At 62.0% G+C, this 57,003-nt stretch carries 51 protein-coding genes and 1 tRNA gene (1 of these 52 only partly in view); 26 read left to right on the forward strand and 26 right to left on the reverse strand.

From position 1 onward, the window contains the following. Positions 1-1,323, reverse strand: partial view of a peptide MFS transporter gene (locus ACX2DJ_RS03110; RefSeq protein ID WP_462572533.1) — the 5' portion only. Its footprint begins 267 nt before the window's first position; only the first 1,323 of its 1,590 coding nucleotides appear in the window; its start codon is at positions 1,321-1,323; the stop codon falls past the left edge of the window. A gap of 230 nt (positions 1,324-1,553) precedes the next feature. Here ACX2DJ_RS03110 and ACX2DJ_RS03115 point away from each other — a divergent pair, with 230 nt between their 5' ends. The 8 genes from ACX2DJ_RS03115 to ACX2DJ_RS03150 all read left to right on the forward strand — a co-directional run bounded on the left by ACX2DJ_RS03115 (position 1,554) and on the right by ACX2DJ_RS03150 (position 7,880). Continuing rightward, positions 1,554-1,892 carry a GntR family transcriptional regulator gene (locus ACX2DJ_RS03115; protein WP_462570944.1) on the forward strand — a complete coding sequence of 113 codons (339 nt, stop codon included), beginning with the start codon at positions 1,554-1,556 and terminating at the stop codon, positions 1,890-1,892. A 189-nt stretch (positions 1,893-2,081) separates the two neighbouring features. Continuing rightward, the gene (locus ACX2DJ_RS03120; protein WP_462570945.1) at positions 2,082-2,357 is read left to right on the forward strand and encodes an integration host factor subunit beta; all 276 of its coding nucleotides are present in this window, start codon (positions 2,082-2,084) and stop codon (positions 2,355-2,357) included. Positions 2,358-2,503: 146 nt separating this feature from the next. Then, positions 2,504-2,588, forward strand: a tRNA-Leu gene (locus tag ACX2DJ_RS03125). Between the two features lie 175 nt (positions 2,589-2,763). Continuing rightward, positions 2,764-3,393: a PilZ domain-containing protein gene (locus tag ACX2DJ_RS03130; protein ID WP_462570946.1), complete on the forward strand. Its 630-nt coding sequence runs from the start codon at positions 2,764-2,766 to the stop codon at positions 3,391-3,393. A 98-nt stretch (positions 3,394-3,491) separates the two neighbouring features. Beyond that, positions 3,492-5,075 (forward strand): NAD(P)/FAD-dependent oxidoreductase, encoded by a 1,584-nt coding sequence (locus ACX2DJ_RS03135; RefSeq protein WP_462570948.1) that lies wholly within the window; start codon positions 3,492-3,494, stop codon positions 5,073-5,075. A gap of 63 nt (positions 5,076-5,138) precedes the next feature. Then, positions 5,139-5,501 carry a GtrA family protein gene (locus ACX2DJ_RS03140; protein ID WP_462572534.1) on the forward strand — a complete coding sequence of 121 codons (363 nt, stop codon included), beginning with the start codon at positions 5,139-5,141 and terminating at the stop codon, positions 5,499-5,501. A gap of 112 nt (positions 5,502-5,613) precedes the next feature. Further along, on the forward strand, positions 5,614-6,027 hold the full coding sequence (locus ACX2DJ_RS03145; RefSeq protein WP_462570949.1) for a GtrA family protein: 414 nt from the start codon (positions 5,614-5,616) through the stop codon (positions 6,025-6,027). Between the two features lie 5 nt (positions 6,028-6,032). Next, positions 6,033-7,880, forward strand: a complete 1,848-nt coding sequence (locus tag ACX2DJ_RS03150) for a hypothetical protein (RefSeq protein ID WP_462570950.1) — start codon at positions 6,033-6,035, stop codon at positions 7,878-7,880. A gap of 28 nt (positions 7,881-7,908) precedes the next feature. Here the strand turns inward: ACX2DJ_RS03150 and ACX2DJ_RS03155 are convergent, their stop codons facing one another. From ACX2DJ_RS03155 to ACX2DJ_RS03165, 3 genes are all read right to left on the reverse strand, one after another. Continuing rightward, positions 7,909-9,249 carry a cytochrome P450 gene (locus ACX2DJ_RS03155; protein ID WP_462570951.1) on the reverse strand — a complete coding sequence of 447 codons (1,341 nt, stop codon included), beginning with the start codon at positions 9,247-9,249 and terminating at the stop codon, positions 7,909-7,911. 114 nt (positions 9,250-9,363) lie between these two features. Further along, entirely contained in the window at positions 9,364-10,629 is a 1,266-nt protein-coding gene (locus ACX2DJ_RS03160) for an ABC transporter permease (protein WP_462570952.1), read from the reverse strand. Beyond that, entirely contained in the window at positions 10,626-11,621 is a 996-nt protein-coding gene (locus ACX2DJ_RS03165) for an ABC transporter ATP-binding protein (RefSeq protein ID WP_462572535.1), read from the reverse strand. The genes ACX2DJ_RS03160 and ACX2DJ_RS03165 overlap by 4 nt, the downstream gene beginning before the upstream one ends. Before the next feature lie 65 nt (positions 11,622-11,686). Between ACX2DJ_RS03165 and queG the strand changes: the two genes are divergently transcribed. Next, positions 11,687-12,748 carry a tRNA epoxyqueuosine(34) reductase QueG gene (queG, locus tag ACX2DJ_RS03170; RefSeq protein ID WP_462570954.1) on the forward strand — a complete coding sequence of 354 codons (1,062 nt, stop codon included), beginning with the start codon at positions 11,687-11,689 and terminating at the stop codon, positions 12,746-12,748. Here the strand turns inward: queG and ACX2DJ_RS03175 are convergent. The 5 genes from ACX2DJ_RS03175 to ACX2DJ_RS03195 form a co-directional block, all read right to left on the reverse strand. Continuing rightward, entirely contained in the window at positions 12,732-13,964 is a 1,233-nt protein-coding gene (locus tag ACX2DJ_RS03175) for an NAD(P)/FAD-dependent oxidoreductase (protein ID WP_462570955.1), read from the reverse strand. The genes queG and ACX2DJ_RS03175 overlap by 17 nt on opposite strands. Positions 13,965-14,023: 59 nt before the next feature. Continuing rightward, a complete protein-coding gene (locus tag ACX2DJ_RS03180; protein WP_462570956.1) occupies positions 14,024-18,730 on the reverse strand; it encodes an NAD-glutamate dehydrogenase in 4,707 nt (1,568 codons plus the stop codon). 206 nt (positions 18,731-18,936) lie between these two features. Next, complete coding sequence (locus ACX2DJ_RS03185) at positions 18,937-19,920, reverse strand: LLM class flavin-dependent oxidoreductase (protein ID WP_462570958.1); 984 nt, start codon at positions 19,918-19,920, stop codon at positions 18,937-18,939. Next, positions 19,917-20,792 (reverse strand): tetratricopeptide repeat protein, encoded by an 876-nt coding sequence (locus ACX2DJ_RS03190; protein WP_462570959.1) that lies wholly within the window; start codon positions 20,790-20,792, stop codon positions 19,917-19,919. The genes ACX2DJ_RS03185 and ACX2DJ_RS03190 overlap by 4 nt, the downstream gene beginning before the upstream one ends. Positions 20,793-20,804: 12 nt before the next feature. Further along, a complete protein-coding gene (locus ACX2DJ_RS03195) occupies positions 20,805-21,539 on the reverse strand; it encodes an alpha/beta fold hydrolase (RefSeq protein ID WP_462570960.1) in 735 nt (244 codons plus the stop codon). Between the two features lie 141 nt (positions 21,540-21,680). On the opposite strand from ACX2DJ_RS03195, the gene ACX2DJ_RS03200 reads away from it, so the two are divergent. Beyond that, entirely contained in the window at positions 21,681-23,345 is a 1,665-nt protein-coding gene (locus tag ACX2DJ_RS03200) for an alkaline phosphatase D family protein (RefSeq protein ID WP_462570961.1), read from the forward strand. Between the two features lie 3 nt (positions 23,346-23,348). Here the strand turns inward: ACX2DJ_RS03200 and ACX2DJ_RS03205 are convergent, their stop codons facing one another. The 4 genes from ACX2DJ_RS03205 to ACX2DJ_RS03220 are packed head-to-tail and all read right to left on the reverse strand — an operon-like array spanning position 23,349 to position 25,087. Continuing rightward, positions 23,349-24,278, reverse strand: a complete 930-nt coding sequence (locus tag ACX2DJ_RS03205) for an alpha/beta fold hydrolase (protein WP_462570962.1) — start codon at positions 24,276-24,278, stop codon at positions 23,349-23,351. A 46-nt stretch (positions 24,279-24,324) separates the two neighbouring features. Continuing rightward, positions 24,325-24,516 (reverse strand): helix-turn-helix transcriptional regulator, encoded by a 192-nt coding sequence (locus ACX2DJ_RS03210; RefSeq protein WP_462570963.1) that lies wholly within the window; start codon positions 24,514-24,516, stop codon positions 24,325-24,327. After that, positions 24,513-24,911 carry a hypothetical protein gene (locus tag ACX2DJ_RS03215; RefSeq protein WP_462570964.1) on the reverse strand — a complete coding sequence of 133 codons (399 nt, stop codon included), beginning with the start codon at positions 24,909-24,911 and terminating at the stop codon, positions 24,513-24,515. The genes ACX2DJ_RS03210 and ACX2DJ_RS03215 overlap by 4 nt, the downstream gene beginning before the upstream one ends. Then, positions 24,908-25,087, reverse strand: coding sequence for a hypothetical protein (locus tag ACX2DJ_RS03220; RefSeq protein ID WP_462570965.1), 180 nt, complete (start codon positions 25,085-25,087; stop codon positions 24,908-24,910). Before ACX2DJ_RS03220 ends, ACX2DJ_RS03215 begins: the two co-directional genes overlap by 4 nt. A gap of 345 nt (positions 25,088-25,432) precedes the next feature. Between ACX2DJ_RS03220 and thrS the strand changes: the two genes are divergently transcribed. Further along, positions 25,433-27,451, forward strand: a complete 2,019-nt coding sequence (thrS, locus tag ACX2DJ_RS03225; RefSeq protein ID WP_462570966.1) for a threonine--tRNA ligase — start codon at positions 25,433-25,435, stop codon at positions 27,449-27,451. Positions 27,452-27,459: 8 nt separating this feature from the next. Here thrS and ACX2DJ_RS03230 read toward each other — a convergent pair whose 3' ends face one another. From ACX2DJ_RS03230 to ACX2DJ_RS03240, 3 genes are read right to left on the reverse strand one after another with little or no spacing between them, the layout of a single operon-like run. After that, the gene (locus tag ACX2DJ_RS03230; protein ID WP_462570967.1) at positions 27,460-27,600 is read right to left on the reverse strand and encodes a hypothetical protein; all 141 of its coding nucleotides are present in this window, start codon (positions 27,598-27,600) and stop codon (positions 27,460-27,462) included. Positions 27,601-27,635: 35 nt separating this feature from the next. Beyond that, complete coding sequence (locus tag ACX2DJ_RS03235) at positions 27,636-28,607, reverse strand: agmatine deiminase family protein (RefSeq protein ID WP_462570969.1); 972 nt, start codon at positions 28,605-28,607, stop codon at positions 27,636-27,638. A 35-nt stretch (positions 28,608-28,642) separates the two neighbouring features. Continuing rightward, positions 28,643-30,301, reverse strand: a complete 1,659-nt coding sequence (locus ACX2DJ_RS03240) for a M28 family metallopeptidase (RefSeq protein WP_462570971.1) — start codon at positions 30,299-30,301, stop codon at positions 28,643-28,645. A gap of 130 nt (positions 30,302-30,431) precedes the next feature. Here ACX2DJ_RS03240 and glnE point away from each other — a divergent pair, with 130 nt between their 5' ends. The 6 genes from glnE to ACX2DJ_RS03270 all read left to right on the forward strand — a co-directional run bounded on the left by glnE (position 30,432) and on the right by ACX2DJ_RS03270 (position 38,273). Further along, positions 30,432-33,128: a bifunctional [glutamate--ammonia ligase]-adenylyl-L-tyrosine phosphorylase/[glutamate--ammonia-ligase] adenylyltransferase gene (glnE, locus tag ACX2DJ_RS03245; RefSeq protein ID WP_462570972.1), complete on the forward strand. Its 2,697-nt coding sequence runs from the start codon at positions 30,432-30,434 to the stop codon at positions 33,126-33,128. After that, positions 33,125-33,598, forward strand: a complete 474-nt coding sequence (locus ACX2DJ_RS03250; RefSeq protein ID WP_462570973.1) for a peroxiredoxin — start codon at positions 33,125-33,127, stop codon at positions 33,596-33,598. Before glnE ends, ACX2DJ_RS03250 begins: the two co-directional genes overlap by 4 nt. 10 nt (positions 33,599-33,608) lie before the next feature. After that, positions 33,609-34,400 (forward strand): ferritin-like domain-containing protein, encoded by a 792-nt coding sequence (locus ACX2DJ_RS03255; protein ID WP_462570974.1) that lies wholly within the window; start codon positions 33,609-33,611, stop codon positions 34,398-34,400. A 141-nt stretch (positions 34,401-34,541) separates the two neighbouring features. Next, positions 34,542-35,249: a M23 family metallopeptidase gene (locus ACX2DJ_RS03260; RefSeq protein WP_462570975.1), complete on the forward strand. Its 708-nt coding sequence runs from the start codon at positions 34,542-34,544 to the stop codon at positions 35,247-35,249. 166 nt (positions 35,250-35,415) lie between these two features. Then, positions 35,416-36,954: an acyl-CoA synthetase gene (locus ACX2DJ_RS03265; RefSeq protein WP_462570976.1), complete on the forward strand. Its 1,539-nt coding sequence runs from the start codon at positions 35,416-35,418 to the stop codon at positions 36,952-36,954. Between the two features lie 2 nt (positions 36,955-36,956). Further along, positions 36,957-38,273, forward strand: coding sequence for a cytochrome P450 (locus tag ACX2DJ_RS03270; RefSeq protein WP_462570978.1), 1,317 nt, complete (start codon positions 36,957-36,959; stop codon positions 38,271-38,273). Here ACX2DJ_RS03270 and galU read toward each other — a convergent pair. Continuing rightward, complete coding sequence (galU, locus tag ACX2DJ_RS03275; protein ID WP_462570979.1) at positions 38,270-39,154, reverse strand: UTP--glucose-1-phosphate uridylyltransferase GalU; 885 nt, start codon at positions 39,152-39,154, stop codon at positions 38,270-38,272. The genes ACX2DJ_RS03270 and galU overlap by 4 nt on opposite strands. A 105-nt stretch (positions 39,155-39,259) precedes the next feature. Between galU and murA the strand changes: the two genes are divergently transcribed. From murA to ACX2DJ_RS03290, 3 genes are all read left to right on the forward strand, one after another. Beyond that, on the forward strand, positions 39,260-40,543 hold the full coding sequence (gene murA / locus ACX2DJ_RS03280) for a UDP-N-acetylglucosamine 1-carboxyvinyltransferase (protein WP_462570980.1): 1,284 nt from the start codon (positions 39,260-39,262) through the stop codon (positions 40,541-40,543). Positions 40,544-40,609: 66 nt separating this feature from the next. After that, on the forward strand, positions 40,610-40,837 hold the full coding sequence (locus ACX2DJ_RS03285) for a hypothetical protein (protein ID WP_462570982.1): 228 nt from the start codon (positions 40,610-40,612) through the stop codon (positions 40,835-40,837). Between the two features lie 71 nt (positions 40,838-40,908). Beyond that, positions 40,909-41,421, forward strand: a complete 513-nt coding sequence (locus ACX2DJ_RS03290) for a DUF305 domain-containing protein (RefSeq protein ID WP_462570983.1) — start codon at positions 40,909-40,911, stop codon at positions 41,419-41,421. Here the strand turns inward: ACX2DJ_RS03290 and ACX2DJ_RS03295 are convergent. The 4 genes from ACX2DJ_RS03295 to ACX2DJ_RS03310 form a co-directional block, all read right to left on the reverse strand. Continuing rightward, complete coding sequence (locus tag ACX2DJ_RS03295) at positions 41,418-41,651, reverse strand: ribbon-helix-helix domain-containing protein (protein ID WP_462570984.1); 234 nt, start codon at positions 41,649-41,651, stop codon at positions 41,418-41,420. The two genes, ACX2DJ_RS03290 and ACX2DJ_RS03295, sit on opposite strands and share 4 nt — an antisense overlap. Before the next feature lie 37 nt (positions 41,652-41,688). Then, entirely contained in the window at positions 41,689-43,971 is a 2,283-nt protein-coding gene (locus ACX2DJ_RS03300) for a copper-transporting P-type ATPase (protein WP_462570985.1), read from the reverse strand. A 61-nt stretch (positions 43,972-44,032) separates the two neighbouring features. Then, positions 44,033-44,755 carry an acetoacetyl-CoA reductase gene (gene phbB, locus ACX2DJ_RS03305; protein WP_462570986.1) on the reverse strand — a complete coding sequence of 241 codons (723 nt, stop codon included), beginning with the start codon at positions 44,753-44,755 and terminating at the stop codon, positions 44,033-44,035. A 125-nt stretch (positions 44,756-44,880) separates the two neighbouring features. Next, on the reverse strand, positions 44,881-45,633 hold the full coding sequence (locus ACX2DJ_RS03310) for a hypothetical protein (RefSeq protein ID WP_462570987.1): 753 nt from the start codon (positions 45,631-45,633) through the stop codon (positions 44,881-44,883). A gap of 443 nt (positions 45,634-46,076) precedes the next feature. Here ACX2DJ_RS03310 and ACX2DJ_RS03315 point away from each other — a divergent pair, with 443 nt between their 5' ends. From ACX2DJ_RS03315 to holA, 4 genes are all read left to right on the forward strand, one after another. Beyond that, entirely contained in the window at positions 46,077-46,529 is a 453-nt protein-coding gene (locus tag ACX2DJ_RS03315; RefSeq protein WP_462570988.1) for a DUF3576 domain-containing protein, read from the forward strand. Positions 46,530-46,651: 122 nt separating this feature from the next. Next, positions 46,652-49,192, forward strand: coding sequence for a leucine--tRNA ligase (gene leuS, locus ACX2DJ_RS03320; RefSeq protein ID WP_462570989.1), 2,541 nt, complete (start codon positions 46,652-46,654; stop codon positions 49,190-49,192). Further along, the gene (gene lptE, locus ACX2DJ_RS03325) at positions 49,192-49,692 is read left to right on the forward strand and encodes an LPS assembly lipoprotein LptE (protein WP_462570991.1); all 501 of its coding nucleotides are present in this window, start codon (positions 49,192-49,194) and stop codon (positions 49,690-49,692) included. Before leuS ends, lptE begins: the two co-directional genes overlap by 1 nt. Continuing rightward, positions 49,689-50,729 (forward strand): DNA polymerase III subunit delta, encoded by a 1,041-nt coding sequence (gene holA, locus ACX2DJ_RS03330; RefSeq protein WP_462570992.1) that lies wholly within the window; start codon positions 49,689-49,691, stop codon positions 50,727-50,729. The genes lptE and holA overlap by 4 nt, the downstream gene beginning before the upstream one ends. Positions 50,730-50,735: 6 nt before the next feature. Here the strand turns inward: holA and ACX2DJ_RS03335 are convergent, their stop codons facing one another. Genes ACX2DJ_RS03335 through ACX2DJ_RS03345 form a run of 3 tightly spaced genes read right to left on the reverse strand, consistent with a single transcriptional unit; the run spans position 50,736 to position 52,616 of the window. Next, positions 50,736-51,308, reverse strand: coding sequence for an LptA/OstA family protein (locus tag ACX2DJ_RS03335; protein ID WP_462570993.1), 573 nt, complete (start codon positions 51,306-51,308; stop codon positions 50,736-50,738). Then, a complete protein-coding gene (gene lptC / locus ACX2DJ_RS03340) occupies positions 51,308-51,973 on the reverse strand; it encodes an LPS export ABC transporter periplasmic protein LptC (RefSeq protein ID WP_462570994.1) in 666 nt (221 codons plus the stop codon). The genes ACX2DJ_RS03335 and lptC overlap by 1 nt, the downstream gene beginning before the upstream one ends. Before the next feature lie 25 nt (positions 51,974-51,998). After that, on the reverse strand, positions 51,999-52,616 hold the full coding sequence (locus tag ACX2DJ_RS03345; protein ID WP_462570995.1) for a ribonuclease D: 618 nt from the start codon (positions 52,614-52,616) through the stop codon (positions 51,999-52,001). Positions 52,617-52,695: 79 nt separating this feature from the next. Here ACX2DJ_RS03345 and ung point away from each other — a divergent pair, with 79 nt between their 5' ends. Both ung and ACX2DJ_RS03355 read left to right on the forward strand, forming a co-directional pair. Further along, positions 52,696-53,373, forward strand: a complete 678-nt coding sequence (gene ung / locus ACX2DJ_RS03350; protein ID WP_462572536.1) for a uracil-DNA glycosylase — start codon at positions 52,696-52,698, stop codon at positions 53,371-53,373. Positions 53,374-53,464: 91 nt separating this feature from the next. Further along, positions 53,465-54,973 carry a serine hydrolase domain-containing protein gene (locus ACX2DJ_RS03355; RefSeq protein WP_462570996.1) on the forward strand — a complete coding sequence of 503 codons (1,509 nt, stop codon included), beginning with the start codon at positions 53,465-53,467 and terminating at the stop codon, positions 54,971-54,973. A 64-nt stretch (positions 54,974-55,037) separates the two neighbouring features. Here the strand turns inward: ACX2DJ_RS03355 and ACX2DJ_RS03360 are convergent, their stop codons facing one another. Next, a complete protein-coding gene (locus tag ACX2DJ_RS03360; protein ID WP_462570997.1) occupies positions 55,038-55,559 on the reverse strand; it encodes an AAA family ATPase in 522 nt (173 codons plus the stop codon). Between the two features lie 6 nt (positions 55,560-55,565). Next, positions 55,566-56,822, reverse strand: a complete 1,257-nt coding sequence (locus ACX2DJ_RS03365; RefSeq protein WP_462570998.1) for a carbohydrate porin — start codon at positions 56,820-56,822, stop codon at positions 55,566-55,568. Between the last annotated feature and the right edge of the window lie 181 nt (positions 56,823-57,003).

Below are 57,003 nucleotides of genomic sequence, written 5' to 3' on the forward strand. Positions count from 1 at the left end.
GCCGGTGGCCGACGCGAAGAACCACGTGCCCATGATCAGCGAAGCCATATGCGCGGGCGCCAGACGGTTCATCGCCGAAAGGCCCACGGGGGAAAGGCACAGCTCGCCGGTGGTGTGCAGCAGGTAGATCAGGAACACGAAGATCACCGGCGTCATGTTTTCCATGCCGACGGCCTGCGCACCGAATACCAACACCAGAAAGCCTGCCCCCAGCTGGATCAGCGCCAGGCCGAACTTGGCCGGGGTGGAAGGCTCCAGCCCCTTCCTGCCGAGCCACGTCCACAGCCCCGCGAACAGCGGTGCCAGCATGATGATGTAGATCGGGTTGATCGACTGGAAGATCGAGGCCGAAACGCCCTGCCGGTCGACATAGCGATCGGTGAACAGGTTGAGCGACGAGCCGGCCTGTTCGAACAGCGCCCAGAACAGGATTGAGCCGATGATCAGGAACATGGCGGCAAAGATCCGGTCACGGTCATGCCCGCCAATCTTGATCGCCTGCCAGATGACAAAGGCTACCAGCAAGCCACCGAAAACACCAAGAATGCTGCCCACTACCGCCTGGTTCTGCACCAGCCACCACGTCACGGCGACCGCTGCGAAACCGATGATGTAGAGCAGCCATTCGAACTTCATGCCCCACTTCAGCGAAGCGAGCTTTTCAGGCACACTGCTTTCGCCTTTGCCCAGCAGCAGCGGCTTGAAGATGATGAACACCACCAGCCCCAGCAGCATCCCGAAGCCCGCCGCGCCGAAGCCATAGGCCCAGCCATAGTTCTGGCCAAGATAGCCGGCGATGATCGTGCCCACTGCGGCGCCTACGTTAATGCCCATGTAGAAGATGGTATAGGCTCCGTCGCGGCGAATATCCGTGCGCGGATAAAGCTGCCCCACGATGACCGAGATATTCGCCTTGAGGAAGCCCGAGCCAACAATGATGAAGGCCAGCGCCGCCCAGAACACGTCGATCATGGGGTTGTTCTGGCCAAGCGTACCTTCGCCTTCGAAGGCCATCAGGAAGTGGCCAATGGTCAGCAGGACCGCGCCGAACAGCACCGCCTTGCGCTGGCCCAGATATTTGTCGGCGAGGTAGCCGCCCAGCACCGGCGCAATGTACACCAGCGCCGTATAGGCACCGTAGATGACAGAGGCCTTTTCGTCATTGAAGAGCCAGTGCTGCGTCAGGTAGAAGATCAGCAGCGCGCGCATGCCGTAATAGGAGAAACGTTCCCACATCTCGGCAAAGAACAGCACAAACAAACCCTTGGGGTGTCCGGCGAATTCGGCTTTCGACGAAGTCACGATCGTCGCGCCACCAATCAGCAGCAGCACCAGGAATGACGCCGCGACGGCGACGATAATTTCTTCAAGCGACACGAAGGTCCTCCCCAAATTCCTATGGCAGCGCGGCGCTGACGCACACCGCTCTGACGCGGCACACTAACGCCTGAAATTCCCATGTGAAGCTTTAGTTTCAGCCGCAACCGGAATCCGGCAGAGCCTTGACGCGCATGGCTGTATTATGGCACTGATGCACCAATCGCGAGGAAATCATGAGCCAGAACCGCCCCGTATACCTCAAGCTGCGCGACCAGATCGCCGCAGCGATCATCGAAGGCCGCTACGCCGAAGGGGAAATGTTGCCTTCGGTTCGGGCGCTTGCCGCAGAGGAAGGTGCCAATCCGCTCACTGTCGCCAAGGCATATCAGCAGTTCCAGAACGATGGCCTGGTCGAGGTTCAGCGCGGGGTCGGCATGTATGTCGTCGAAGGCGCGGCAGAGCGCTTGCGCAGCCGCGAGCGCGAGCAGTTCCTGGCGCGCGAATGGCCAGAGATCCGCGCACGCATCGACCGGCTGGGAATCGATCTGGCCGGATTGGTTGAACGGGCCTGATCCTGTGCGCGGCTGTGCCAAGCCGCGACACTTGCTTGAAAAATTACGCCACACGCTTGCGGACAATCCACGACTCTGGCACGATGCCTCCAGATTTGGCCGTCTTTCGGGTCGCAGCTAAGGTCAGGTCTTTTTCGGGCGTGCTCTTCCTGTGCTGGGAAGCCTGGGCACGTTTGCTGGGAGGCGCAAATGATAAGATCCGAATTGCTCCAGGCGCTCCATCGGGACAATCCCGAACTGCGGGCAGAAGAAGTCGAACAGGTGGTCGACATTTTCTTTGACGAAATTGCCGAACGGCTGGCCGAAGGGGGCCGGGTGGAGCTGCGCGGCTTTGGTGCCTTTTCCACGCGTGAGCGCGAAGCACGGCAGGGCCGCAACCCGCGGACGGGCGAAACGGTGGATGTGCCGGCAAAGAGCGTGCCCTATTTCAAGCCCGGCAAGGACATGCGCAAGCGCATCAACTAAGGCTCAGCACGCTTTCGCCGGCCCATTGTGCTGCCTATTGTGCTGCATGAAGGGTTTCGCACCCGCGTTGCCGTTTCTCGGTGTGCATTCCTGCGTTGCCGCCTTGTCAAGCGCCCGCTAACAGGCCGCGCTGGCATGCAAACCGTGCGGGTGTGGCGGAATGGTAGACGCCGGGGACTTAAAATCCCCTGACCTTTGGTCGTCCGGGTTCGAGTCCCGGCACCCGCACCAGCTTCCATTGGCGATCTGTCCGTAGACTGGATCGGCGGCCAGGCCCTGTTGCAGGGGGCAGGCATTGTTATCTCAGTATTAACTCCTAATGGGGCAAAGTTCTTTCTTAAAGCACTGCTGCCATAGCAAGCTTTGGTGGCCAATAAAGGTCGGCATAAACGGGGAATTCGGAACAATGGACCATGTGGCGTTCGGGCCAATTCCGCAGATGGATCCGGAAGAGCAGCATGAGCAGCGCCGCGCGCGCCGCTATTCGCTGCTGATCCGTCCAGCCAAGCTTCTGTGTTCGCAAGGCGAGTTCGTGTGCGTGCTACGCGACGTGTCATCGGCTGGCGCCAGCGCCAAGCTGTTTCACCGCCTGCCCGCTGGCGATTGCTTCACGCTCGAACTGCAAAGCGGGCAAAGCTATGAAATAAAGCGTGTGTGGGAGCGCGATCTTGAGGCCGGGTTCGTTTTCGGCACCAATGTCGATGTCAACCAGGTGGTCAGTGAAATCGGGGCATTCCGCAAGCGCGGTTTGCGCCTTGCGCTCAATTTTCCTGTAACGCTGATGGCCGGGCCAGTGCGCAAACTGGCATTGGTCGAAAATATATCACAGCAAGGTGCACGCCTGGAATGCAGTGAATTGCTGGCGCTTGACCAGAGCCTGCGGCTTGAGGGGCCGGGCTTGCGCGAAACCCGCGCCAAGGTGCGCTGGCGGAGCGATGAGAATTATGGCCTGGTGTTCGACGACACTTTCTCGCTGCGCGACTTCGCGCTCCTCGCGGCGCGGCTTCAGGCTCCCGGGCTGCTTGTTGGCGCCTAGCTTGCTTCGCCTGGCGGCCCGGTGATTCTTGACCATCTTAACGCGCTGATAACCAATTTCCTTCACTCCCAAGGCTGCAATTGTTAACGGGGTAATTGATGGAACAGCGTGCGGCCCGCAGCCATGGCGCAATCGATGTTGACGTGGCGATCATAGGTGCAGGCCCGGCCGGGCTTACCGCCGGCTATCTGCTGACCAAGCAGGGCAAAACGGTCGCTATCATCGAAAAAGACGCCACCTATGTCGGCGGGATCAGCCGCACGGTCGAGCATGAAGGCTATCGCTTCGACATCGGCGGGCACCGGTTCTTTTCCAAGAGCCAGCAGGTGGTCGATCTGTGGAACGAGATACTCCCTGACGATTTTATCCAGCGGCCGCGGATGAGCCGCATCTATTACGAAGGCAAGTTCTACAGCTATCCGCTGCGCGCATTCGAAGCGCTGTGGAACCTCGGCATATGGCGCAGCACGCTGTGTATGCTCAGCTACCTGCGCTACAAGCTGTTCCCGATCGCACAGGTGAAAAGCTTCGAGGACTGGACCACCAACCAGTTCGGCCACAAGCTCTATTCGATCTTTTTCAAGACCTATACCGAGAAGGTGTGGGGCATGCCTTGCGACGAGATGAGCGCCGATTGGGCGGCGCAGCGTATCAAGGGGCTTTCGCTGTGGAATGCGGTGGTTGACGGGCTCAAGCGCTCGCTCGGCCTCAACAAGCGGCCCAATGACGGGCAAGCGGTCAAGACGCTGCTCGAAACCTTCCGTTATCCCCGGCTTGGGCCAGGCATGATGTGGGAGGCCGCGCGCGACAAGATCACGGCCACCGGCAAGGGCCAGCTGTTGATGGGGCACAGTCTCAAGCAACTGGCAAGCGACGGACAAGGTGGCTGGTCGATGACGGCAGACGGCCCCGAAGGGGACGTGCAGGTGCGCGCGAAACATGCGATCAGCTCGGCACCGATGCGCGAGCTTGCGGCGCGGCTCCATCCGCTGCCCGAAAGCACGCTGCAGGCGAAACAGCTTAAATATCGCGACTTCCTCACCGTGGCGCTGATGATCCGCAGCGAAGACCTGTTCCCGGACAACTGGATCTATATCCATGACAGCAAGGTGAAGGTCGGCCGCGTGCAGAACTTCCGCAGCTGGTCGCCGGAAATGGTGCCCGATGCCGATGTCGCCTGCGTTGGCCTCGAATATTTCTGTTTCGAAGGCGATGGGCTCTGGTCGAGCGCGGACGCCGACCTGATCGAACTCGCGAAGCGCGAAATGCAGATCCTCGGCCTTGTCGATCCGGACAAGGTGATCGGCGGGGCGGTGGTGCGCCAGGAAAAGGCCTATCCCGTCTATGACGGCGATTATGCCGCAAATGTCGATGCCATGCGGGTGGAGCTGGAAGCAAAGCATCCCACGCTGCACCTGGTTGGGCGCAACGGCATGCACCGCTATAATAATCAGGATCACGCGATGATGACCGCGATGCTGACGGTCGAAAACATCCTCGCGGGCGAACGCCTTTATGATACCTGGTGCGTCAACGAAGACGCCGAATATCATGAAGCGGGCGATGAAGGCGCGGAGAAAGCGATCCCCGCGCGCGAGATCGGCACGGGTTTGAGCGAAGACCAGGCGGCTGCGCTCGCATCGGTGCGCAGCGTTCCCGCGCGTATCAAGAAGTCGGCCTGACGGGAGGCGGCGCTGAAACATTACGTTGCTCGCCTCTTTTCCTGGCGCTTCACGCGCTACGCACTGGCCAGCACCACCGGTGCACTAGCCGACCTTGCCAGCTTCCTCGCGCTTTATGCGGCGGGAATGCTGGCGGCCGTGGCCGCAGTGATCGGCTATGCGGTTGGCACGCTGGTCCACTGGCTGATTTCGAGCCGGGTGGTGTTTCCCGACAGGCTGGCCGAAGCGGGCCTCAAGCGCGGGGGGCAGCAGGTCCTGTTCGTCGGTTCCGCGTTACTGGGAATGGGCCTCACCGCCCTGGTGGTGGGGTGGGGAGATGCTGCGGGCTTCGATCCCAGGCTGGCCAAGCTGGCGGCGATGGGGCTGAGCTTTCTGACTGTATGGCTGGTGCGGCTTACCGTGGTGTTTCGCGCCAACCCCGAATAGCCCCGGGATTAGCCGGATTTTCGCCGCCACGGCATTTACCCTAGCGTTTTCTTAACCTTGTTTTGCGACATGGTCATGCGGGCCTGAAAGGCCTGACAACCGGGGGGCATGCGTGTTTTCAATCCTTGCCAGGCTGCGCGATATTCGCCTGCTCCGCTACGGGCTGGCCAGTGTCGGTGCGCTGGCGGTTGATGTCGGGGTGTTTCTCGCCCTGCTCTCGGCGGGTGTGGCCGCAGCGCCAGCCTCGGCCTTTGGCTATACTGTCGGGATTGCTGCGCATTGGCTGCTTTCCAGCCGCAAGGTGTTCCATGATGGCCTTGCCGCTCGCGGGCGCGAGCGCATGAAACAGAAGGCATTATTCGTGATATCGGCGCTGATCGGCCTGGCGCTTACCACTGCGATTGTCGGTCTTGGCGATCAAGCCGGAGCAGACCCGCGGTTAGCCAAGCTGGCCGCCATTGTGGCCAGTTTCATTCTGACCTATCTGATCCGTAGCAGGGTGGTATTTCAGCGCGGGCTGGACTGATGCATATGGATGACCGGCGTATGCGCCTGGGCGAGAGCCCGAATCGCGCCATATTTTTGGCGTGGCTGGGCCTATGCGCGGTGCTGCTGCTGGTTGCCGGCCAAAACATCCTTGCGGTTCGCTTTCCCGGTCCGGACGATTCGCTCCGCCTGGCACAGGTGAGGGACCTTCTTGCAGGGCAGGGTTGGTACGATTTGCACCAATACCGGATGACCCCGCCCGAAGGCACGCTGATGCATTGGTCGCGGCTGGTCGATGTGCCGATTGCGGCGCTGATCCTGCTATTCTCGCAATTCATGGAGATGCCGCAGGCCGAACGGGCGACGATGATCGTGTTGCCGTTGCTGATCCTGCTCCCGACTACATTCGCAGTGGGGCGGCTCACCTGGCGGCTGTTCGACCGGCAAACGGCGATCTACGCCTGCCTTGCGTTGCTGCTGCTGCCGCTGGTGCCGATGCAGTTCCAGCCGCTCAGGATCGATCACCATGGCTGGCAGATCTTCACGGTAGCCTTCGGAGCTTGGGCAATGTCGTGGCGCAGCGCACCGCGCGGCGGGGCGGCAGCGGGCCTGGCGATGGCATTCGGGTTGATGATTTCGCTCGAAGTGATCTTCCTGGCCGCCGCATTCGGCCTGATCTTCGCCCTGCGCTGGATGCGCGATCATCGTGCCCGCTGGTGGCTGGTTGCTTACCTGCAAACGCTGGCGTTGGGCCTTGCCGTCGCCTTTGCCTTGACCCGCGGTTTGCCTGACCTTGCCGCGCATTGCGATGTGATTTCCCCGCCGCATCTGGGTTTTTTTCTGATCGTGGCGCTCGGTTCCGGGATGCTTGCGGTGGCGCCGCGCATGCCGCGCCTGCCGCTGGTGCTGGCACTGGGCAGCTTTGCGCTGCTGGGGCTGGGCTTTCTTGGCTGGTCCGCCCCGCAATGCCTGGCCCCGCCCTTTGCCGGGCTCGATCCACTGGTGCGCGATTACTGGTATCTCAACGTGAGTGAGGGAAGGCCGCTGTGGAACAGAAGCGTCAGCGACATCATTCCGGCGTTGGTCCAGCCGCTGTTCGCATTGGGCGTGACGCTGTACCTGGCGGGGCGGAGCCATGACTGGCTGCGAGGCTGGCTGTTCGAATATGCGTTGCTGCTCGCAATCGCGTTTTGCGGCGGTGTGATGACCTATCGCTCGATGGCATTTGCGGGCGTGCTGGCGGCATTGCCGATGGGTTGGTTCATCGGGCAGATGTTCAAGCGCTGGCGTGCTTATCCCAGCCTGCTGCCCAAGCTGGGCCTGGCGCTGCTTCTGTTCGCGGTATTTCTCCCCGGCGGCTTGGTGACGATGGCAATGAAACTTGCACCTGACAGACCAAGCCAGGGTGCAGTGCGGCTTGGGGATTCGCGCTGCGAGCTACATAGCCAGGCGCAACTGCTCAAAAAGCTTCCGCCTGCGATCCTGTTCACGCCGCTTGATATTGGCCCCGCGGTATTGGCTCAAACACGTCACAGCGTGGTCGCATCGGCCCACCATCGCGCAGAGCAGGCGATGCATGATGTGATCTTCAGTTTCACCAGCCCGCCTGCTCTCGCACGCCAATATGTCGATGCCTATAAGGCCGACTATGTAGTGCTCTGCGCCGATGTGGTAGAGACGCGCAACTTCAGCATAGGCGGCGGCGAAGGCGCCTTGATGAGCCGCCTGTTGGCAGATGACCCGCCCGATTGGCTTGCGCCGGTCGACATCGGCGGACCGGATGAACTCAAGGTATGGCGGGTGATCCGCAGCCAAGGCCCTGGCCCTGGGGCGCTTTCCACCCATGCCGGATCACCATGCCTGGGCACACAGGCCCACTGCACCAAGGGATAGCGCACCGCAGGGCAAGGCCATCAGAGCATCAGAATTCGGTGATCTCGACCTCTAGCTTGCGGAAGCCGTGCACGAAATTGGCCCGCACCCGCTCGACATTGCCTGCCACATGCACCCGCATGCGCCGTTTGTGCATTTCCTCGAGCAGGACCTTGAGCTGGAGCTCTGCCAGGCGCGCGCCGACGCAGCGGTGAATACCATAGCCGAAGCTGAGGTGGCGCCGCGCGTTCTCTCGGGTGATGTCGAGCTTGTCGGGATTCTCGAACACTTCCTCGTCGCGATTGGCCGAAAGATACCACAGCACCAGCTTGTCGCCCTTTTTCACCTGCTGTCCAAACACCTCGGTATCTTCGGTGCAGGTGCGGCGCATATGCGCCAGCGGGGTCTGGTAGCGGATGCATTCCTGCACTGCGTTGGGGATGAGGCCTGGGTTCTCCTCGAACAGCTTGCGCTGGTCGGGGAACTTGTCAAAGGCATGGATGATCCCGCTCATGGTGTTGCGGGTGGTATCGTTCCCGCCCACAATCAGCAGCACCAGATTGCCCATGAATTCCTGCGGGCTCATCTGGTTCATCGCGTCCGAATGGATCATCATCGAGATGAGATCGTCACCCGGCTCCTTGTCATGCGTCCGCTCGATCCAGAGCGACTGGAAATAGGCGCCCATCTCTTGCAGGATGCCCCAGCGCAGCTCGTCAAGCTCGCGCACAGTGGCAAGCTCCGTATCGCCCGACCAGTCTGACCAGTAGGTCAGCAAGCGGCGATCTTCCCACGGGAAACCGAACAGGATCGCCAGCATTCCGGTGGTCAGCTCGATCGAGACTGTGTCGACCCAGTCGAACACTTCCCCACGTGGCAGCGAGTCAAGCAATTCGCCGGTGCGCTGGCGGATTTCGCCTTCCATTTCGGCCATTCCGCTGGGGGTGAACTTGGGCGCAACGGTGCGGCGCTGGCCGGTGTGCTGCGGCCGGTCCATGGCGATGAACATCGGCAGCTCGCGCCGCTCTTCCAATCCGCGCTCCGCCATCTCTTCGTCGCTGAGGCGTTCAAGGATGGTAATCCCGCCATATTCCCAGCTCGACGAGAACAATTCCGGCAACGCTTCGATATGCTGGATCGCCTTGTGTTGCACCACCGCCCAATAGGGGCCGAACGGGCTTTCGGGAATGTAGTGCAGCGGCCCGGCCTCGCGCATCTCCTTGAAGATCGGCTGCCAGGTATCGTTGTAATAGATGTCGGAACGGCTCACGTCCCATTTGTGCGGATGCTGCAACCTTTCGTCAGGGTGCGTCTTCAGATGTTCGCGCAGCGCCTCATAGGCAGTAGGGGACCGGCGGACTTCGGGGCGCTGGGGAGCAATCGTGGCCATTTCTCTCTCCGTTTCGGACGACTCTTTCAATCGCCCACTCTCTCGCCGCTATCCTGCGGCTATTTACAGCCATGTCAATAGTCAGTTTCGATCAGGGACTTATTCTGCGTCGATTCATGCCCTTGCCGCGCCGAACAGGCGCCGCCTGGGCTTGTCGCGCCCGGCGCCGCCTGATTTCATCACCCGCTTGCGGAACAAAGTCGAGCCGCCCTTGACGATCAGCAGCACCATCAGCGCCTGCCAGGCGAGCGCGGCCGCATGGACCCACAGCGTTTCCTGCATGGCCGCGCGCGCCAGCATGGCGAAGGGCGAGCTCAAGGGGAAAACGATCGCAACCATTTCCAGTGTCGAACCCGGCTGGGTGATCACATATGCGGCCAGGAAGAATACCATCAGCTGCATCATGGTGACCGGCATCGACAATGTCTGCACTTCGCGCACTGTCGCCGCCATTGCGCCGATGGTGAGGAACAGCGCACCGAGCAGGAGATAGGCCATGGCAAAATAGAGCACACTGAGCAGCGCGAATATCGGCCAGCCTACGGCCGGCGCGGGCAAGTTGGACGGGTTGAAACCGGTGGCATCGGCGATCGCTCCCCCGCTCAGGCTCCACAGGCCGTATCCGGCCAGGCCCCATACTGCGATTCCCACGATCGAGACCGCCAGCATGGCAAACAGCTTGCCCAGGAACACGGCATCCATCGGGATCGCGGCGGCGAGGATTTCGATGATCTTGTTGGCCTTTTCCTCGACCAGGTTGGAAAGCACCATACCCGCCAGCAGCATGGTGAGCAGGAACAGCATCATCTGGGCCGCTTGCGCCGTGCGGATACGGTCGGTGCGCACGGTGGCGGCGCTGGTGCTGACCAACTGCGCCCGGATCTGCGGCAGTGCTTCCGGCTGCGCATCGGCGGCATTGCCAACCAGCAGCGCCACGGGGCCCTGCCAACGCACCACCTGGCCGCGCGTGCCGACCAGCTCTGGCGCATCGAGCGTGCCACCCAGGATTGCGGCATAATTGCCGCGTTTCTGTTCAAGGAATGTGCGCGAATCGAAATCGGGTTCGCTCTGCGCGGCTTCGACCGGCACCAGTATAGGCAAATTGCGGCCCAGCTGCGGTCGCAAGCGGTCCTGAGCGGCGAGCAAGGCCTGATTGTCCGCGCCGCTCATCGCCAGGCCAATTTCGTGGCTTACGGATTCGCGTTGCACCTGCCCGCCGATACCGCCTGCCAGTCCGCCCACGATGACAGGGAACAGCGGCCCCAGCAGGAAGAAGAAGAATGCCCGACTGAACAGGACTGCGACAAAATCGCGCCGCGCCACCACCCAGGCCGCCTGCAGGCGCGACAGCCGCGATCTGGCATGCGTCTGTTGGATCATCGGCGTTCTCCCGCCAGATCGGCCGCTGAATCCTCGGCCAGCGCGCGTGCTGCGGCTTCACCGGCTATATGAACAAACGCATCGTGCAGGCCTGCGCGCTCGATCGAGAGTGACAGAATTCCGGCATTTCCTTCGATCAGTTGGCGCAGCAGCGGTTCGATTCCGCTTTCAGGCAGCGGAAAGTGGAAGAAATCGCCTTCACGGCGAGCTTGCGAAGGCAGCGCGTCCAGCCATGCGCCCTCGCGTGCACGCGTCTCCAGCCGCACTTGCGCCGGGATGCGGTCGCGCGCTGTTTCCACCGATCCTGCATAGGGCACCTTGCCGCCGGCGATGATAGCCACGCCTTCGCATAAACGTTCGGCATGGTGAATCACATGGGTTGAAAAGATCACCGTAACCCCGTCATCGGCGAGCTCACGGATCATCCGTTCCAGTTTGCCCTGGTTGATCGCGTCAAGCCCGCTGAAGGGCTCGTCAAGCACCACCAGTCGCGGTTGGTGAACCAATGTGCCGAGCAATTGCACGGTCTGCGCCATCCCCTTGGAAAGCTGCCGGATCTGGCGTTCGGCAGCGTGGCCAAGATCGTGCCGTTCCAGCAATTCGCGGCCGCGTCGGCGCCCTTCGGGCAATGGCAACCCGCGCAGTGCGCCCATGAAAGCAATCGCTTCGATTGCCTTCATGGCAGGATAAAGCCCTCGTTCTTCAGGTAGATAGCCGATTATCCTGGCAATTTCCTGGGGCCGGTCATGCCCGAACACACGGCGCACCCCTTCGTCAGGGTCAATGATCCCCAGCAACATGCGCAAGGTGGTGGTCTTGCCCGCGCCATTGGGCCCGAGAATACCGTAGATCGCACCTTCGGGCACAGAAATGTCGATCCCGTCGACCGCCAGCGTTCCGTCAAAGCGTTTGACCAGCCCGCGCGCCTCGATCGCAAGCGGGCGCGCCGCATGCTCATGATTGCCGGGCAGGATTGGATCGCCTACCGCCATATGCCCAGTCACTGTATCCATCATGCCCAGTTAACGCTTAGGGCTAAACGGGAGCAACCCCAAGCTTGGTTAATGCCGCAACAATTGGCGAATTGACCGCCCGCCTCAAGGCAGAGGCTGCACAGCACGGCTTTGTCGCTTGCGGGGTAGCTGCGGCGCGCGATGATCCGCTGGTCGGGCGGCGGCTTGACGAATGGCTGGGCGACGGGTGCCACGGCACGATGGAATGGATGGAGGCGCGCTCCGATGTGCGGCGCGGCCCCAACGCCATGTGGCCGGCAGCGAAAAGCGTGATCGCGCTGGGAATGAGCTACGCGCCAACACATGATCCGCTGGCGCTTGAAGCGCACCCCGACAAAGCGCGCATCTCGGTTTACGCGCAGGGGCGCGATTATCACGACACGCTCAAGAAGCGCCTGAAGGCGCTGGCGCGGTGGCTGGTGGCTGAAAGGCCGGAGGCAGAGTTGAAGGTGTTCGTCGATACCGCGCCGGTTATGGAAAAGCCGCTGGGGCAGGCGGCCGGGATCGGGTGGCAGGGCAAGCACACCAACCTGGTCAGCCGCGATCATGGCAGTTGGCTGTTTCTGGGCGCGATCTACACCACTTTGGAGCTGGCGCCCGACGCGCCGCATGATGACCGCTGCGGTTCATGCAATGCCTGTCAGGCGGCCTGCCCCACCGATGCCTTTCCCGCTCCCTACCGGCTCGATGCGCGGCGCTGCATTTCCTATCTAACGATCGAGCACAAGGGCCCGATAGCGGAGGAATTCCGCAAGGCGCTGGGCAACCGGATCTATGGCTGTGATGATTGCCTGGCGGTTTGCCCGTGGAACAAGTTTGCCCAAACTGCGCAGGCGCACCGTGATTTCCTGCCGCGCGAGGAACTGCTCGCCCCGTCCCTTGCCCGGTTGCTGGTGCTTGATGACGCTGGCTTCCGCGCACTTTTCTCCGGTTCGCCGATAAAGCGGATCGGGCGTGACCGGTTTGTGAGGAACTGCCTTTATGCCGCGGGCAATAGCGGCGATGCATCGCTGCTGGCGCAAGTCGAGCTGCTGCTGGGAGATCCCGATCCGGTGGTGGCAGAGGCCGCCGATTGGGCAGCCGATAGGCTCAAAGCAAATCCTTGAGTGGCACCTCTGGATCAGCCAGCAAGTCCAGGTCTACTTCGCCCACTTCATTCTCCAGCAGCTTGCGCCCCTGGACATAGTCCCTGGTATTGCTGACGCAGTCGAAGGCGATCGGGCGCCGCTCCTTGAGATAGACAATGCTGAACTTGCGCGTGGCCGGATCGCCGCGCACCACCGCCTGGTCGTAGCCAAGCGACAGCCCGGCAGTCTGTAGTTTGAGATCATACTGGTTCGACCAGAACCATGGCAGCGCGTGATAGGGCTGCTTGTCGCCCATGATCGCGCGCGCGGCAGTATTCGCCATATCATTCGCGTTCTGCACCGATTCGAGCCGGATCACCGCCTGGTCGGCAAAGGGATTGGCATGCGCGGCGCAATCGCCGATGGCATAGATATCGTCGAGCGTGGTGCGGCAATAGACATCCACATCGACGCCGTTCGATCCGGCCGCTCCGGCTGCAATCAGCGGGGCGACTGTCGGCACGATGCCGATCCCCACGATCACGGCATCACAAGCGATCACCTCGCCTTCTGCCAGCCGCACGCCCGTGACCTTGCCATCGTCGTCACCCTCGATCGCGTCGACTGCGGTTTCGAGGCGCAGGTCGACGCCATGCTCGCGGTGTTCCTGCTCGATAAAGCGCGAGAGTTCCTCGCCCGCAACCCGCGCCAGCACGCGCGGCAATGCTTCCAGCAAGGTCACTTCGCAACCGAGCTTGCGCAGCACCGCGGCTGCCTCCAGCCCGATATATCCGCCGCCGATGACAACGAAGCGCTTCGCGCCTTGTTCGAGCTGGGCCATGATTGCATCGACGTCGCGCTTGTCGCGCACCGCGTGCACGCCCTTGAGATTGGCGCCCGGGCACGAAAGGCGGCGGGGATCGCCGCCGCCAGCCCAGATCAGCTTGCGATAGCCAATGCGCGCGCCATCGCCCAGCACCACCTCATGCGCCGCCGGGTCAACATCGCGCACCATCGCGCCGAGCCGCAGTTCAATCTTCCTGTCAGCCCAGAACTGCACCGGTCGGATCATGATCCGTTCGAACGGCTTGTCACCGGCCAGATACTCCTTGGACAAGGGAGGGCGCTCATAGGGAGGCTCGCTGTCGCGCCCCAGCATCAGGATCGAACCCTCGTGGCCCTGCTGGCGTAAGGCGATTGCCGCCTGCGCGCCGCCGTGGCCCGTGCCCACGATCACTACGTCTGCATTGTCCATGGACGCAGTCGCTCGCCGCAAATATGCGCGCCGTCAAGCCCCGCGTTAGCCAGGCCCGCTTACCTCTCGAGCAAATTCCGCGCCTGGATCGCGACCTGTGCCAGCACTGCCGGGCCGACCGGCGATTGCAGTTGCGCGCGTTCGACCATGCTCCGGAACTGTGTCACGGCTGCCTTGTGCCGCTCTAGCCATTGTTCGACCTCGGCCTGCACCCTGCCCCTGTCCTGGCAAGTGCGCCGCAGGAAATCGAGCCGCATGTGCTGGAAGTCGCGCGCCAGCCCGTTGACCAGCAATCGTTCCCACGGGTCGGATGGGATCATGTCCTCGGCACTCTGCTGGGCCCAGTCGAGCCCCAGTTTCGAGCCTAGCCAGATAAATGCCTTGGCGAGTACTTCGGGCTCGATACCGCTGTCGCGCGCGAGCCCGGCCAGCCCGATCGACCCGTCCATATCGAATAGGTGCACAACCTTGGCGGCCAATGCCCGCGGCGTGCCCTGGTCGACGAAATATTCGCTTTGTTTCCGCGAACGCTGGCGCACGGCATCCGAGAGCAACCGCTCGGCAGCTTGCTCGAGCAGACCAATTCCCTTGCTCAGCTTATCGATCGCCGTGCTTGGTGCAATGCTGGCACCGCTGTGGCGTATGAGATCGGCCATATGCGAACTCATTGCAGCCGCCGCCCGCTCCAGCAGGGCCAGTCGCGCCGTCTCGGGCATGTCGCCATTCTCGATCGCTTGCCAGATCTCGCGCATGCCGAGAAGTTCCTCGACTGCGATGAAAGCAGAGGCGACCTGCGCCAGACCGACACCTTCTTCCTCGGCCAGTTCGAACGGATGGATCAGGCCCAGCCGGTTGATCATGCGGTTGGCAAGCTTGGTCGCAATCAGTTCGTCGCGCAGCCGGTGTTCGAAAATCTGCTTGCGATAGTTCTGCCGCAGCTCTTGCGGGAACGCCCCGATCAGCAGCGGCTCAAGCGCGCTGTCCCGCACCAGTTCACTGCCTTCAATGGCATCCTGCAGCACCAGCTTGGCCGATGACAGCAACACCGCCAGCTCGGGCCGGGTCAATCCCTTGCCCTCTGTGGCGCGGCGCAAATAGGCTTCCTGATCTGCCAGCCCTTCGGTCTTGCGGTCGAGCGCGCCCATCTCTTCGAGCTTTTCGATCAGGCGCACGTGCGAAGCGGTCGCCTTTGCCCCGCCCATTTGCGCGATCGACAGCGCCAGAGCCTGGAGCCGGTTGTCTTCGAGCACTATCTCGGCGACTTCGTCGGTCATACTCTCGAGCAGCGCATTGCGCTTTTTCCCGGCGAGCTTGCCCGACTGCTGTGCGGCGGCCAGCGCAATCTTGATATTGACCTCGTTGTCCGAACAATCGACGCCCGCCGAATTGTCGATGAAATCGGTATTGATGCGCCCGCCGCCAAGCGCAAAGCCGATGCGCCCGGCTTGAGTCACGCCCAGATTGGCGCCTTCGCCGATTACCTTGGCGCGCACGTCGGCGGCATTGATCCGCAGCGCATCATTGGCGGGATCGCCCACCTGGATGTTATTCTCGCTCTCAGCCTTGATATAGGTGCCGATGCCCCCGAACCAGATCAGGTCGACCGGGCTCTGGAGGATTGCAGCGATCAGCGAATCAGGGTCGATCTCGCTGGCAACGATGCCCAATGCATCGCGCGCCTGTTTGGACAGCTTGATGCTTTTGGCGCTGCGCGGGAACACGCCGCCGCCCTTCGAGATGAGTGCCTTGTCATAATCGTCCCAGCTCGATTGCGGCAGGTCGTAAAGCCGTTTGCGCTCTTTCCAGCTTTTTGCCGGATCTGGCTCTGGATCGATAAAGATGTGGCGGTGATCGAACGCCGCGATCAGCTTGATCGCCTTGGACAGCAGCATGCCATTGCCGAACACGTCGCCTGACATGTCGCCGCAGCCCACCACTCGCACCGGCTCCGCTTGAACATCAATGCCCATCTCCAGGAAATGGCGCTGGACTGAAATCCATGCTCCCTTGGCGGTGATGCCCATGGCCTTGTGGTCATAGCCGTTCGAACCGCCGCTGGCGAAGGCATCGCCCAGCCAGAAATTGCGCTGCTCGGCGATACCGTTGGCCACGTCGGAAAAGCGCGCCGTGCCCTTGTCGGCCGCGACCACGAAATAGGGATCTTCCCCGTCGAGCACGCGCACTTTTTCAGGGTGCACGACCTTGCCGTTAACCAGATTGTCCGTGACAGACAGAAGGGTGCGAATGAATATCTCGTAGCTGGCCTGCCCTTCGGCGGCCCAGCCGGCGCGATCCTTTTGCGGCGATGGCAATTGCTTGGGATAGAAGCCGCCTTTCGCGCCCGAAGGCACGATCACCGCGTTCTTCACCTTCTGCGCCTTCATCAGGCCCAGGATCTCGGTGCGGAAATCGTCCCGCCGGTCCGACCAGCGCAGGCCGCCGCGCGCAATCGGCCCGGCGCGCAGATGGATGCCTTCAACCCGCCGCGAATAAACGAAGATTTCACGCCATGGCACGGGCTTGGGCAAGTTGGGGATCAGCGCGGAATCGATCTTGAATGCGAGTGCCTCCTCGCTTGCCGGGGCAAAGACATTGGTGCGCAGGATCGCCTCGATCAAAGCGTGGTACAGCCGCAGCAAGCGGTCGTCATTGATCGCCGAAACCTTGATCAGGCCCTTGCGCACAGCATCGCCGGCGGATTTGGCAGCATCTTCGCGTGCGCCATTGAACTGGGGATCATGCCGCGCACGAAACAGCGCGATCATTTCGCGCGTAACATGCGGCGCGTTGGCCAGTGCATCGACCACGGTATAGATGGTGAAGCTCACCCCTGCCTGGCGCAGGTAGCGATAAAAGGCGCGCAGCCAGTCGGCTTCGTGCGCCAAAAGGCCCGTGCCGATCACCAGCCGGTTGAAGGGATCGTTCTCGTTCTCGCCGTTCAATACGGCGGCAATCGCATCCTCGATGATCTCCGCCCGGTCGAGCAGCGCCTGCGCCTTCTCGCCATCGGGCAGGGCCAGCGTGAAATCGTGAATCGTGCCAAGCTCGCCATTGTCGAGCGCTGTCGGCATTTCGGTGAGCACCCGGAAACCGAAATTTTCCAGCGCGGGTACCGCGTCGGACAGCGGCAGTGCGCCATGCTGTTGGTAGATCTTGAGCTGCAGGCGTTCGGGGGCTTCGTTCTTCTTGTGGCACAACCGCACATCGCGTTCGCGGGCATCATTGGCCACCAGTCGGCGCAGCCGGCAAATTTCGATTGCTGCCTCATGGTGGCCGTAATCGGTGCGGTAGGAAACCGGAAAAGCCGGGGCATAGCGCGCCGCGATCGCGGCGGCGCGCGATGGATCATCCAGCTCGGCAAGATGGCGCTCTACCGCTTCGGTCCAGCCGCGCAGCATGTCCTGCAACCGGGCTTCAAGCGCGGCTTCGTCATGCGGCTCACCAGTCTGGCGGATGTCGAGCACAAAGCGCAACATCGCCAGAGCGCCTCCTTCGACTTCAAGGCTCCAGTCGAGCAGTTCGGTGCCCTTATTCTGCGTGAGCAGCGCCTGGATCCGCTCGCGCACCTGGGTCGAGAGCATATCGCGCGGGAACCAGACAAAGGCGAACAGGTGGCGTGCGAGCGGCGCCTCGATAAGAACCATTCGCGGGCGCGGACGATCGACCAGGCTCATCATGGCCGTCGCGAGCCGCTGAGCATCCTTATTATCCATGCCGATCAGCAGATCGTGCGGCAGGGCGGTGAAGGCATGGATCAGGGCCTTGTCGGCATGGCCGCCGCGGTGGAAACCCAGCTTCTCGGACACCTGGCTGAGCGCATGGCGCAGGCGCGGCACCTTGTGGGGGGGGCTCGCCAGAGCCGCGCTGGTCCAGACGCCGGCATGAATTGAAAGTGCGGTCAGCTTGCCGTCTTCGCGCAGCGGCACGATGAACAGGTCGAGCGGCACGCGGCGGTGGACGTTGGACACGTGATTGGCCTTGACGATCAATATGTCACAAGGCCTGCCGCTGCGGTGTTCACCGTCGAACCAGGCAAAGGCGCGTTCATATGAGCTGTCCGCCAGCAATTGGCGCGCGCTCTTGCGGCAAATCCCCAATATCCGGCCATGGCTGCCGTCGCGCTTGCGGGTGATGTGGCCAAGCTGGGTCAGCATGCCCGAATTGAACCATTCGAGCAGTTCGACATGCTCTGCATCGTCCAGCCGCTCTGCGTCTTCAGCCATGGCAGCCTGCATCTTGGGCCAATCGCGCACCGCTGCGCGCACATCGCCCAGCGTGGTTCGCAGGCGGCGCTCAAGCTCGCGCCGCTGGCGCGCATCGCAGCGCTCGGTCTCGATATAGATCATCGATTCGCGCGTGGCGCCTTCGGCGTCCTTGCCTTTGGGAAATGCGTAGAGCTTGCCTGCCTCGGTGCGTTTTACCGGGATGATCGGGTGTACCAACCGGTCGATCGACAGCCCCTGCGCTGAAATTGTTGCGGCGATCGAATCGACCAGGAACGGCATGTCGTCATTGATGACGGCAATGCGCAGGAAGCGGCGGTCACCGGCGATCGAGACCATCCCCAGCGCCGAGCGATCGGGCTCGCGCTGACGTGCCGTATCGAGCACAAACTGCGCGGCGCGCTTCAAGGAGGCAGGGGAGAAAGGAGTATCACCGGGGAGCAGTGAGCGGCGCATGTGCTGCGCCAGCTCTTTGGCCATCACCGCGTCATTATCCCCGGTGGCGTTGCTTTTTCCGGTAGTCTTACTGGCTTCTGAAACCATGGCTCTGCCTGCCCTGCGCATGTAATTTTATTCTTAAATCACGTAGCAATCATGCGCCGATAGGCTCATGGCTACAGGCCCGCAAGCGGCAATGTCTCGTTGGCAGCCGCTCACGGGGGCTCATTTGATAGCTATACATCAATTCCCAACACTGCATGGGCTTTCCGCTACGGCAAGGCGCATAATCAAAGATGAACGCGCGCAATTCAGCTGGCCAGCGCGTCAATTGTCAATTCGAGCGAACGGATCCGCGCCGCCGGGTCAAAGGTGGCCCCGCAGGAGATGATTTCGTCTGCTTTTGTCCGTTCGACAAAAGCCGCGATCTTCTCGCGCACTGTTGCCGGGCTGCCCACTGCTGCGGCTTGCCCCAGATGGTCGAGCATGGCCTGCGCAGGCGCGGGCAAGGTATCGCGATAGCCGGCAATTGGCGGAGGCAGCTTGCCGGGCTGGCCGCTGCGCAGCCGGACAAAGCTTTGTTGCTGGCTGCTGGCGAGCAATTCTGCCTCGGCATCGGTTTCCGCGGCGAATATGTTCATCGCCACCATCACATGCGGCTTTTCGAGCGCATCGGAAGGCTTGAATTCCCGCCGGTAGAGCGCCAGCGCGGCATCGAGGTGATCAGGCGCGAAATGCGCTGCAAATGCATAGGGCATGCCCAGCCTGGCGGCGAGCTGGGCACCGAACAGGCTCGATCCCAGCATCCAGAATTCGATCCCGGCACCGCGCCCCGGCGTTGCCGCGATCGGCAGATCGACATCGCCGGTGATCAGTGCGCGCAGCTCGAGCACATCTTGCGGGAACATATCGGCGGCCTGGTTGAGATTCTTGCGCAAGGCGCGCTGAAGCTCGGGTCCAGCACCCGGCGCGCGGCCCAGCCCAAGGTCCACCCGGCCAGGAAACAGCGCATCGAGCGTACCGAACTGCTCGGCGATCTGGAATGGCGTGTGGTTGGGCAGCATGATCCCGCCTGAACCGATGCGGATGGTGCTCGTTGCATTGCCGATATGCGCCAGTACCACCGATGTCGCGCCGCCTGCGATCCCGTCCATCGCATGGTGCTCGGCCACCCAGAAGCGGGCATAGCCGCATCGCTCCGCCGCCCGAGCCAGTTCGGTGGCCGTGGCCAGTGCATCGCTTACGCTGCCGCCTTCGCGAACCGGCACCAGATCGAGCACGGAAAGCCTGGTCATGGCTGCGGGGCCTCAGCCGCAGTGGGCGCAGGCGGTGCCGGTGCCGGGCCGATCTGATCTAGATAGGATTGGGCGGTGGCGGCTTCGGGGCTGCCGGGCGCCATTGCAGTGACTGATAGCCAGCTCGAACGTGCCGCCTCTTCGCGGCCACTCAGCATTGCGATCACGCCCGCTTCCAAGCCGATCGATGGTTCGAGCGGGGCAAGCCGTGCGGCCTCTTCGATCTGTTCCTGAGCTTCTTCCAGCCGATCGAGGCGCCGCAGCAAGGTTGCCGAAAGCAGCCTGGTTTCTGCATCCTCGGGTTGCAAGGTCCTGGCTTCGGCAAGCGCAACCTCCGCTGCTTCGAGATCGCCACCTTCCACCAGTGCGTGCGCGCGATCGAGCGCGATCAAGGCCTGCAGGGTTCCTGCCATAGCGGCGATGGCGTCAGCCCGGGCGGCATCGAGCAGATCGAGCGCTCCAGCAGTGTCGCCGGTAACCAGCGCGGCATTGCCCGCCATGGCGCCAAAGCGCGCGCGCAGCCGCGCGTCGCTTTCCGGGGTTTCCTGGCGCGCTGCCGTGAAAGCCGCGCGTGCCTCCTCCCAGCGCCCCAGCTCTGTCGCGGCCAGGCCAAGGCAGTGATTGGCCAGCACACGGTCATCGCCGCTGGTCGTGTCGCGGCGAATCTGTGCCTGGACATGCGCGCGCGACGGCTCTTCCTCGATCTGCTCGAGGCATTCGCCCAGCCAGCCGGAGTCCTCGGGCGCATCGATGATCGACGAGCTGCGCGGCGGGCGATCCTGCACCTCGGCGGAATAGTCGGGCACTTTCATGTTGCTGGGATCGGGGATGGCTTGCAGCAGCATGGGCAAAAGTATGGCGGTGAGCGTCATTTTATGCGTTTCCTAGTCGAGCAGGCTCCAGACCTGCTGTAGCAGCAGGGCAATATCCTGCTCGCGCGACAGGCGGTGATCGCCGTCCTTGAGCAAGGTCACCTGTATATCATCCGAACGAAGGGCTTCGGCAAGCTGCAGGCTGATCTGCCACGGCACGTCTTGGTCGCGCTGGCCGTGCAGCAGCCGCACGGGGCAATCCACCGCAATTTGCCCGCCGAGCCGCAGCTGCGCCTGGCCATCAGCGAAGAAGCCGGGATGCAGCGGTGTGGGGTCGGGGCCATAAGGATTTTCGTCCCACACTGTTTGCCCGGCGGCGAGTTTGCGCTTGTCTGAATCCGATCGGCCCCATTCGGTAAAGTCGGGCGCCGATGCAATCCCCACCAGCCCTGCCAACCGACCGCCCAGCGCTTCGCCCACCAGCAGCATTAGCCACCCGCCCATGGAGGAACCGATCACCACCACCGGGCCATCGATTTTCGCCTCGATCAGCGCGAGCACTTCCTCGCGCCAGCGGCTGAGCGTGCCATCGGCGAACGCGCCGCTGCTGGCCCCACAACCCGAATAATCCAGCAGCAGGCAGGCATGACCTTCGCTGCGCGCCGCCTCGAAGATCGCGGTGGCCTTGCCGCCTTCCATGTCGGACATATAGCCGGGCAGGAAAACCAGCGCTGGTCCGCTGCCCGGCGTGAAGCGATGCGCGATCTGGCGGCCATCGGGCATGGTGTGGAACAGGATGTCGCTCATGCTTGTCTCATGCCCGCCCTCGCATGGGTGACGCAAGGGGCGATGCAGGGAGCTGTGCAGGGAGCTGTGCAGGGAGCGATGCAGGGGCGCGTTGGAATCGCTTGTCATTTGCATGCCACAGGCGCAGCTTAGATCGCACCTATGATCAAGACAGACCCCCCTGCTTCGCCTGCGCTCCCGGCGCATCCGCTCACCCGCCGCAATCTGTTCCGGCTGGGCGGGCTAGCCGCAGTAACAGCTGCCGCGCCGCTGGCCGCGCGCGGTTTCGGTAGCGGCTTCACGCATGGCGTGGCGAGCGGGGAGCCGGGGCAAGACCGGGTGTTGTTGTGGACGCGCTATGTTGCTGGGCAAGACACCAGGCTTGCCTGGGAAGTGAGCGATGCGATGGATTTCGTGCGCGTTGTTGCCGCAGGTAATGTGATCGCCAGCCCGGCCAATGATAGCTGCGCCAAGGCGTGGGCCGAAGGGCTGGACCCCGGTCAATGGTATTATTACCGCTTCATCGCGCCGAACGGTACGCAATCCGAAGTCGGGCGCACGCGCACGCTGCCCGATGGCGCGGTCGAGCGTTTCCGCATGGCGGTGTTCAGCTGTTCGAATTACGGCTTCGGCTGGTTCAACGCCTATGCCCATGCCGCAGAAGCGAACGATCTCGATCTGGCGCTGCATCTGGGCGACTATATTTACGAATACGGGCGCGGCACATATCCATCGGCGAGGGAGGCGAACCCCAACCGCGTGCTTTGGCCGGAAAACGAGATCGTGGCGCTGGCCGATTACCGTCTGCGCTATGCCACCTATCGCAGCGATCCAGACCTGCGGCGGATTCATCAGCTATTGCCGATGATCAGCGTGTGGGACGATCACGAAACCGCAAATGACAGCTGGAAAGGCGGGGCGCAAAACCACCAGCCCGATACCGAAGGGCCATGGGAAGCGCGCAAGTCGGCGGCGATGCGCGCCTATCGCGAGTGGCTGCCGGTGTCGGATGAGCCCTATGCCGAATATCAGGTGGGCGAGCTTGCCACCCTGCTGCGGCTGGATACGAGATTGGCCGGGCGTGACAAGCAGTTCGACCTGGCAGAGGTGATCGGGGGCAGGCGAACACCCGAGGAAATCGGTACCGCATTGGCAGCTTTTCGCGATGGCAGCTTCCGGGCGGCCGATCGCGAGATGCTGGGCGCCGCGCAGCAGTCATGGCTGGGCGATCGCCTCAAGGCTTCACGCCAGCTTGGCGCAACCTGGCAGGTGCTCGTCCAGCAAGTGCTGATGGGCGAGCTTTATGCCGAACCTGGCCTGGCCGAAGCTCTGCCTGCGGATACACCAGAGTATGTGCGTCGCCAGGTGCAGGCAAGTGCCATTGCCGGGCGTGCCGGCTTGCCTGCCAATTTGGATGCTTGGGATGGGTATCCTGCCGCGCGCGCACGCCTGTTCGAAGCTGCCCTGGCTGCCGATGCCAATCTCATCTCGCTGGCGGGCGATACGCACAATGCCTGGGCCTTCAATCTTGCCCACCAGGGCAACCGCGTCGGGATTGAGTTCGGGGTGCATTCGGTCAGCTCGCCGGGGCTTGAGAGCTATCTTGGCGCAATTGCGCCGGAAAGACTCGCCCGATCCATAGTGGGCCACAATCCGGGCCTGACATTCGCTGACACATCGCAGCGCGGCTATATGGTGGTCGAACTGACTTCCGAAGCGGCGAGCAGCGAATATCGCTTTATGGCGAACGTCCGCCATCGCTCAAAAGAGCTTGCGGGAACCAGGCGGATGATGACCGCTGCCGGCTCCCGCAAGTTTGCAGGCTAAAGCCTATTTCGATTCGCCAAGCATCTCCTTCAGTTCGGTCTGGAATGCATCGGGCCGGTCCAGCATGATGAAATGCGCTGAGTTTTCGACCGGAACAAGATCGGCGCCGGACAGCGCAGCGTAATTTCTTGAGTATTGCTCGGCTGACTTGGCGGGCTCATCTCCGGCGGCATAAAGTACGGTCACCGGCATGGTTACCTTGGATATCTCTTCGCGCAGATCGGTGGTGATAAGTTCATAGACAGCCTGAGCTGTTGCCAAGGGTTCGGATTTCATCGACCAATTGGTGACGCGTGTAGCAATTTCCGGGTTGATCGAAATTCCATTTGCAGGCGCACTTTCGACGCCGGTCCGCCCGGCAGCTCGCATGGCTTCGGCTTGGGCGGTAATTGTCGCGCGGATCCTGTCGGCACGCGGAGCTACACTCTCAGCTGTTGCGTCCGGGCCAAATTCCAATCCTGCGAAAGGGAGCGCATCGATCACCATCAATTGCTTGACCCGGTCGGGATGGGAGAGGCCGAATTTGAGCGCCAATAGGCCGCCAAAGCTGTGCCCGACCACTGCATCTGCCGTCAGTTGGCGGGCATCGAAATCTCTGGCCAGGTCGGCGATGACGCCGTCGACCAGGCCGGGCTGTTCGTTGGCGGTGCCGCGCTCTCCGTCAAAGCCGCGTACTTCAACTACCAGCAGGCGGTGGTCCGGCTCAAGCGCCTCAACCGTGTCGCTCCAAACTTCTGCAGGGGTCGACATGCCGGGGATCAGCACGACAACCGGGCCTGTTTCCCCGCTCATCTGGGTGCGGATATGTTCATGCTCGACCGGGTTGGCGGCTAGCAACTGGGTGGGCGACAGCACCAGATGAATTGTAATCACCGCAGTAATCGCGGTAAAAATTTGACGCACGAAGCCGTGCGCGGGATCGCGCTTGATCATGATTTATCTCCTTCAGATTGTCTTTGGGCAGATTGTCCTTGAGCGCCTAATCACGCTCGAAGATTTCCTCGATTTTCAGGGCGAACACATCGGCGATTCTGAACGCCAGCGGCAGCGAGGGATCATAGCGCCCGGTTTCGATCGCGTTGACACTCTGGCGACTCACGCCAAGGCGTTCGGCCAGATCCTGCTGGCTCCAGTCGCGCTCTGCGCGCAGCACCTTGAGCCGGTTCCTCATTTCTGAAACCCACGCAGACGATACCAGTAATAGGCCAATATCCAGGCCAGGATGGCGATACCGGTGATGTTCTGGCCGGTCAGTTGGGGGATGGCGTAGAACTTCATCGCCAGCATCCAGATCACATTGACCAGAGCCATGCAGCCCATGGCAACCAGCGCCGCGTTGGCCATCAATTGGAAGATATAATCCTCGCTACATCTGCGATCGAATGCGGTCGCCCTGATGACGAGAAAGACCAATACCAGCGTGCCGGCACCAAGAATGGCGGCCTGTTCCCAGGCAGTGAAGTTCAGGGTGACGGCTCGTTCCTTGGCTGCTTCGCCGATCATCAGCAGCGAAGCGCCAAGCGGTAGGATGAGAAAGGCATCCAGTCGCCGAGGTGACAATTTCATGCTCTTGCCCTCCAGTTGCAACTGCTGCGCCCCTTGAGCGAGGCAAGCGCCAGTATGGGAAGCGTGGTGACCAGCATCGCGCTCGTGTCATGATTAAGCAGCACCTCACTGCGCCCGGCAAGCGCGACCGCGATGATCAATATCGCCCACGCAGCTGCCTTCCAGATATTCGACATATGACAAGCTCCTTTGCTCTTGTGTAAAGCACCATTTACAAGATTCGCGCGGTGTGTCAAGTTACCTTTCCTTTATGGCGCGGGTGCTTTCCAAATCGGCCGGGGTAATGACATCGCGACCTTGCCGCGTTATACGCAGCCAATGGCCAAGCTGCTGACCAGGATCGCTACAACTACCACCTCGGATTTCCGGGGGCGGCTGATCGCGGCTTGAACGTGATGCCTGCCACCCGGTTTCGGGTGGCGCGGTGTCTTCCCGAAATCGGCAAGTATTCTTCACATCGCACTTCAAGCGCGCGTTTGGCTGTGCCATGGGCGTGACAGTTGAGAATGTAAGAGAAACCGATGACGGAATTGCTCAAGATCAGCCTGCCCGATGGCTCCTCCCGCGAAATGCCTGCCGGTTCGACCCCGGCTGACGTCGCGGCGGCCATCGGCCCCGGCCTTGCCAAGGCTGCGCTGGCCGCGCGCGTGAATGGCGAGGTGCGCGACCTCAATCGCCCCTTCGATGGCGATGCGGAGCTGGCGCTCATCACCAGCCGCGATGAGGCCGAGGCGCTGGAGCTCGCGCGGCATGATTATGCCCATGTCCTGGCCGAAGCGGTGCAGACGCTGTGGCCCGGCACGCAGATCACTTTCGGGCCGGCAACCGATGACGGGTTCTATTACGATGTGATGGCGCCTGAGGGCCGCGAGCCGTTCAGCATGGACGACCTTCCTGCGATCGAGGAAGAAATGCGGCGGATCATTCGCGCCGACAAGCCGCTGGTGCGCGAGGCCTGGTCGCGCGAGCAGCTGATCGAGAAATGGGAAAGTGAAGGCGAGACCTTCAAGGCCGAATGGGCGCAGGAATTGCCCGAGAACGAGGAGCTGACGGTCTACTGGTCCGGGGCCCCGAATGAACAGGGTTCCTGGCTCGACATGTGCCGCGGCCCGCACCTGCCCAGCACCGGCAAGCTCGATCCGGCTGCGTTCAAGCTGATGCGGGTTGCCGGGGCATATTGGCGCGGCGACCAGAAGAATGCGCAGCTTACGCGCATCTACGGCACCGGCTGGCTCAACAAGAAGCAGCTCGACGCGCATCTCCACCGCCTGGAAGAGGCTGCCAAACGCGACCATCGCAAGCTGGGCCGCGAGATGGACCTGTTCCACCTGCAGGAAGAGGCGCATGGCAGCGTCTTCTGGCACCCCAATGGCTATATGATCTGGCGCGAGCTGGAGGCCTATATGCGCCGCGCGATCGACGGGGCGGGCTACCAGGAGGTCAAGACACCGCAGGTGATGGACGCGCGCCAGTGGGAGAAGTCCGGACACTGGGGCAAATATCGCGAGAACATGTTCGTTGTGCCCGATGTGGTGCCCAATACCGCGGATGAAGGCGAGCTTATCTCGCGCGATGCAGACTGGATGGCGATCAAGCCGATGAACTGCCCGGCGCATGTGCTGGTTTTCAAGCAGGGCATCACCAGCTATCGCGATCTACCCTTGCGCATTTACGAGAACGGTTGCTGCCACCGCAACGAGCCGCACGGCGCGCTGCACGGATTGATGCGCGTGCGCCAGTTCACGCAGGATGACGCGCATATCTTCTGCACCGAAGACCAGATCGTTGCCGAAGTGCAGGCATTCTGCCGGCTGGCCGACCGGGTCTATCGCGACTTCGGTTTTACCTACCAGATCAAGCTCGCGCTGCGGCCGGATCAGCGTTACGGCTCCGATGAAGACTGGGACAAGGCCGAGGCCGAACTGCGCCAGGCGGTGGCCGAAGCAGGCATGGCGAGCGAGGAATATGGCTGGGAAGAACTGCCCGGCGAAGGCGCCTTCTATGCGCCCAAGCTCGAATGGCATCTGACCGATGCGATCGGGCGTACCTGGCAGGTTGGCACGATCCAGTCCGACCGGGTGCTGCCCGAGCGGCTTGATGCGAGCTATATCGGCGAGGATGGCGAAAAGCATCGACCGGTAATGCTGCACCGCGCGATCTTCGGTTCATACGAGCGCTTTATCGGCATTCTGATCGAGCATTTCGCGGGCCGTCTGCCGGTCTGGCTCGCGCCGACCCAGGCGGTGGTGGCGACAATCGTTTCCGATGCTGATGGCTATGCGCAGGATCTGGTCGAGAAGCTGAAGGCAGCGGGCATCCGCGTCGAGGCGGATCTTCGCAACGAGAAGATCAACTACAAGGTGCGCGAACACTCGTTGGCAAAGGTCCCGCATTTGCTGGTGGTGGGCAAGCGCGAAGCCGAAGAAGGCACGGTCGCGGTGCGCACACTGGGCGTCGAGCACCAGAAGGTGATGAGCCTCGATGAGGCGATTGCGATGCTGGTGGAAGGCGCGACCCCGCCGGATTTGCGCGGCAGCTGAGCGTCAGGTCAGAAAGGAAGCGCGCGGCCGGCGGCGATGAGTGCCACGGCGCAAGTGCACACGATCGAGGATCGCAGCACTTCCGCCCGGGCCTCGGCGACCTTGTTTGCCAGTTCGGCCGCGCGCATGAGGGTAATGACCTTGGACATGGCGGTGATTGTCGCGCCATCGCCCTAACGAAGGGTTAAAGGGCGGGCATTTGCTGGCTGGCACAATGGAAACCGCCGCCACCTGCCAGCACGGCGTCACCGGGCAATCCGATCGTTTCGCGATCGGGGAACAGCGCGGCGATGGCCGCGACACCTTCCGCGTCATGCGGTGAGCCGAAGGTTGGCACCACGACCAGATGCGTGGTGATGGCGAAATTGACGTAACTTGCCGGCTCTATCTGCCCGTCGCGGGTGATCAGCCCGGGTGAGGGAATTTCGTGCAGCTTCAGGCCGGCATCCAGGATGCGCGCCTTCGCATCTTGATAGATTCCCGCATTGGGATCGTCTGTACCGGTTGCGCGAGGGAGCGTCACTTCGCCCGGTGCAACGAAGCGCGCAAGATTATCGACATGGCCATCGGTGTGATCATTAATCAGCCCGTCGCCGAGCCACACGACGTCGGTAAAGCCGAGGTCGCGGCCAAGCCGCGCCTCGATCTCGCCCCGCGAAAGTTCCGGATTGCGATTGGGGTTGAGCAGGCATTGCTCAGTAGTGAGGGCAGCGCCGGTGCCGTCACCATCGATTGCGCCGCCTTCCAGAATCCAGTCCGATTCGATTACGGGTAGCCCTGCATCGTGTGCCAGCTCTGCTCCGATCGTCTGGTCGCCGGGCATCAGATATTTGCCGCCCCAGCCGTTGAAAGCACAGCGAAGGGCTGAGCCGTCGCTGCGGACCAGCGGCCCTGTATCGCGCAGCCAGATATCGCCAAAGGTGCGGCGCTCGAGCGTGACAAGGGCGGAAACCAGCTGGCGCGCGCGCGCTTCGTTCGCCTCGTCACGCACCAGCAGGCGCACTTCCTGCCCGCTCTCGGCCACGGCACTGGCAAATGCGGCGATCTGCTCCTGTGCACGCTCAAGCCAGCCCGGCCACTCGTCCGCCAGATGCGGAAAGCCGATCCACAGCCAGCGCTGCGGCGCCCATTCGGGCGGCATCAGGAGGTTGGCCATAGGCCGGCTTTCCCTGTCAGTATCCGGCGATGGACTCAGCAGCCGGCGTCAGACGCGGCGCAGCTCTTATCGCGGGTGGCGCGAAACTCGTCGCCCTCGTTCCAGTTCGGCCAGCTGGAACTTTCCGCCATCATCCGGCCCAGGCGATAGAACAGCTGCAGGTCCGCCATCACGCCCGACCAGTCCCAATTCTCGTCAAATTCGTCCTTCGGCCCGTGATAGCGATTGTCACGATACTCGGCCTGTATGGCAGCTCCCGCCTCACGGCCCCCGTCGATCAGATCTTCGCCCCCGTCGAGATAGAGCATCGGCACGCCCTGTTTGGCAAAGGCGAAATGATCCGAACGATAGTAATAACCCGCTTCGGGATTGGGGTTGGGCGTCCACACACGCCCATCGGCCTTCAGCGCAGCCTCCAGGAACTGGTCGAGCTGCGACTTGCCCGGACCCACTACCGTGACGTCCTTCGAAGGGCCGGCAACCAGGAACGCATCCATGTTGATGCCGCCTACTGTCTGCGCCAGCGGGAAAACCGGATTGGCAGCATAGTAATAGGCACCAAGCAGGCCCTGCTCCTCTGCTGTCACCGCCAGAAACACCAGGCTGCGCTCGGCAGGCCCGGCCTTGGCGTGTGCTTCGGCAAGTGCGACCAGTGCGGCGGTGCCGGTGGCATTGTCGACTGCGCCGTTGCAGATGTCATCGCCATCGGGTGCGGGCGTGCAGCGGCCCAGATGGTCCCAATGGGCGGTGTGGATGACATACTCATCGGGAGCTTCGCTTCCGCGCAGGATACCGATCACGTTTTTCGAGGCATAGCGGCGAATGTCGTTCTTGAAGCTTGTCGATGCGTTCAGCCCCAACGGAACGGCGGTAAAACCTTTCTTTCGCGCTGCTGCAGAAAGCTTGTCCAGGTCTTGCCCGGCGGCGGCCAGTATCTCGCGCGCGGCATCCTTCTGCACCCAGCCGTTCATCACGGTCAGCGGCGGTGCATCCTTCCCGCGCTGCGAATAGGCTTGCGGGCCGGACCATGACGATTCAACCACGTTCCAGCCATAGCTGGCGGGTTCGGTATCGTGCACGATGATCGCACCCGCCGCACCCTGGCGTGCGGCTTCCTCATATTTATAGGTCCAGCGCCCGTAATAGGTCATGGCCTTGCCGTTGAACGGCCCTTCCAGCCCTTCGCTCCCGAAATCGGGGTCATTGACCAGGACCACCACCGTCTTGCCGGTGACGTCCACGCCCGCATAGTCATTCCAGCCGCGTTCGGGAGCATTGATCCCGTAACCGACGAAAACGAGCTCGCTATTGGCCAGCTGGGTCTGGGCATCTTCGCGATAGGATACGCCAACCCATTCGCTGCCATAGTCATAGACGAGATCGGTTGCGCCATTGGTGATCGTCAGCGGGGCGAAATCTCTGCCGGTAATTTCCATCAGCGGCACGTCCTGCACCCATGATCCGTTGTTCCCGGGCTCCAGCCCGGCAGCCTTGAACCGTTCGGTCAGCAACGCGACAGTCATCTCTTCGCCAATCGTGCCGGGCATGCGGCCTTCGAACTCGTCGGACGATAGTTCGCGGGTCAGGTCGCTCATCGTCGCTTCGGAAATATCACCTGCATCCACATCGGGGATGTCGAGCTCGGCATCCCCCTTGATCGATCCGCATGCGGCAAGCAAAAGCGCGCCTGCCATTAGAATTGGGGTCCTCATCATCATTTTGGGGGTCCTCTCCAAAAGCTTTGCCGTCCCTTCGCATATGCAGCGGGGTGGGGGCAAGCGGCAGGAGCTTGCGCGGCTTCGCTTGAGCGGGCAGGGAACGCGAATGGCAGGCGAATGGCAGGACGCATTGGCGCGGGCGCGGGAGGAAGCCCCGTTTCTGGCACGCGCGCTCGAGCGGCAGCCTGAACTCGCGGTGCTGCTGGAAGCGGGCGAGGGCGATGCCGCGCTGGAATGGGCGCGCCAGGCTGGGCAAGGCGCACCCAATGTGGGCGCCGCCCTGCGGCGCGAGCGGCTGGCATATGCCACGGCGCTGGCAGTGGGCGATCTGGCCGGTGCGTATTCACTCGACACAGTCATGATCGAATTGTCGAACCTTGCCGATCGCGCGCTTGACCTGGCGATCAATGATGCCATCCAAAAACGCGTGGAGGGCGCGGAACCGCGCGGCATGATCGCGCTCGCCCTGGGCAAACATGGCGCGCATGAGCTCAACTACAGCTCCGATATAGATCCGATCCTGCTCTTCGATCCTGACACGCTGCCGCGCCGCCCCCGCGACGAACCGGGTGAAGCGGCGCAGCGCTATGCCCGCGAAGTCGTCCGCACACTCAGCGAGAGCACCGAGGAAGGGTATGTTTTCCGGGTCGACCTGCGCCTGCGGCCTGCGAGCGAAGTCAGCCCGCTGGCGATTTCCTGTAATGCGGCGCTGACCCATTATGAAAGCCTGGCGCTGGCATGGGAACGCGCCGCCTATATTCGCGCCCGCGCGGCAGCTGGCGACATTGCGGCGGGCGAGCGTTTCCTCGAGGCGCTGCGCCCCTTCGTGTGGCGATCGAGCCTGGATTTCGGTGCCATCGACGAGATCCGGCGGCTGACTGCGCGCATCCGGTCCAACTATAAGGGGCCCAATGTGGTCGGCCCCGGCTTCAACCTCAAACACGGACGCGGCGGCATTCGCGAAGTCGAGTTCTTCGCCCAGACCCACCAGCTGATCCATGGCGGGCGTGATTCTTCTTTGCGGCTGCGCGGTACGCGTGCAGCACTTGATGCTTTGGCTGTGGCAGGCCGGATCGAGGCTGGTGAGGCAACGATGCTGGGCGAGGCCTATGACCGGCTGCGGGTGGTTGAACACCGTTTGCAGATGGTCAATGACCAGCAGACGCATACGCTGCCCGCTGCCAATGCATTGGATGCTGTCGCCCGGCTTGACGGCCTGAAGGATGGTTCGGCCCTGGTTGAAGAACTGCGGCAGTTAACCGAGCGGGTAGCGCGCAGCTATGATCGGTTGCTTGATGTCGGAAATTCGGCCGTCCCGATAGAGGCGGAGCCTGCCCCGTTAGCCGAGCGGCTCGAAAGCCTTGGCTTTGCCGAATCGGGGCGGTTGGCGGAGCGCATCGCAGGCTGGCGCGATGGCCGCTATCGAGCCCTGCGATCCACTGCCGCGCGTGAAGCCTTCGATGCCATGCTTCCCGCACTGATGGAGGCTCTGGCAGCAGCAGATGACCCGGATCGCGCGCTGCTGCGCTGGGAAGGCGTGCTTGCCAATGCCTCTTCTGCGGTCAACCTGTTCCGGCTGCTCGAAGCGCGGCCCGGACTGTTTGATCAGTTGATGGCCGTGCTGACACTGGCCCCGACCTTGGCCGAAGAACTCGGCCGCCGCCCTGAATTGCTCGATACGCTGATCGATGCCAGCGCGGTTGACCTGCCGGGCGATGTCGATGCAATTGCCGCGCGCATGCAGGCGGGCGACGCATCGCGCAATTACGAGCGGCAGCTTGACCGGATTCGCATCGTTACCGGTGAACTGCGCTTTGCCTTGGGGCTGCAGCTGATCGAAGCGGTGCACGATCCGCTTGAAATTGCCGCCGCCCTGGCGCGAACGGCCGAAGCTGGCCTCAAGGTTGCCCATGCGGCCGCCTGCGAAGAGTTCGCGCGCAAGCACGGGACGATTCCAGACAGCGAGTTGCTGGTTCTGGGACTGGGCCGGTTTGGCGGCGGCGCGCTGACCCATGCGAGCGACCTCGATATTATCTATCTCTTCAGCGGAGAGACCGGGGCGGAGTCCGATGGCGACCGCCCGCTTGGCGGCACGCATTATTACAATCGCCTGGCGCAGCGCGTGAGTGCGGCCTTGTCAGTCCCGACGGCGCACGGGGCGCTGTACGAAATCGATACGCGGCTTCGCCCGCAAGGCGCGCAGGGCCCGCTCAGTGTCACGCTTGAAGCCTTTGCCAAATATCAGCGCGAAGCCGCCTGGACCTGGGAGCATATGGCGCTCACCCGGGCACGAGTGCTGATTGGAACGGATGGCGGCCGCACCAGGTTGGAGGCCATTATCGCCGACGTGCTGGGGCAGGAACGCGAGCCCGCCGAACTGCGCCGGGATGTTCTGAAGATGCGCGCTGAAATGGCGCAACACAAATTGCCGCGCGGCCCACTTGACGCGAAGCTGCTGCGCGGCGGGCTGGTCGATCTCGAATTCGTGATACATTATCTGCAGCTGCGTGACCGAATCGGGCTCGATCCTGATCTCGCGACAGCGGTCGCGGTGCTGGTCGATGCTGGCCTTCTGCCTGCTGAAATCAAGCCGGCGCACGATCTGATGAGCCGCTTGCTGGTTGCGGGCAGGCTGCTCGCCCCGGATCTGGCCGAACCTTCGCCTGCGGCCGCCCAGGCACTGGCACGGGCTTGCAAGTGCGAGACCTATGCCGAACTTGTGCGTAATCTGGGGGTTGCGCGGCAGATGGTCGCGCGCGTCTGGCGGGAAACATTCGATGAAGAATTGGAGATAGGGTTATGAACGGAATTCCCGGTGTGGGCGGCACGCTGCCCGATATTGCGATGGAAACCCCCGACGGCGGCCAGGTGAAACCGTCAGACTTCAAGGGGCGCAAGCTGGTGATATTCTTCTATCCCAAGGACAATACGCCGGGCTGCACCGCAGAAGCGAAGGATTTCACGGCCCTGAAGGATGAATTCGACAAGGCGAACGTGGCCTTGCTGGGAGTGAGCAAGGATTCGCCCAGGAAGCACCTCAATTTCATCGAAAAGCATGACTTGAAGACACCGCTTGCCAGTGACACGGAGGCAAGCGGGTTGTCCGATGCCCTGGGTATCTGGACTGAAAAACAGATGTACGGGAAAACCTATATGGGCATGGTCCGCACAACTTATCTTGTGGATGAGGGCGGAAAGATCGCCCGGGTGTGGAACAAGGTGAAGGTCAAGGGGCATGCCGCCGAAGTGCTGGCCGAAGCCAAGGCCCTATGACCGCTTGGGCATGATCTCGTTTGCTTCGGCAATCCGCGCGGCGTTGCTCACCGCCGATCCGCGCGCCAAGGCCTTCGCTGCGCGCGATGTGGCGCGAAGCTGGCGGCTGGGGCGGCTCGAATGGACTTTCGATGGGGAGATGCCGGACGAACCTGCGCGTCCCGACTGCCCCGAGCTGCTGCCGCCGGGCCGTATGCCCAGACGCGGCAAGGGCGGATCGCAGCGCGCCCGCTTAGCCCTGTGGCATTCGCTGGCGCATATCGAATTCGTTGCGATTGACCTTGCGCTCGACATGGCCGGGCGCTTCGGCGCAGAAATGGGGCCGGTTTTCGTTTCCGATTTCCTTTCGGTCGCAGCCGATGAGGCGATGCATTTCGCACTGCTTGAACGCAAGCTTCGCAGTATCGGGAGCCATTACGGCGCGCTGCCGGCTCACGGCGGGTTGTGGCAGGCCGCGCACGAGACGCGGCACGATGTCAGCGCCCGGCTTCCGATCGTGCCGATGGTGCTGGAGGCACGCGGCCTTGACGTCACGCCTTCCACGCTCGAGCGGGTGCAAGCGCAGGGCGATGAGCACGGCGCACGGATTCTGAAACGAATCCTTGATGACGAGATTCGCCATGTAGCGATTGGCACCAAGCACTTTATCGCTCGCGCCCGTGCGGCAGGCGAATCCCCTCAGGAAAGCTGGCGAAATCTGGTTTCGCGCCACTTTCGCGGGGCGATTAAGCCACCGTTCAACGACTCGGCGCGTCTTGCAGCCGGTCTGTCGCGAGACTTCTATGCCGCTATTGCTTCGTAAATTTTTAGCCCGTTAATCCATCCTCACACGAAAGCGGCAGATCATTTGAGCCGCTTAACGCACGCCGGGGCAAAGAGCCCTTCGGGTTGAACGACAAGATAAAGCGGGCTCTTCAGTGAGTGCTGCGTTGAGGAACGGGTTTTGATCGGATCGCATATCGGGCAATTCTGCAAGCAGGCGGGCTTTGCGCTTGTTGCTGGTTGTCTTTCGGTGGCCGCAAGCCCGGCATTTGCCAACAGTAATTCCGCTGCAGTCGACATCAGCGACACGGTCCGCCAGGCGCAGGATGATTCGCTCATCACCGGCGATCAGGGCTTTCGCCAGCTCTTCGCCAGCTGGGAAGCGCTGGACGCGCGCGGTCCGGCTGCGAATACCGTCAAACCGTCCATTTCCGTGCCGTCGCGCATGCCGCTTGATGGCGCGCGGCTGACCAGCGATTTCGGGATGCGCACACACCCCGTGCTCGGCGGTCGGCGCAAGCACAAGGGGATAGATCTGGCAGCCCCGACCGGCACGCCGATCTATGCAACTGCTGACGGCATCGTCGATCGTGCCGAATGGTTTTCCACCTACGGCCTGTTTATCGAGATCGATCACGGCGCTAGCCTTGAAACGCGCTATGCCCACATGTCGCGCCTTTTGGTGGCTGAGGGTGAGCGGGTCAAAAAGGGCGACATCATAGGCTACGTGGGATCGACCGGCCGGTCGACCGGCCCGCATCTCCACTATGAAGTGGTCATGTCGGGTATTGCAGTCAATCCAATTCCCTATATGGTCGAATCGCCGGTCCAGCAGCGCTTGGCGAAACTGGCACAGATTTCTGGCGAAGGCGGCCAGGGCGGCGACTAGGCCGCAGCAAGAGTTTCCCGCCTGGAAGCGGGTTCGGACAGAGGAGAGGATGTCCGATAATGGCGGCGGGTTATCCCGCCGCCTTTTTTCTTGTCGTCTTTGGCTAGTTAGCTAGGTTTCCATATGCAACCATACGGCATAAAGTCCGCATGGGGAGAGGACACCGATGCATCCGATCGAACACGCAAGAACGCGCCCAAACCAGCCTGCCGTGATTATGGCCGGAAGCGGCGAAACCATGACCTTCGGCGAAATGGATCGCGAATCGAATCGCTTCGCGCAGATGCTCCGGGCACTTGGGTTGCGGCCAGACGATGCTTTCGCCGTGTTGCTTGAAAACCGGATCGAATTCTACACGCTGATCTGGGGTTCCCAGCGAGCGGGCACGATGCTGGTGCCGATCTCGACGCGGCTGACTGCGCCCGAGATTGCCTATATTCTTGAAGACAGCGAAGCCAAGCTGCTGATCACGTCGCGCTACTTTGATGCGGTGTTGCCCGCCGTGCGCGCTGCCTGCCCCGATCTGCCGGTGCTGGTGATGGGGGGTGATGGCGACGAGGATTTCGCAGCGGCCCTGGCGGCGCAACCAGCTGAGCCCATAGCTGACCAAACAGCGGGCATGGTGATGCTCTATTCCTCTGGCACAACCGGCCGGCCAAAAGGCATCCGGCCCAAACCACCCGTAGATCCCGATCCGCAGGCAATTGTGCCATTTCTCGGCCTCGCGACAATCGGGGCGGGCATGCCGACCGACGGCACTATGATCTATCTTTCGCCGGCACCGCTCTATCATGCAGCACCGATCGGATGGTCTTCGGCTGTGCACCGCCTTGGCGGAACAGTGGTCATGATGGAGAAATTCGATCCCGAAGCTGCGCTTGCCGCGATCGAGACATACAAGGTGACCGACAGCCAATGGGTGCCGACACATTTCGTGCGCATGCTCAAATTGCCGGAAGAGATCCGTAGCAAGTATGACCTCTCCAGCCATAAGCGTGCGCTTCACGCTGCTGCGCCATGCCCGATCCCGATCAAACAGCAGATGATCGAATGGTGGGGGCCGATCGTGAATGAGTATTATGCCGGGTCTGAAAGCATCGGCATGACGATGATCCATTCACCTGACTGGCTCACTCACCCGGGCAGTGTCGGGCGCGCGATCCATGGCAAGCTGCATATTTGCGGCCCCGATGGCGAAGAACTTCCTGCCGGGCAGGACGGGGTGATCTATTTCGAAAACGAGATTCTGCCGACGTATCACAAGGACCCTGCCAAGACGGCTGAAGCCATGCATTCCGAAGGCTGGATGACGCTGGGCGATATCGGCCATCTCGATGAGGACGGCTTCCTCTACCTGACCGATCGCAAGAGCCACATGATCATCTCTGGCGGGGTCAATATCTACCCGCAGGAAATCGAGAACCTGCTGGTGAGCCATGACAAGGTGATGGATGCGGCGGTGATCGGCGCGCCCGATCCGGATCTTGGCGAGAAGGTTGTCGCGGTTGTGCAGCCGGTCGACATGGGTGAAGCCGGCGATGCGCTGGAACAGGAATTGCGCGATTACCTCAGCCCGCAACTGGCCCGGATCAAGATGCCCAAGCTGTTCGATTTCCGGCCCGATCTGCCGCGTGAAGCCAATGGCAAGCTCTACAAGCGCGAACTGCGCGATGAATATGCTGCCAAGGCCCAAGCGGAGGCGTGAGCATGGCCGATCAAGCAAAGGTTCTGCCGCCCGAGATTGCCCGCGAAGTCATCGATCCGCATTCCTATGCCCAGTGGGATAGCCTGCTCGATACGTTCGACCAGTTGCGCGAAGAGGCGCCTGTGGCGCTGGTCAAGCCCGAGGACGGCAAGCTGTTCGATCCCTTCTGGCTGGTCACCCGCTATGAAGACGTGATGCGCATTTCGAAGGACAATGCCACCTTCCTCAACAATCCGCGCCCGGTGGTGTTCAGTTTCCGCGACGCAATCGAATTCAGTCGCAAGGCAACCGGCTCCAACATGCTGGTCGATTCGCTGGTGGTGTTCGATGCGCCGATCCACCCCAAATATCGCCGGTTGACGCAGGACTGGTTCATGCCGCGCAACCTCCAGAAAATGGAGGGCGAGATCCGCGCCATCGCCAATGCAACGGTGGACCGGCTGGTGGCCGCTGGCGAGGGCGGGGTCGGAGAAAGAGAGGGCGTGGACTTTTGCAAACTCGTTTCGGCGCCTTATCCGCTGCATGTCGTGATGCAGATCCTGGGCGTGCCCGAAGAGGACGAGCAGCGCATGTTGATGCTCACCCAGCAGATGTTCGGCGGGCAGGATGCGGATCTTTCCGGCACCGGCATGCAAAATATGACGCCGGAGCAAGTGGTGCTGCTGGTTGCGGGCGCGGTGAAGAATTTCGAGGAATATTTTGCCGGGATCGCGCGCGATCGCCGCGCCAACCCTACAGGCGATGTTGCCAGCGTGATTGCCAATGCGACGGTCGATGGCGAGCCCCTGCCTGAGCGCGATATGGCGGGATATTACATCATCGTTGCCACCGCCGGGCATGACACGACCTCGGCTTCCACTGCCGGGGCGATGCAGGCCTTGGCGAAGGACCCGGAGCAATGGGCCAGGGTCAAGGCAGATCGTTCGCTGTTGCCGGGCATCGTCGAGGAAGCGATTCGCTGGACCACGCCGGTGCAGCATTTCATGCGTACTGCGGCTGAAGATGTCGAGCTGGGTGGGCAACAGATCAGGAAGGGCGATTGGCTGATGATCAACTATGTCGCCGCCAATCACGATCCGGCGCAGTTCGCAAATCCGCGCAAGTTCGATGCCAGCCGCTCGCCCAATCGGCACCTGGCGTTCGGCGCGGGCGCTCACCAGTGCCTTGGCCTGCACCTTGCCCGGATGGAGATGAAGATCCTGTTCGAAACGCTGCTTGACCGGATCGAGAGCATCGAGCTGGCGGGTGAGCCCAAGCGCGCAACTTCGACCTTTGTCGGCGGGCTGAAAACGCTGCCGCTGCGTTTCGTCGCGAGCTAGATTGCTAGAAGACGTTCGGCCATCGCGCGCACTTCCGCGCCCATGTCCTCGCGTTCAAGCGCCAATGCCAGCGTCGCCTCGACGAAGCCGAGTTTGCTGCCGCAATCATAGCGCTTGCCGTCAAACGTAACTGCGTGGAACGGCTGGCTGCCGATCATCTTGGCCATGGCGTCGGTCAGCTGGATTTCGCCGCCCGCGCCTTTCTCTTGCGCTTCGAGCACGCGCATCACTTCGGGTTGCAGGATGTAGCGGCCCGAAATGATCTTGTTCGATGGCGCGTCGGCAACAGGCGGCTTTTCGACCAGGCCGCTTACCTCGGTCAGCGCGCCCATTTCAGCGCCGGGGTCGATCACGCCATAGCTTGAAACATCCTCGCGCGGGACTTCGAGCACGCTGATCAAATTTCCGCCGACTTCATTATAGGCATCGACCATCTGTTTCATGCAGCCTGTGCCGCCAACCTTTCCGATCATCAGCTCATCGGGCAGGAAAATCGCAAAGGGTTCATCCCCCACGATGGCGCGCGCGCACCAGATTGCGTGGCCCAGCCCCAGCGGCACCTGCTGGCGCACGGTGATGATGTCACCCGGCGTTGCCCGCGTCGTTTGGAGCACGCTCAGATCCTTGCCGCGCTCGCTCAGTGTCGCCTCAAGCTCGTAAGCGATATCGAAATGCTCGACGATTGCCGTCTTGCCGCGCCCGGTGACAAAGATCATTTGCTCGATCCCGGCCTCGCGCGCTTCATCTACGGCATACTGGATCAACGGGCGGTCTACGATTGCCAGCATTTCCTTGGGGATCGCTTTGGTCGCGGGCAGGAACCGCGTGCCTAGCCCGGCGACGGGGAACACTGCCTTTCGGATCGGTTTGGGTGTGCTCATGACGATGCGGGATAGGGGGCAAATGTTTCACCTGCAAGCATGACTACCTCCAGTTTCATGCGCTTGTTCGTTTGCTCGGCAGCCGAGATTGGCTAAGGGCAGGAAATGGACAAACTCGTCATCCGCGGCGGCAACCGACTCGAAGGCACGATTCCGATTTCCGGGGCCAAGAATGCTGCGCTTACACTCATCCCCTGCGCGCTCCTGACCGAGGAGCCTCTGACGCTCAGGAACCTGCCGCGCCTGGCCGATATCGACGGGTTCCAGCACCTGATGAATCAGTTTGGCGTCACCACGGTGATTCAAGGCACGCGGCCTGAGGATTTCGGCCGCGTAATGAGCCTGGAAGCGCCGCGGATCACCTCTTCGGTCGCGCCCTATGATCTGGTGCGCAAGATGCGCGCCTCGATCCTGGTATTGGGCCCGATGCTGGCGCGCATGGGCGAGGCGACGGTGTCGATGCCGGGAGGCTGCGCGATCGGTAATCGCCCGATCGACCTGCATCTGAGGGCGCTCGAGGCTTTCGGTGCCACTATCGAGCTTGCACAAGGGTATGTTCGCGCGATTGCGCCCGATGGCGGGCTGCCCGGCGGCGAGTTCGATTTTCCGGTTGTCTCTGTCGGGGCGACCGAGAATGCGGTGATGGCGGCGGTGCTGGCGAACGGCAGCTGCCGCCTGTTCAACGCCGCACGCGAGCCCGAGATTGTCGATTTGTGCAATCTGCTGGTCGCCATGGGGGCGGAGATCGAGGGTATCGGCAGCTCCGATCTCACCATCCACGGGGTCAGGCGGCTGCACGGCGCAACCTATCGCGTGATGCCCGACCGGATCGAGGCTGGCTCTTACGCCTGCGCCGCAGCGATCACCGGCGGCGACGTCCGGCTTGAAGGCGCCAAAGCGGGCGAGATGGCGGCCACCATCCACGCGCTGCGGAATATCGGGGTCGAGGTGGAGGAAGACGCCAAGGGGATCAGGGTTTGTCCCAATGGCAAGCTCAAGGCCACCAATCTCACCACCGCACCCTATCCCGGCCTCGCCACCGACATGCAGGCGCAGCTGATGGCGCTGCTGTGCAAGGCTGAAGGCACCAGCGTGCTCAAGGAAACCATTTTCGAGAACCGCTTCATGCATGTGCCCGAACTGCGGCGCATGGGGGCGGATATTGAGACCGAGGGCCGTACTGCCATCGTCAAGGGAGTCGATCGGCTCACGGGCGCTGAAGTGATGGCGACCGATCTGCGTGCCTCCTTCAGCCTGGTGCTGGCGGGGCTGGCGGCCGAAGGCGAGACCACCGTGCGGCGGCTATACCACCTCGATCGCGGTTACGAGCGGCTGGAAGAGAAGCTGCAGCTGGTTGGCGCAGACATAGAACGGGTGGGCGACGATTGAGCCGATAGAGCGGACCTTTCGCCCCCGCCAGGCGTTGACGGGAGGGGTAACGAAGGAGATCGTATCATGGGACTATTGAAAATCGCTGCCTTGTCGGCACTCGGATATGCCGGATACAAAGCTATCGAAAAGAAGCGGGGTGCCAGTCCGGCTGCTTTCGCCACCGGCCAGACCGGCAATGTGCGCGACGCAGGGCCGGGCGCCATGCGGGACAATTCGTCGGATACGTGGAACAAGACGGACGAGGAGAGCGACGCAAGCTTTCCGGCCAGCGATCCGCCAGCGAATTACTGACCGCGAAGCTTTGAACGTGGTGCGCAGATAGAACAATCGGAACGTCCCGGCGTTTCGCCCGTAATTCGCATATGGACCAATCAAAACGCACCCATAATTCCGGGATGGGCTATCCGCGCTTCTTTGCGATGATCGCAACATCGACTGTTGTCATGTATGCGATCATGTATCTCAACACTTACGAAATTTCCCATGTCTGGTTCAGCCAGACAAGGGCGTGGATGGCGCTGCTGATGGGGGCAGTGATGGCGGTAATAATGCTTCTGTTCATGTGGCGGATGTACCACCAGCTTCAGTGGAACCTACTGATCCTGGGCAGCGCGGTAGCGGTGTTCGGCGGATCGCTCTGGTTGGTGCGTAGTCAGGAAACAGTCGGTGATGTCAGCTGGATGAAAGCGATGATCCCGCATCACTCGATCGCCATATTGACCAGCCGCCGGGCAGAAATTTCCGACCCTCGCGTGCGTGCACTCGCTAATGAAATCATTGATGCGCAGGTCAGGGAAATTGACGAAATGGAAAAGCTGATTGCCGACATCCAGGCAAACGGAGACGCACCGGGCCCGCCCGCCCCAGCCAGCTAGGAATTGAAAATCAACCACACCCTGATCGCCCCGGCGAGGCCGGGCGGTGTTTCCGACTTGATCCGCTCTTCATCGATTCGTGCGACGAGTGCGTTGATTGGCAGGCCTTCCGCTTCAGCCGCCGCGCGCAGCATGTCCCAGAACAGCGGCTCAAGGCTGATCGAGGTCTTGTGTCCGGCAATCTCGACCGAGCGCTTGACTGGGGGGTGGTAGGGCGGCGGCTGTGTCACCTGCGCGGTGATAAGGCGCATACCGCCGACTCGCCAGTCAGATTCTCGCGCTTCTCAGACGCAGCGAATTGGTCACGACCGAGATTGACGATGCGCTCATGGCGAAGGCGGCGAACATCGGACTGATCAGTATTCCGAAGTAGGGATAGAGCAATCCGGCCGCCACCGGCACGCCTGCGGCATTGTAGATCAGCGCGAAGAACAGGTTCTGGCGGATGTTGCGCATGGTCGCCTTCGAGAGGCGGCGTGCGCGCACGATCCCGTCGAGATTGCCTTTGACCAATGTGATGCCTGCGCTTTCGATGGCGACATCGACGCCGGTGCCCATGGCGATCCCGACATCGGCCTGCGCGAGCGCGGGGGCATCATTCACCCCGTCGCCCGCCATGGCAACCTTGCGACCTTCCCTCTGAAGCTCCTGGATTATGCGCGCCTTGTCTTCGGGCAGCACGTCGGCGCGGATTTCGTCAATCCCGAGGCGGGCGGCCACCGCTCTGGCGGTGCGTTCGTTGTCACCCGTCGCCATGATGATGCGAAAGCCAAGTGCATGAAGCGCCTTCAGGGCGTCAGGCGTCGTTTCCTTCACCGGGTCGGCTACGCTGACGAGGCCTGCTACGGCACCCTCCAGCATGACGAACATCACCGTCTCGCCCTGGTCGCGATGGGAATTGGCTTTCTCCGTCAATTCGGCGGCTTCAAGGCCAAGGTCGGTTACCAGCTTCAGATTTCCGAGCGCGACACTCTTGCCATCGACGACGCCCTTCACGCCTTTGCCCGTAACAGCCTCGAAGTCGCTGGCTTCGCCGAGCGCCACGCCGCGCTCCTCTGCGCCTGCAACAATCGCCTCCGCCAGTGGATGCTCGGATCCCTTTTCGAGAGTGGCGGCCAGGCGCAGCACTTCCGCTTCATCATGACCCGGTTCGGGAAGCACGGCCACCAGCCGGGGCTTGCCCTCGGTCAGCGTCCCGGTCTTGTCGACCATCAGCGTGTCGACTTTTTCAAAACGTTCGAGTGCCTCCGCATTCTTGATCAGCACACCGGCCTGCGCTCCTCGCCCGGTGGCGGTCATGATCGACATCGGTGTGGCGAGCCCTAGCGCACAGGGGCAGGCAATGATGAGTACAGCAACGGCAGCGATCAGGGCATACGACATTGCGGGCGCCGGACCCCATATCGACCAGCCGATGAATGCCAGCACGGCGACGGCGATCACGACCGGCACGAACCAGCCCGAAACCTTGTCAGCATATTTCTGGATCGGCGCGCGCGATCGCTGCGCATTGGCAACCATTTCGACGATTTGGGAAAGCATGGTGTCGGCGCCGACACGGGTCGCTTTGATGATGAGACTGCCGGTCCCATTGATTGTCGCCCCGGTAACAGGATCGCCGGCGACTTTCTCGACCGGCAAGGGTTCCCCGCTGATCATGCTTTCATCGACCGAGGAACGCCCGTCGATAACGACACCATCGACCGGTATCTTGTCCCCCGGTCGCACGCGCAGGCGATCGCCTACGCCGACTTGTTCAAGCGGAATTTCTTCCTCGCTGCCGTCGTCGCGGACGATGCGTGCCGTCTTGGGTGCCAGGTCGAGCAAGGCGCGGATCGCCTTGCCGGTTCCCTCACGCGCCCGCAACTCCATCACCTGACCCAGCAGCACCAGCGTGACGATGACCGCCGCCGCCTCGAAATAGACGCTGACATTGCCCTCTGCATCGCGGAAACCGTCGGGAAATATGCCCGGCGCAAGGACCGCGACGATGCTGAACAGCCAGGCGGCCAGCACTCCCATGCCGATCAGCGAGAACATGTTGAGGTTCAGCGTGCGAAATGAATTCCATCCCCGCACGAGGAACGGCCAGCCGCACCACAGAACGACCGGCGTGCCGAGCACCAGTTCGATCCAGAGCGTGTTGCGCTCTCCAAAAATATCCCTGACGCCGCCAAGCCCGAGCATGGGCCCCATGGTGAGGACCAGCAGCGGAACAGTAAGGACAGCGCCGATCCAGAAGCGCCGTGTAAAGTCGGCAAGTTCGGGATTACGCCCATGCTCGGCCATGGCTGCGGATTCGAGCTCCAGCCCCATGCCGCAGATCGGGCATGACCCGGGAGTTGGCTGGCGCACCTGCGGATGCATCGGGCAGGTGTAGACCGCGCCCTGATGACCCGGCGGAACCTGATCGTATTTTCCCCCTCTTACCTCAGCGCCTTCAGCGGATGCATGTTGATCGCTGTGGCCGTCACGGGCATCGCCATGTACCCGCCCATGGCAAGCATGGCTGGCCTCGCTTACGCCTGAAGGTTGGTCGCTATCTGGCATGTTTGGCAAGATAGCGCGGATTGTGGCCCGGCGCCAATTTCTTCAGCCAGGCGCCAGCGCATCAATACATGTGCTGGCCGCCGTTGATGCTCATGGTCGAGCCGGTTACGAAGCCGGCATCCTCGCTGCACAGGAAGGCGACCCCGCGCGCGATTTCATGGGCATGGCCCAACCGGCCCACCGGGATCTTGGCGACGATCTTTTCCAGCACCGGCGGCGGGACGGCGGCGACCATGTCGGTATCGATATAGCCGGGCGCGATGGCGTTGACGGTTACGCCGAACTTCGCGCCTTCCTGTGCCAAGGCCTTGGTAAAGCCGTGGATGCCGCTTTTCGCCGCCGCATAATTGACCTGGCCATACTGGCCCGCCTGTCCGTTGATCGAGCCGATATTGACGATCCGGCCCCAGCCGCGCTCGCGCATGCCGGGGAAGCAGGCCTTGGCCATATTGAAACAGCCGCCCAGATTGATGCGCATCACCTCGTGCCAATCATCGTATGACATCTTGTGCAGCACGCCGTCGCGCGTAATCCCGGCATTGTTTACCACGACATCGATCTGGCCAACTTCTTCTTCAACGCGCTTGCAACCGGCCAGCGCTGCTTCGTGGTCCCCTACGTCCCATTTGTATGAGCGGATACCGGTATCGGCCTTGAGCTGTTCAGCTGCGGCATCATTGCCGGCATAGTTCGCGACGACCGTGAAGCCATCCGCGTGAAGCCTCTCGCAAATCGCGCGACCGATTCCGCGAGTTCCGCCAGTAACAATTGCAACGCGCGCCATATCCGATTCTCCGTTCCGCAGTATCTGGTTAGAACTAGCGATGCCGTTACGTCAGGGAAATGAAAAACCCCGCCTAAGCGGGGTTTGATCATACGAATTCACGATGTGAAAGCGTCGCCGCGCGATCAGAAGCGGAATTGCGTGCCCACATACACTGCCTGGCTGTCTTGCTCCGAATCGGTCACCGGCCTCAGCCGGTCGCGCTCCTGCGACAGCCGCACGCCCGCAGTCACATCAAGATTGCGGGTAATACGATAAGCACCGCCAAGATCGAAGGTCTGCGCGCCGAGCGAGTCATAGGTATTCGGCGAACGACCCGCGACCTCTTCGTCTTGCAGTATGATGCGCGGCTGGAAGCGGTTTGGCTTTTCCGGCGCGCTTGAGCGCGATGGTTCGAAACTTGCCAGATCGGGCATTGCTATATCACGCATGCTGCCCGACAGGCCAAGCTGCGGTTCGGGGCGTTTGAAGCTTTGATAGCCGCGTGCCGTACCAAGGTTGAAACGCGTTGCTGCCAGAGCCGTGAGGCCTTCGCCGCCGCCCGGTGCAACATTGAGCACATTGCGCACGGAAATCGCCCGCGCAGTATCCTGATCAACCCGCACTGCCACCGTTACTGTGCGGTCCCGCTTGATCGTGCTGCCGCTTGGTGTGAAGCGCAGCGCCGAATTGTCAGCCCGCCGCGCCATACGCTGTGCCAGCTGCGGATCAACCGACGCCGGGGTGAATACCGCAAACGGCGAAGATGCGCCGTCGCCAGCCCCATCGGAAAGGGCGGCAACCGCCAGGCCCGCCGAAGGAACGCCAAAAGCCAGGCCAGCAGCTGCCAGCAGCAAGGGCAGCTTGCGCGCCGATCTTGCTGGGTGAACTGTTGCCATGACCGTGACCTTAAACCCTTCTTCCCGTTCGCCAAGACCTTGGCGGGTTAAACCTGATCGAACCTCTAAAGGCTCTGGTTTACTTAAACTCAACCATGCTGAACCGCAGATGACTGCGCATTTCGCAAAAGCCGCGACTCACTATCACAGTTGTGGACAATAGGACCCTTTGGACTTGCCAGGCAATGCCCGCGATCCGTTGCGTGACGTTAGGGCAGCCTTGTGTTGCAATTGGCACACAAGATGGCTCCACGCACATAAGGCGGCCGTTGGGAATCGCGCCAAGGCAACCGCCTCGTTGCCTGCGTTCAGGAAGGATAAAGCCGCCTTCAGTGCACAAAAGCGGGCATGGCCAGCTGCCTGCGATTGTTTCCCGCCTTGTCGCACGCGCACGGACAGCTATAGAGCCGAAAACGACAATTCCGCTTGAGGACCTTTCACCAATGAGCCTGATCCAGCCTGCCATCCGCCGCACTGCCCAATTCGCGCTCGCCAGCGCGGTGCTGGCGACACTTGCTGCCTGCGGTGGGCGTGAGCGGCCTGAGGCTGACCTTGCTGCGGCGCAGGTCAACACCATAGGGGTGAACTCCTATCTCTGGCGCGCTGCGCTGGAGACTGTCAGCTTTGCTCCGTTACTGCAGGCAGACAGCGCAGGCGGAGTGATTGTGACTGATTGGTATGCGAATCCCACCAACCCGAACGAGCGGGTCAAGGTGACGGTGACGATCCTCGACACCGATCTTCGCGCCGATGCGCTGCGCGTGGCTGCCAGCCGCCAGGTGGCGCAGGGTGGTGGCTGGGTCGATGCCCCGGTGCAGGCGGCCACTGTGCAGAAGCTGGAGGACATCATCCTTACCAAGGCCCGCGAACTGCGCCGGCAGACGCTCGCTTCCTGATTTGCCCGTCAGCGCCTGCGAACTTCGCGGGCCAGCCTGTCATCCGCCAAACCGGCGATGAAAGGCCAGTTCTTGATGCGAACGCGCTTCCAATCGCGCCCGAAATCCCTAACAGGTTGGCCATGACCGATACCCGTTTCGATCCATCGCAAGCCGATGCCCGCTGGCAGCGAGCCTGGGAGGAGGCAGGCACGTTCCACGCCGACAGCAATTCGCCCAGGCCGAAAAGCTATGTGCTCGAGATGTTTCCCTATCCTTCGGGCCGGATCCACATGGGCCATGTGCGCAACTACACCATGGGTGACGTGCTGGCGCGCTACAAGAAAATGCGCGGGTACGAGGTCCTTCATCCGATGGGCTGGGATGCCTTCGGCATGCCAGCGGAAAATGCCGCGATGGAAAAGGGCGTGCATCCGGGCGGCTGGACGCGCGAGAATATCGCCAACATGAAAGCGCAGCTGAAGCGGATCGGCTTCGCGCTCGACTGGAGCCGTGAATTCGCCACCTGCGATCCCGAATATTACGGCCACGAACAGGCGCTGTTCCTCGATCTGTACGAGGCGGGGCTGGTTTATCGCAAGGAATCGACCGTCAACTGGGATCCGGTTGACATGACCGTGCTTGCCAACGAGCAGGTGATTGACGGCAAGGGCTGGCGCTCGGGAGCCGAGGTCGAGAAGCGCAAGCTCAGCCAGTGGTTTCTCAAGATCACCGATTTCGCCGAAGATCTGCTGGGCGGGCTCGGTGCGCTCGAAAACTGGCCTGACAAGGTCAAGCTGATGCAGGAAAACTGGATAGGTAAATCGAGCGGCCTCGAATTCAGCTTCGAGCTTTCGAATGGCGAAAGCCTGCCGGTTTATTCGACCAGGCCGGACACGATCTTCGGCGCAAGCTTCGTTGCGGTCGCCGCCGATCATCCTCTGGCGCAGTCGGCCGCGATGAACAACTGCGATGCGGCGAAGTTCATCGAACAATGCAAGCGCGGCGGCACCACTGCTGCTGAGCTGGAAACCGCCGAGAAGCTCGGTTTCGATACCGGCATCGGCGCTAAACACCCCTTTACCGGGAAGCATTTGCCGGTGTTCATCGCCAATTTCGTGCTGATGGATTACGGGACCGGCGCGGTGATGGGCGTGCCGGGACATGACCAGCGCGACTTCGAGTTTGCAGCCAAATACAACCTACCGATCGTGCGCGTAATCGCCGCCTCGCCCGAGGCTGCAGGCGAACCGCTGAACGAGGCTGACACTGGCGACGGAGTGTGCGTCAATTCGGACTTTCTCGACGGGATGAGCGTTGAAGCGGCCAAGGATGCGGTGAACGCACGCGCTGAAAGCGAAGGCTGGGGCAAAGGTACAACGGTGTGGCGCCTGCGCGATTGGGGCGTTTCGCGCCAGCGCTATTGGGGAACGCCGATCCCGTTCATCCATTGCCAGACATGCGGTGTTGTGCCTGCACCCAAGGACAGCCTGCCGATCACACTGCCCGATGATGTCGATTTCAAGACGCCGGGCAATCCGCTGCTGCGCCACCCGACGTGGAAGCACACGACCTGCCCGAAATGCGGCGGCGCTGCCGAGCGGGAGACCGATACGCTCGATACTTTCGTCGATTCGAGCTGGTATTTCCTGCGCTTCGCCAGCCAGCCGGCGGACAAGCCCTTCGACCGCGAGGAGGTCGCCAAATGGCTGCCGGTCGAGCAATATATCGGCGGGATCGAGCACGCGATCCTGCACCTGCTCTATGCCCGCTTCTGGACCCGCGCCCTGCAGCATATCGGCCAGCTCGATTTTGCCGAACCCTTCGGCAGCCTGTTCACGCAAGGCATGGTCACGCACGAGACCTATTCGCGGCGGACCAATGGCCGCACCACCTATTTCCTGCCGGCTGAGGTCGATCGCAGCGGCAATGGCGCGGTGCTGAGAGACGATGGCCAGCCAGTCGAAATCGGCCGCGTCATCAAGATGTCGAAGTCGAAGAAGAACACGGTCGATCCCGACAATATCATCGACACCTATGGTGCCGACGCTGCGCGCTGGTTCATGCTCAGTGACAGCCCGCCCGAACGCGATCTGCCATGGTCGGAAGCCGGGATCGAAGGCTGTGGGCGTTTCGTCCAGCGGCTGTGGCGGCTGTTCGGCCAATATGACCCCGCTGCACAAGTCGAGGACACCCAGGACGACAAGGCATTGTCGCGCAAGCTGCACCAGACGATCGCCGCCGTTGCGGACGACATCGAAGCGCTCAATTTCAACAAGGCAGTGGCGCGGATATACGAGCTGACCACGGCTGCCGAGAAGGCTCAGCCTTCCGCAGCACGCAGCGAAGCGATTGCCGGGTTGATGCTGCTATCCGCGCCGATGATGCCGCACCTGGCAGAAGAGGCATGGCACCGCGCCGGGCTCGCCAGCCATTCGGGGGGCCTGATCGCCAATGCCGCCTGGCCCGCGCATGATCCGGCGCTGCTGGTGGAGGATGAAGTCACCATCGCGGTGCAAGTTAACGGGAAGCTGCGCGACACGGAAGTTGTCGCAAAGGGCACCGATCGAGCTGAACTTGAGGCGATCGCTGTTGCCAATACCAAGGTTCAGGCCATTTTGTCCGGGGCTTCACCAAAGAAGATCATTGTGGTCCCTGACCGGCTGGTCAATATTGTGGTCTGATGCGCGCACTGTTTGCCAGCCTTGCCCTGATGGCGCTTTCCGCTTGCGGTCTTCAGCCGATGTATGCCGGAAGTGGCGGCACAGCGGTGGCGCAGGGGCTGGCAGCGGTTGAGGTTGCCCCGATTCCGGGCCGCGATGGCTGGCTGGTGCGCAATGCCCTCAATGATCGGCTGCACGTAACCGGGCCAGGCACTGCGCCGCGCTATCGCCTTGATGTCCGGCTCGACGATTCGCTCGAAGCGCTGGGCGTGCTCAACGATGACACGATCAGCCGCGAACGCCGCATCCTGCGCGCCCGCTATCAGCTGGTTGACATCACCAGCGGCGCAATCCTGCTGGATGCCAGCGCTGGATCGGATGCCGGGATTGACGTTGTGTCCAGCGAATACGCCACCATCGCGGCCGAACAGACTGCGCTGGAAAATCTCGCCCGCGATGTGGCTGAACGGATGGTGCGGCAAGTGGCATTGACCTTGCGCCAGGCCGGCCAGGCGCAATGAAGGCCACCCAGCGCGACTTTGCCTCCACCGCGCGCCGCGCTGCTGAACAATGCGGCATCTTCTTCTTCTGCGGACCTGACGAAGCGGGCGCCTCTGCAGCGGCGCAAAGCATCCTGCAGCTGCTGCCGCAGCCCAGCGAACGAGTGGAGATTTCAGGCGCCGATTTGCGCAAGGACCCGGCGCTGCTGGGTGATGAGGCGCGCTCGGGCTCGCTGTTTGGTGACAAGCGCCATATTTTTGTGCGGGCCAATGGCGATGAAGCGCACGATGCGCTGCAGGTGTTGATCGAGACCAGCGAAGGTGGCGCCGGTGAAGCGGCGCCGGTGCTGCTGGTGGCGACATCGGCAACCGACAAATCGCGCACCGCCAAGTTGCTGGAGAAACGCAAGGACGCGCTGGTGGCGATGTTCTGGCCGCCCGATCTGCAATCGGTTTCTGCCTCGGTGCGGCAGATGGCGGATGCGGCGGGGCTGAGGCTGGGCGGAGACCTGGCAGAGCGGATTGCGCGGGCCGCCGGTCTGGACGTGCGGCTGGCACAGTCTGAAATCACCAAGCTGGCGACTTATTGCGATGCTTCGCCGCAATCACCGCGTCAGCTGACCATTGAAGATCTCGACGTGGTGGGAGCTGCGACCGAGGAAGACGGCTTCATGCCGCTGGTCAATGCCGTGCTCAAGGGCGACACTGGGCGGCTTGACCGCGAACTCAGGCGAATGCGCGAACACGGACTGAACCCGGTCGGTGTGTTGCTGGCGGTTGAACGCCGGGCTGCACAACTGGCGCAGATCGCCGCACAGCTCGGCCCGCGCGGTTCGCTCGACGGGCTCGATCGAGGAGCCAAGGCCCGGCTTGGCATCTTTTTTCGTGACGAGCGCGATATTCGCGACCAGCTGCAATGCTGGCACAGGCGCAAGCTCGAACGGCTCGGCCCGCGGCTGATGCAAATGCATCGACAGTTGCTTGGCAACAGCCAGGCGGCGGAATTGCTGCTGGCCCAGGGTCTGACCGATATCGCCCGTTTCGCCGCGCGGCGATAGGCCGCACTATTGCTTCTGATCGCTGTCCGCAGCGCCGCCGCCAGCTTTCTGCGAGACAGTGAAAGTGCCGGTTACGCGCCCGCTCGAATTCTCGCCCGACGAGGCACCTTTGCCGTCAACGCTGGCGCGGCCGGAGGTGAGGTCGATCGTCAGCCGGCCACCTGAAAGCGTATCGCCATTGCGGCGCAATTCGACATTGCCAGCCATGGTGATCAGCCGCCGCTCAAGGTCATAGACGGCCACATCGCCGCGTGCGGTTTCATTGCCGCGCGTCACATTGACCCCGCCGGTAGCGGTGATGCGCGAAATCGAAAGATCGCCCTGGTCGCTGTAATCAACCAGCATGCGTTGCGAACGCACGCGCAGCCCGGCCTGGGTCACGTTAACACCGCCGATAAGCACGACGCGGTTCTGGCGGTCCTCGACACTGATGTCGCCGGCATCGAATTGCACCGGCGCATTTGAATCATGGCGCGAGAAAGCCTGTGCGTTGAGCTGCATCCCGCCAAACGCCACCAGCGTAAGGGCAAAGCCGACGATGGCTGAACGTGCAGCGGTGGGGATAAGTGAACGGTTCATCACGGCTTCCTCAATTCGCCCGGCCGCATTCTTAGCCGGGCATTGCCCTTCAGGGAAAATACGCGCTTGTCGATATCGACGGTCATTCGATCAGCTGAAAATGTGCCGGCGGGGACTTCGCCTTCGACGCCCCCCTCGCCGGTTATCTGGCGCGAGGCCAGGTCAACCGATACACCCCGCGTGACCATCGAATAGCCGTCTGCGGCCGACAGGCGTAAAGCGCCATCGATTGTCATGACTTCGCGGTCAATGTCATAGGCGCCGGCTTCAGCGCTGATCCGCGCTGGCCCGTCGCGCAGCAGGATCTGCGCCTCAAGGTCGCGCATGCGCACGATACCTTCGGAGTTTGAGCGTTGCACGGCATCCCCCGCAGTCAGCGAAAAGGGGCGCCCGGAATCGTCTTCGCCGCGGTACATCGCATTACTGACGGAAAGCCGCTCGTCGATCATGGCCACCTTGTTGCGATCAAGCAGGAAACTCACTTCGCTTCCCGGGCCAAGCGGGGTGATAACCATCAGAGCCGCGATCACGCCCACTGCCATCGGCAGGAAACGAGCCAGAAAGCGCACCAGCCGATCATGCGAGCCGCCCGGCGCGGCAAAGTGCTGGCGCTGGCTGCGCAGCTCCTTCGCTTCGCTGGTTTCGATTCGCGGGTGGATCGACATGTCTGGGACTATACGCCTCCGCGCATCACTCGTGGCTGAATATATCGCTGTCTGGCCAGCCGGCCAGATCGAGCCGCGCACGGGTGGGCAGGAAATCGAAACAGGCCTGGGCAATTTCCATCCGCCCCTCACGCTCGAGCCGCTTGACCAGCTCGTCACGCAGGCGGTGCAGGAAGCGCACGTCAGAGGCGGCATAATCGCGCTGCGCGTCGCTCAGATCAGGGCCGCCCCAGTCGCTCGACTGTTGCACTTTCGAGAGGTTTTCGCCGAGCAGTTCCTCGACCAGCATCTTAAGTCCGTGTCGGTCGGTATAGGTGCGCACCAGCTTGCTGGCGATCTTGGTGCAGAATACCGGCGCGGCCATCACGCCCAGGTAATGTTCGATCGCGGCAAGATCGAAGCGGCCAAAATGGAACAGCTTCAGCCGGTTCGGATCGCCCAGCACCGCCTTAAGATTCGGCGCGTCATAGGCGCTGCCAGGCCCGAAGCGCACCAGATGCTCGTCGCCGCTGCCATCGCTCAATTGCACCACACACAGCCGGTCACGGGGCGTTATCAGCCCCATGGTTTCAGTATCGACCGCGATCGGACCTTCGCCCAGCACACCTGCAGGCAGGTCTTCTTCATGAAAATATACAGCCATATCCAGCGGCTTTAGGCGCATTGGGGATTTGAGGGAAGGGTGTCTGGCCACCGCCATGACGGCAAGGTATCGCTGGCGTATGAACGAGGCGATCTCTGCGAGCTGGCGGACCGCGCTGGAGCCGGCACTGGCAACGCCCGAGGCGCGGCGGTTGGGCGGGTGGCTTCGGTCTGAGGAAGATCGCGGCAAGATCGTCTACCCTCCGCGCGGCGAGCGGCTTGCCGCGCTCGCAATGACCCCGCTTGAACAGGTGCGCGTGGTGATATTGGGGCAGGATCCCTATCACGGGCCAGGCCAGGCGCACGGGCTCGCCTTTTCGGTGCGTGACGGCGTGCGGCTGCCGCCTTCGCTGGTCAACATCTACAAGGAAATCGAGAGCGATCTGGGCATACGCCCACAGCCGGGCGGCAATCTTGAGCGCTGGGCGAAACAGGGCGTGCTGCTCCTGAACAACACGCTCACGGTCGAAGCCGGGCAAGCGGGCAGCCATGCCGGGCGCGGCTGGGATGCGATCACCGATGCCTGCATTGCGGCAGTGGTCGAACAGGGCCTGCCTACAGTGTTTATCCTGTGGGGAAGCCACGCGCAGAAGAAGGCGAGCCGGGTCAAGGGATTGGGTGAGGGCGATAATCACCTGTTGATTGCCAGCCCGCATCCAAGCCCGCTTTCCGCGCATCGCGGCTTTTTCGGTTCGCGCCCTTTCAGCCAGGCCAATGCTTTTCTCGAGCGGCACGGGCGCGGCATCATCGAGTGGTAGGAATGCGGCTGGTTTCTTCCATCTGGCCACGAGACACTTGGCGCGCGCGCGATCTGCTGCCACATTCGCATATGAAAACAGGAGGATGTCGATGAAACCTCTCGCCGCGGTCGCCATCATGCTGGCAGCCACAAGTGCGATTATTCCAGCCCCGCTTGGTGCTTCGAGCGACCGCCAGGCAATGCAATCGGAACTTGAAGGCAAGCCAGGCGATCAGGAACAGCGCGCCACCGCGCTGCGCGAAGCAGTGGTGGCGGTGGATTACTGGCTCGATCAGGCCCGCCAGTATTCGCGCATCCCGGCGCTGTCGGTAGCGCTGGTCAATGGCCAACAGACGGTTTGGTCGAAAGGCTACGGCTATACCGATCGCGCGATGAGGCAGCCCGCCACTGCCGCCACGATCTATTCGATCTGTTCGATTTCGAAGCTGTTCACTGCGGTTGCCTTCATGCAGCAATGGGAGAAAGGAACAGTCCGGCTGGATGAGCCGGTTCGCACCTATCTGCCCTGGGCGCAATTCGCACCCGATCAGCGTGATAGTATGCCAGTGACCATGCGCGGGCTGCTCACCCATTCTGCAGGCCTGCCGCGCGAGGCGGTCAAACCCTATTGGACCGGGCCGGATTTCCCGTTCCCTAGCCAGGATGAAATTCATGCCGGGGTGGCAGGACAGCATCTGCTCTATCCTGCGTCCACGACGTTCCAATATTCGAACCTTGGGCTTACGCTGGTGGGCGAAACGGTGGAAAAGGTCACAGGCACGCCATATGGCGAATATGTCAGCACCAATATCCTCGCGCCGCTGGAAATGAACAACACCCGACCGTTCGTTCCGACAGGGCTTTATGGCAAGCAGCTGGCGGTTGGCTGGGGCTCGCTCGAACCCGATGGCACTCGCCCGCGCGTGAAGCTGTTTGACGCCAAGGGAATCAATCCGGCAGCGGGGTATAGCTCGACCGTAGAGGATCTCGCCAAGTTCGCACGATGGCAGTTCCGCCTGCTCCAAAGTGGCCAGCCCGAGTTGCTGCGTGCCTCCACCCTGCGCGAGATGCACCGGGTGCATTACATCACCCCGGATCGCCGGACCAGCTGGGGGCTCGGCTTTGCCAACTATCAGATGGATGGGCGCGAAATGGTTGGCCATGGCGGTTCGTGCCCCGGCTATCGCAGCTCGCTGCTGATTGATCCGTCAGCGCAAATGGCAGTTGCCGTGGCCATCAATGCGATGGACGATTCGACCGTCCTTGCACGTGCAGTTGGCGCCTTGGTAGCGGTGAGGTTGGCCACGTCGGCGTTTGAACCACCGGCAAGCGGAGCGGTTGATCTGCGCGACTATGTAGGCATCTATAACGGCCAGCCGTGGGGTGCGGATTTCGCCATGCTGCCGTGGGCAGGCGGGTTGGTGGGCATCGAGGCCGGCTCGCGTGGCCCATTCGACACGATGGATCGCTTCAAGCCGCTGGGAGAAGACCGGTTCCGTGTCGTTACCAGCAGCGGCGAAGAACGCGATATCGTGACTTTTCATCGCGATGCATCAGGCAAAGTCACCCGGATGGAACGTTTCGGGCAGTTCACCCCGCGCAGGAGCTCCGCCAGATGATTCGGCCATGACAGAGGAAGAAGCGCGCCTGGCCCCTGGGCCTGCGCTCGATCATATCGCGCCGTCACAAGTTTTGTATGCGGGCAAGCAGATATTCGCAGCGCAGGTCTAGCCGGAATTTGGGCAACAGGATCGGTTCGCAACCATGCGCTCGCAAGGTCGCCAACAAATGTTTGCTTTCAAGCTCCGCGCTCCTGAAATCGTGGCGGCGAAATTCGTTTTGTTCGAATATCTCGCGCCACGGAGGGGCAAAGAAGACCGCGCGATAGCGGCGGATCGCTTTGGGCAGTTCTCGCTCTGCGGGCAGGTCGCCCAATTTGACCAGGCCCGAAAGGGCATCGATCAGCCCACGGTCGAAGAACACCGCCCCGCGCAGGCTGGCTGCCTGTTCCAAATCCTGTCGCGCCAGCGCTGCGGTGCGTTGGAGGAAGCCGAGCATATCCTCCCATGGCTTGGGGCCACCCGACCGGATCAGACGCAGGCCGGGCTCGGCGACAATGTCGTAACCTCTCGCCGCGAGTGCGGACAGCAGGCTCGACTTGCCGCCCCCGGAACAGCCGGAGATAGTGAAAAAGCCACTTTTCATGGTATATCAGAAACTTGCAGTGACACGCAGGCCAGCAAGGACGCCGGGGTCGCGCGCGCTTACGGCACTGTCAATGACCTGCACATTGGCGGTAACCTGCAAGCCATCCGACAGGCCGAGCGTGTAGAAATATTCGACACCCTCTTCATCCTGCAGCGCCAGGCGCTGGTCGAGCGCCCGGATCAGCCGGTTGGTCAGCGAATAGCGAAACCAGGACACGCCAAAGCGGTCTTGCGGGCGGAAGCGCGGATTTCCCGAGATTCCGATGAAGCCGCTCTTGTCAAGAAAGGTCGGGTCGCCGTTAGAGATATAGACCTGTCCGAAAATCCCCCAGCCCTTGCCCGGTGCTTCGGGATAGACAGACAGATACTGGTAGCCTGCCAGTACCGCCGCAAACTCGCCGCGTCGCTGGCCGAAATCCGATCCCGGCGGAGGGATCAGGACAGCTGGCAGCGAATCGGCGTTTATGTCATTGCGGGTCGAGCCGGAAAGCTTGAGCGCATAGAAGCCCGGCTTGCCTCCGATCTTGACCGGGAATGTCACCGAGCCGAGGAATCCTACGCCGCTTCTGAAGGCGGTTTCGAACCCGCTGCGCTGATACTGCGAATCCGGATCGAACACCCATAGCCGGTAGAGCACCTTCTCGGTCGGCACCTCCAGCAACGCGCCGGTGATCGTGTTGGGAATAATCGCTGATGGCGGCAGGGCGATGCTCAGGTTCTGGAAACCGTAATGCCCGTCGCTTCCTACCACCGGCAGCTTTCCGCCCAGATCAAGCACATTGACCTTCCCGACGGTCAGTTGCGTGCCCGAAGCCCAGTGTTTCGAGACGCTCACTGAAACATCGAAATCGCCCGTGTCTTCGCCGCGAAACAGTGCGGTGTTACTGGGGATCAACCCGATCACGCCGTTGGAGTCCTTGCCCCAGGTATACTCCGGGCGAACCGTCAGCGTGACGCTGTCATCAATCCCGAAGGCACTTCCTTTGATGTCGATATAGGCATCCGCGCGGCCGCTATAGCGTAGCGTTTCGGCGGCATCGCCAGAGACCGGCATGTCGGCAAACTGCGAGATCACCAGCCGCGTTTCCACCGGTTTGCCGGGCGCATTATTGAATGAGGCAGGGGCGGCGGTTGCAGGCACTTTGGCGGGCAAAGCATCCGCCGCTGCAGTTTCAGCAGCATCGCCTTGCGCTGCCGCGTCGGTTTGGATCGTCAGAGATGAAGGATCGGAAGTATCGGAATTGACCAGTGTCGCCGCCACTGCAATCGGTGCACCGCCTGCCAGCGCGCTGCAGGCTGCGCCGGCACATATGAAATGCGGCCAACTGCGCCGTAATTTTATGAGCCGTGATGTTATGGAATGTGCGACCTGCATCCACCTCCCCAAGTCAGCCAGTCATAGCGAATTACTTCTAACTAATACCTGCTGATCAGCTGCTTAG

The organism is Altererythrobacter chaiwopuensis, from assembly GCF_054957755.1.

Excerpts from the sequence above, each read along its gene's own strand:
- ACX2DJ_RS03180 (WP_462570956.1), bottom strand. The coding sequence starts at position 18,730 with ATGGTTTCAGAAGCCAGTAAGACTACCGGAAAAAGCAACGCCACCGGG.
- thrS (WP_462570966.1), top strand. The coding sequence starts at position 25,433 with ATGACGGAATTGCTCAAGATCAGCCTGCCCGATGGCTCCTCCCGCGAA.
- leuS (WP_462570989.1), top strand. The coding sequence starts at position 46,652 with ATGACCGATACCCGTTTCGATCCATCGCAAGCCGATGCCCGCTGGCAG.
- ACX2DJ_RS03235 (WP_462570969.1), bottom strand. The coding sequence starts at position 28,607 with ATGGCCAACCTCCTGATGCCGCCCGAATGGGCGCCGCAGCGCTGGCTG.
- ACX2DJ_RS03240 (WP_462570971.1), bottom strand. The coding sequence starts at position 30,301 with ATGGCAGGCGCGCTTTTGCTTGCCGCATGCGGATCGATCAAGGGGGAT.
- ACX2DJ_RS03345 (WP_462570995.1), bottom strand. The coding sequence starts at position 52,616 with ATGGCTGTATATTTTCATGAAGAAGACCTGCCTGCAGGTGTGCTGGGC.
- ACX2DJ_RS03155 (WP_462570951.1), bottom strand. The coding sequence starts at position 9,249 with ATGGCCACGATTGCTCCCCAGCGCCCCGAAGTCCGCCGGTCCCCTACT.
- galU (WP_462570979.1), bottom strand. The coding sequence starts at position 39,154 with ATGAGCACACCCAAACCGATCCGAAAGGCAGTGTTCCCCGTCGCCGGG.
- ACX2DJ_RS03150 (WP_462570950.1), top strand. The coding sequence starts at position 6,033 with ATGGATGACCGGCGTATGCGCCTGGGCGAGAGCCCGAATCGCGCCATA.
- holA (WP_462570992.1), top strand. The coding sequence starts at position 49,689 with ATGAAGGCCACCCAGCGCGACTTTGCCTCCACCGCGCGCCGCGCTGCT.
- ACX2DJ_RS03205 (WP_462570962.1), bottom strand. The coding sequence starts at position 24,278 with ATGATCAAGCGCGATCCCGCGCACGGCTTCGTGCGTCAAATTTTTACC.
- phbB (WP_462570986.1), bottom strand. The coding sequence starts at position 44,755 with ATGGCGCGCGTTGCAATTGTTACTGGCGGAACTCGCGGAATCGGTCGC.
- ACX2DJ_RS03230 (WP_462570967.1), bottom strand. The coding sequence starts at position 27,600 with ATGTCCAAGGTCATTACCCTCATGCGCGCGGCCGAACTGGCAAACAAG.
- ACX2DJ_RS03255 (WP_462570974.1), top strand. The coding sequence starts at position 33,609 with ATGATCTCGTTTGCTTCGGCAATCCGCGCGGCGTTGCTCACCGCCGAT.
- ACX2DJ_RS03290 (WP_462570983.1), top strand. The coding sequence starts at position 40,909 with ATGGACCAATCAAAACGCACCCATAATTCCGGGATGGGCTATCCGCGC.
- ung (WP_462572536.1), top strand. The coding sequence starts at position 52,696 with ATGAACGAGGCGATCTCTGCGAGCTGGCGGACCGCGCTGGAGCCGGCA.
- ACX2DJ_RS03220 (WP_462570965.1), bottom strand. The coding sequence starts at position 25,087 with ATGTCGAATATCTGGAAGGCAGCTGCGTGGGCGATATTGATCATCGCG.
- ACX2DJ_RS03185 (WP_462570958.1), bottom strand. The coding sequence starts at position 19,920 with ATGACCAGGCTTTCCGTGCTCGATCTGGTGCCGGTTCGCGAAGGCGGC.
- ACX2DJ_RS03355 (WP_462570996.1), top strand. The coding sequence starts at position 53,465 with ATGAAACCTCTCGCCGCGGTCGCCATCATGCTGGCAGCCACAAGTGCG.
- ACX2DJ_RS03190 (WP_462570959.1), bottom strand. The coding sequence starts at position 20,792 with ATGACGCTCACCGCCATACTTTTGCCCATGCTGCTGCAAGCCATCCCC.
- ACX2DJ_RS03135 (WP_462570948.1), top strand. The coding sequence starts at position 3,492 with ATGGAACAGCGTGCGGCCCGCAGCCATGGCGCAATCGATGTTGACGTG.
- ACX2DJ_RS03210 (WP_462570963.1), bottom strand. The coding sequence starts at position 24,516 with ATGAGGAACCGGCTCAAGGTGCTGCGCGCAGAGCGCGACTGGAGCCAG.
- ACX2DJ_RS03195 (WP_462570960.1), bottom strand. The coding sequence starts at position 21,539 with ATGAGCGACATCCTGTTCCACACCATGCCCGATGGCCGCCAGATCGCG.
- ACX2DJ_RS03200 (WP_462570961.1), top strand. The coding sequence starts at position 21,681 with ATGATCAAGACAGACCCCCCTGCTTCGCCTGCGCTCCCGGCGCATCCG.
- glnE (WP_462570972.1), top strand. The coding sequence starts at position 30,432 with ATGGCAGGCGAATGGCAGGACGCATTGGCGCGGGCGCGGGAGGAAGCC.
- ACX2DJ_RS03130 (WP_462570946.1), top strand. The coding sequence starts at position 2,764 with ATGGACCATGTGGCGTTCGGGCCAATTCCGCAGATGGATCCGGAAGAG.
- ACX2DJ_RS03315 (WP_462570988.1), top strand. The coding sequence starts at position 46,077 with ATGAGCCTGATCCAGCCTGCCATCCGCCGCACTGCCCAATTCGCGCTC.
- ACX2DJ_RS03250 (WP_462570973.1), top strand. The coding sequence starts at position 33,125 with ATGAACGGAATTCCCGGTGTGGGCGGCACGCTGCCCGATATTGCGATG.
- ACX2DJ_RS03270 (WP_462570978.1), top strand. The coding sequence starts at position 36,957 with ATGGCCGATCAAGCAAAGGTTCTGCCGCCCGAGATTGCCCGCGAAGTC.
- lptC (WP_462570994.1), bottom strand. The coding sequence starts at position 51,973 with ATGTCGATCCACCCGCGAATCGAAACCAGCGAAGCGAAGGAGCTGCGC.
- ACX2DJ_RS03120 (WP_462570945.1), top strand. The coding sequence starts at position 2,082 with ATGATAAGATCCGAATTGCTCCAGGCGCTCCATCGGGACAATCCCGAA.
- ACX2DJ_RS03115 (WP_462570944.1), top strand. The coding sequence starts at position 1,554 with ATGAGCCAGAACCGCCCCGTATACCTCAAGCTGCGCGACCAGATCGCC.
- murA (WP_462570980.1), top strand. The coding sequence starts at position 39,260 with ATGGACAAACTCGTCATCCGCGGCGGCAACCGACTCGAAGGCACGATT.
- ACX2DJ_RS03160 (WP_462570952.1), bottom strand. The coding sequence starts at position 10,629 with ATGATCCAACAGACGCATGCCAGATCGCGGCTGTCGCGCCTGCAGGCG.
- ACX2DJ_RS03285 (WP_462570982.1), top strand. The coding sequence starts at position 40,610 with ATGGGACTATTGAAAATCGCTGCCTTGTCGGCACTCGGATATGCCGGA.
- ACX2DJ_RS03300 (WP_462570985.1), bottom strand. The coding sequence starts at position 43,971 with ATGCCAGATAGCGACCAACCTTCAGGCGTAAGCGAGGCCAGCCATGCT.
- ACX2DJ_RS03335 (WP_462570993.1), bottom strand. The coding sequence starts at position 51,308 with ATGAACCGTTCACTTATCCCCACCGCTGCACGTTCAGCCATCGTCGGC.
- ACX2DJ_RS03175 (WP_462570955.1), bottom strand. The coding sequence starts at position 13,964 with ATGGACAATGCAGACGTAGTGATCGTGGGCACGGGCCACGGCGGCGCG.
- ACX2DJ_RS03310 (WP_462570987.1), bottom strand. The coding sequence starts at position 45,633 with ATGGCAACAGTTCACCCAGCAAGATCGGCGCGCAAGCTGCCCTTGCTG.
- ACX2DJ_RS03165 (WP_462572535.1), bottom strand. The coding sequence starts at position 11,621 with ATGGCGGTAGGCGATCCAATCCTGCCCGGCAATCATGAGCATGCGGCG.
- ACX2DJ_RS03360 (WP_462570997.1), bottom strand. The coding sequence starts at position 55,559 with ATGAAAAGTGGCTTTTTCACTATCTCCGGCTGTTCCGGGGGCGGCAAG.
- ACX2DJ_RS03265 (WP_462570976.1), top strand. The coding sequence starts at position 35,416 with ATGCATCCGATCGAACACGCAAGAACGCGCCCAAACCAGCCTGCCGTG.
- ACX2DJ_RS03215 (WP_462570964.1), bottom strand. The coding sequence starts at position 24,911 with ATGAAATTGTCACCTCGGCGACTGGATGCCTTTCTCATCCTACCGCTT.
- lptE (WP_462570991.1), top strand. The coding sequence starts at position 49,192 with ATGCGCGCACTGTTTGCCAGCCTTGCCCTGATGGCGCTTTCCGCTTGC.